This is a genomic window from Variovorax sp. J31P207 (assembly GCF_030316965.1).
In the GTDB taxonomy this organism is placed as follows: Bacteria; Pseudomonadota; Gammaproteobacteria; order Burkholderiales; family Burkholderiaceae_C; genus Variovorax; species Variovorax ginsengisoli_B.
In genome coordinates this window covers 1-53,602 of sequence record NZ_JASZYN010000019.1, presented here as the reverse complement: position 1 = coordinate 53,602, position 53,602 = coordinate 1, and the positions used below count along the sequence as shown (strand labels likewise).

The window sequence follows — 53,602 nt, the reverse complement described above, 5'->3', positions numbered from 1 at the left end:
GGGCGTACCACGTCCAGACCGCACGCGGCATGGTGTCCTTCCTGGACACCCCGGGCCACGAGGCGTTCACCGCCATGCGTGCCCGCGGTGCGCAGGCGACCGACATCGTGATCCTGGTGGTGGCGGCCGACGACGGCGTCATGCCGCAGACCAAGGAAGCCATCAAGCACGCGAAGGCGGCGGGTGTGCCGATCGTGGTCGCGATCAACAAGATCGACAAGCCCGATGCCAACCTCGACCGCGTCAAGCAGGAACTGGTGGCTGAAGAAGTCGTGCCCGAAGAGTACGGCGGCGACGTGCCGTTCGTGCCGGTCTCGGCCAAGACGGGGCAGGGCGTCGACGACCTGCTCGAGCAGGTGCTGCTGCAGGCCGAAGTGCTGGAACTCAAGGCGCCGGTCGATGCCGCCGCCAAGGGCCTGGTCATCGAAGCCCAGCTCGACAAGGGCCGCGGCCCGGTCGCGACCGTGCTGGTCCAGTCCGGCACGCTCAAGACCGGCGACGTGGTGCTGGCCGGCTCGACCTATGGCCGCGTGCGCGCCATGATCGACGAGGACGGCAAGACCATCAAGTCCGCGGGTCCGTCGATCCCGGTCGAGATCCAGGGCCTGACCGAAGTGCCGCAAGCGGGCGACGAATTCATGGTGATGGCCGACGAGCGCCGGGCGCGCGAGATCGCCACCTACCGTGCCGGCAAGTTCCGCAACACCAAGCTGGCGAAGGCCCAGGCGGCGAACCTGCAGAACATGTTCACCGACCTCTCGGCCGGCGAAGTCCAGACGCTGCGGATCATCATCAAGGCCGACGTCCAGGGCTCGCAGGAAGCACTGGCGCAGTCGCTGCTCAAGCTGGCGACCGAGGAAGTCAAGGTGCAGATGGTGTACGCCGGGGTCGGCGGCATCAGCGAAAGCGACATCAACCTCGCGATCGCCTCGAAGGCCATCGTGATCGGCTTCAATGTGCGCGCCGATGCCGGTGCGCGCAAGCTGGCCGAGAGCAACGGCGTTCAGCTGCACTACTACAGCATCATCTACGACGCTGTGGACGACATCAAGGTCGCCATGTCCGGCATGCTGGCTCCCGAGCGGCGCGAAGAGATCATCGGCTCGGCCGAGATCCGCACCGTGTTCGTGGCCTCCAAGATCGGTACGGTCGCGGGTTGTATGGTCACCGCCGGCTCGGTCAACCGCAGCGCGCATTTCCGCCTGCTGCGCGACAACGTGGTGATCTACACCGGCGAAGTCGACTCGATCAAGCGCCTCAAGGACGACGTCCGCGAAGTCCGCGAAGGCTTCGAGTGCGGTATCAAGCTCAAGAACTACAACGACATCAAAGAAGGTGATCAGCTGGAGTTCTTCGAGATCAAGGAAATCGCCCGGACGCTGTAAGCGACCGAAGCGACCCCCGCCATGCCCAAACGCAAAGCCGCAGCCCCGAACCGCGCCTTCAAGGTCGCCGACCAGATCCAGCGCGATCTGACGGAACTGATCGCGCGCGAACTCAAGGACCCGCGGGTGGGCATGGTCACGATCCAGGCGGTCGAGGTCACGCCCGACTACGCGCATGCGAAGGTCTTCTTCAGCCTGCTCGTGGGCGATCCGGTCGAGACCACCGAAGCCTTGAACCAGGCCGCGGGCTTCCTGCGCAACGGCCTGTTCAAGCGCCTGCACATCCACACCGTGCCGACCTTGCATTTCCAGTTCGACCGCACCACCGAGCGTGCGGCCGACATGAATGCGCTGATCGCGCAGGCCGTCGCTTCTCGCTCGAAAGACGACTGAAGATGAACGCGCCACGCACAAGGGTGCAGCGGCGCCCTGTGCATGGGGTGTTGCTGCTCGACAAACCGCTGGGTCTCTCCAGCAACCAGGCCTTGCAGAAGGCCAAGTGGTTGCTGCGCGCCGAAAAAGCCGGCCACACCGGCACGCTCGATCCGCTCGCGACCGGCGTGCTGCCGTTGTGCTTCGGCTCGGCCACCAAGTTCAGCCAGCTCCACCTCGACGCCGACAAGACCTATGAGGCGTGCGCCCGCCTGGGCGTGAAGACCGCCACCGGCGATGCCGAGGGCGATGTGATCGCCGAACGGCCGGTGGCCGTCGCCGCCGTCGACCTGGCGCGCGTGCAGTCGCAGTTCACCGGGCCGATCCGCCAGGTGCCGCCGATGCACAGCGCGCTCAAGAAGGACGGCAAGGCGCTTTACGAATACGCCCGCGAGGGCATCGAGGTCGAGCGCGCGCCGCGCGACGTCGTGATCTACAAGCTCGCGCTGGCGGCGCTCTCGGACATCGACATCCGCATCGAGGCATCCGTCAGCAAGGGCACCTACATCCGGACACTCGGCGAGGACATCGGCGAAGCGCTCGGCTGCGGCGCCCACCTCACTTCGCTGCGTCGCACCGCCACCGGCGGCTTCGATGTCTCGCAGTGCATCACGCTCGAGGCCCTCGAAGCCATGAATGAGGACGAGCGGCTGGCCTGCCTGCTGCCGACCGAGGCGCTGGTGGCCGATCACACGCGCGTCACGCTCGGCGCCGAAGATGCCGGGCGCTTCCTGTCGGGCCTGCGCCGGCGCGGCAGCTGGGCCGACGCGCCCGCCGTGGCGGTGTTCGGCAACGAGCCCGAGGCCTTCCTGGGCACGGCCCACGTGAAGGCCGGCGAACTGATACCGGGGCGGCTGCTGAGCCCCATCGAAATCCAGCAGACATTACTTTTGACCGAAGCGACACCATGACCCAACAGATTCGCAACATCGCCATCATCGCCCACGTGGACCATGGCAAGACCACCATGGTCGACCAGCTGCTGCGCCAGTCCGGCACCTTCGCCGAGCACGAGAAGGTGGTCGACACCGTGATGGACAACAACGCGATCGAAAAAGAACGCGGCATCACGATCCTGGCCAAGAACTGCGCCGTGACCTGGGAAGGCACGCACATCAACATCGTCGACACCCCCGGCCACGCGGACTTCGGCGGCGAGGTCGAGCGTGCGCTGAGCATGGTGGACGGCGTGGTGCTGCTGATCGACGCCCAGGAAGGTCCGATGCCCCAGACCCGCTTCGTGACCAAGAAGGCGCTGGCCCTGGGCCTGAAGCCGATCCTGGTGGTGAACAAGGTCGACAAGCCGGGCGCGCGTCCCGACTACGTGGTGAACGCGGCCTTCGACCTGTTCGACAAGCTCGGCGCAACCGACGAGCAACTCGACTTCCCCGTGGTGTACGCCTCGGGCATCAACGGCTGGTCGTCGCTCGAAGAAGGCGGCCAGGGCGAGCAGTGGGGCCCCGACATGTCGGCCCTGTTCAACACCATCCTGAAGCATGTGCCGGCCCAGAAGGGCGACCCGAATGCGCCGCTGCAGTTGCAGATCTCGGCGCTCGACTTCTCGACCTTCGTCGGCCGCATCGGCGTCGGCCGCATCAGCCAGGGCACCATCAAGCCCATGATGGACGTGGTCGTCATGGAAGGTCCGGACGGCAAGACCGTCAAGGGCCGCGTCAACCAGGTGCTGACTTTCCAGGGCCTGGAGCGCGTGCAGGCCACCGAGGCCGGCCCGGGCGAGATCGTGCTGATCAACGGCATCTCCGACATCGGCATCGGCGTCACCGTGACCGACCCGACGAACCCAGCGCCGCTGCCGATGCTCAAGGTCGACGAGCCGACCCTGACCATGAACTTCTGCGTCAACACCAGTCCGCTGGCCGGCCGCGAAGGCAAGTACGTCACCAGCCGCCAGATCTGGGACCGCCTGCAAAAGGAACTGCAGCACAACGTGGCGTTGCGCGTGAGCGAGACCGACGAGGAAGGCATCTTCGAAGTGATGGGCCGTGGTGAACTGCACCTGACCATCCTGCTGGAGAACATGCGCCGCGAAGGCTTCGAAATGGCCGTGTCCAAGCCGCGCGTGGTGTTCCGCGAGATCAACGGCGAGAAGCACGAGCCGATCGAGCTCGTCACGGCCGACATCGAGGACCAGCACCAGGGCGGCGTGATGCAGGCGCTGGGCGAGCGCAAGGGCGAACTGGTCAACATGGAACCGGACGGCCGCGGCCGCGTGCGCCTCGAGTACCGCATTCCGGCGCGCGGCCTGATCGGCTTCACCAACGAATTCCTCAACCTGACACGTGGCTCGGGCCTGATCTCGAACATCTTCGACCGGTACGAACCCTTCAAGGGCGAGATCGGCAGCCGCAAGAACGGCGTGCTGATCTCGATGGACGACGGCGAGATCTTCACCTACGCGCTGGGCAAGCTGGACGACCGCGGCCGCATGTTCGTGCGCGCCAACGATCCGGTGTACGAAGGCATGATCGTCGGCATCCACAGCCGCGACAACGACCTGGTGGTGAACGCCACGCGCACCAAGCAGCTGACCAACTTCCGTGTCTCGGGCAAGGAAGACGCGATCAAGATCACGCCCCCGATCGAGCTCACGCTCGAATACGGCGTCGAGTTCATCGAGGACGACGAACTGGTCGAGATCACGCCCAAGAGCGTGCGCCTGCGCAAGCGCTACCTGAAGGAACACGAGCGCAAGCGCGCTTCGCGCGAGTAAGCGCCACAAGGCCATGAGCGGACGTGGTCTGACCCACGGGCGTGCCGTCTGGCTGATGGTCTGCGTCACCTTGATGTGGGCCACGGCCGGTGTCGTCACGCGGCATCTGGAGCACGCGCGCAGCTTCGAGGTCACGTTCTGGCGCAGCTTCTTCACGCTGGTTTCGCTGGTCGTGATCCTGCCGCTCTGGCAGGGCCGCGCGGTGTTCGCGAAGCTTCGCCAGGGCGGGCGCGAACTGTGGATCTCCGGCGTTTGCTGGAGCGTGATGTTCACGGCCTTCATGGTCGCGCTCACCCTCACCAGCGTCGCCAACGTGCTGGTCACGATGGCGCTCGGTCCATTGCTGACGGCGCTCGGCGCCCGGATCTTCATCGGCCACAAGCTGCCGGTGCGCACCTGGGCGGCGATCGTGGTGGCGGGCGTCGGCATCGGCTGGATGTACGGCACCCAGCTCGGCGAAGGTCAACTGCTCGGCACCCTGGTGGCGCTGTGCGTGCCGCTGGCCGGCGCCTGCAACTGGACCGTGGTCCAGCATGCGCATGCCAAGGGGCACGACATCGACCTGGTGCCGGCCGTGCTGATCGGGGCTGCGATCTCCTCGCTGGTCACGCTGCCGCTGGCCTGGCCGTTCCAGGCCAACGCGCACGACCTCGGGCTGCTGGCCTTCCTGGGCCTGTTCCAGCTGGCGATTCCCTGCGTTCTCTCGGTGTTGTGCGCGCGCGTGCTGAAGGCGCCCGAAGTGGCGCTGCTGGCGCTGCTCGAAGTGATCTTCGGCATCGCGCTGGCCTGGATCGGCGCCGGCGAGGAGCCCGAGCCGAGCGTGCTGACGGGCGGCGCGCTGGTCATCGGCGCCCTGGTCTTCAACGAACTGCTGGGCCTGCGGGAGCGGCGGGACGCCTCGCGCCAGGCGCTGACTGCGGCGCGCTGAGGCGGCCCAAAAAAATGCCGGCGTCCAGCGCCGGCATTCTTCATCGACGCGCCCTTCAGGCGCGTCTTCGGCCTCAGGGCCGGGCCACCTTCCAGACGCCGTTGAAGCCGTCGCCGGTCTTGTCGCCGGCCTTGGTGTCCTTCGACCAGTAGTAGAGCGGCGCGCCCTTGTAGGCCCATTGCTTGGTGCCGTCGTCGCGCGTGATGATGGTGTAGGCGCCCATCGGCTGGGCCGTGTCGGCCACCTTGAGTGCCGGCCAGGCGGTGATGCAGGGGCCGTTGCAGGCGGACTTGCCGCTGCCGACGACATCGCGATCGAAGGTGTAGAGCGTCATGCCGGTGGGGCCGATCAGCACGCCGTCGGCGGTGCGGGTCGGAGTGTCCGGCGCCTTGCTGGACATGCTGCCGCAACCGGCGAGCAGGGCAGCGGCAAGAATCGAGGCGCTGAGCAATTTCATGAAGTTTTCTCCTTCGGTTAAAAAAATCGGAATGCAGCCCGGACAGTCTAGCCGCCGGTACTTTCGAGTTGACGGTACACGGCGGTCGCGAGGGCCAGCAAGGCATCGCGCGGAAGCGCGCCCGCCAGAGCGTAGCCGAAGCCGCGATCGACCCAGTAGAAGCTCGGCACCGGGCCCTCGGTGGCGAAGCGGAAGGCGGTTTCGTCCGACCCCGACGCCGCAGCGCCGTCGAGGCTGCCGAGGTACAGCGTCACGCGTTCGCCGCCGGCACCCTCGAACATGAACTGTGCCCTGGGCCCCTGGCTGCCCGGCAGCAGGCGGCCGCCGACGAGCGTGTAGCCCTGGGCCGACAGATCGGGCAGTCTCAAGGGCCGGTCGAGCCGCCTGGAGAGCCACTGGAGCAGGTGCTGCTGCTCGGCCGCGGCGACCTCCACCGGATGCCGCTTCTCGGGCGCGTAGACCGCATGCGCGACCGATGCCGCGTGCACGAACTCCTGCGCGGCCGGCACGGCGCGGGCCAGCCGAGCGCTGCTGCCAGTGGCGCGCAGCCACTGCGAATTGGCGATCCAGCCAGCGCCGAAGGCGATCAGCACGGCAGCCGCCATGCCGCCCCAGCGCAGCCATGGGGCGTCGGCGCGTCGCGGCCCGCGCCCGGCGCCCGCCGCCGCGAGCAGGGTGGCGGGCACGGGCTCGTCGAGCACCTCGCGATGCAGTTGGCGCAGGGCGTCGCGCTGGGCCAGCCAGGCGTTCGGATCGTCGTCGTCGAGGGGCGGAGGCGGGGTGTTCATGGCGGGCAGCCGGTTACCGGTTACTTGAGGCGGCGCAGGGCGGTGCGGCCGGCGACCGGCGGCGCCTCGTCCATCAGGGCCTGCAGGCGGGTGCGCGCCCGCGACAGCCGCGACATCACGGTACCGGCCGGGATGCCGAGCACCTTCGCCACCTGGGCGTAGGACAGGTCCTCGAGCGCGACCAGGAGCAGCACCGCGCGCTGGTCTTCGGGCAGCAGCAGCAGGCAGCGCTGCAGGTCGATCGCCTGGTCGCGCTGCCCGTCTGCCGCGCGCAGTTCATGCGCGGCCTCGTCGATGTCGACCATGGCGCGCGGCGGCGCCCGCCGCATCTGGCTGGCGAACTGGTTGTGCATGATCGTGAACAGCCAGGCCCGCAGGTCGGTCCCCAGGCTCCAGAGCCGCCATTTGCGGCAGGCGCGCTCGAGCGTGTCCTGCACCAGGTCGTCGGCCGCCCAGGCGTCGCCGGTCAGCGCGCGGGCGTAGCGCCGCAGGCTCGGGATGTGGGGGACGAGGGCGCGTGGATCCATGTCGGGTGTACCTGGTGCACGAACGCCGCCGGGCCGCCGTTTATTCCACCGGCCGCGAAAAAAACTTCTTCGTCAACGGCTGCGGCTCTTCATGGCGCGCTCGACCTCGCGCTTGCCTTCGCGGTCCTTGATGGTGTCGCGCTTGTCGTGCTCGGCCTTGCCCTTGGCCAGGGCGATCTCGCACTTGACCTTGCCGGCCTTCCAGTGGAGGTTGAGCGGCACCAGCGTGTAGCCCTTCTGCTCGACCTTGCCGATCAAGCGGCGGATCTGCTCCTTGTGCAGCAGCAGCTTCTTGGTGCGCACCGAGTCGGGGTTGATGTGGGTCGAGGCCGACTTGAGCGGATTGATCTGGCAGCCGATCACGTAGAGCTCGCCTTCGCGGATCACGACGTAGCCGTCGGTCAGCTGCACCTTGCCTTCCCGCAGGGACTTGACCTCCCAGCCTTCGAGCACCATGCCGGCCTCGAAGCGCTCTTCGAAGAAGTAGTTGTACGCGGCCTTCTTGTTGTCGGCGATGCGGGAGGAGGGGTCTTGCTTCTTTTTGGTGGCCATGGTGTTTCAGGTGAGGGCTGCATGGCTTCAATACAATCCGTCGCGCACGCTGTGCCGATTCTATGAAAACAGTCCACAAGTCCGTTCTGATCTGGTACAGCGCCGAAGAGATGTACGCGCTCGTCACCGACGTGGCGAAGTATCCCGAGTTCCTGCCGTGGTGCGACCGCTCCAAGGTCATCGAGCAGGGCGAGCACGGCATGACGGCCCAGGTCGGCCTGGCGTTCAGCGGCTTTCACCACAGCTTCACGACCCGCAACACCCACGTGCCGGGCCGCGAGGTGCACCTGAAGCTGGTCGACGGCCCGTTCTCCAACCTCGATGGCGTCTGGACCTTCACGCCGGTCGGCGAGGAGGGCGAACGCGCCTGCCGGGTCGAGCTCAACCTGAGCTACGGCTTCAGCAATTTCGCGCTGCAGGCGCTGGTCGGCCCGGTGTTCGACAAGGTCGCCTCGAACCTGGTGGAGGCCTTCGTGAAGCGCGCCGAGCAGGTCTACGGGGACGCGTGATGCCGCGGGTCACGGTGGCTTGTTCGCCGGCAGCGCGCGAGGTTTTCGAGCTGGTCCTCGATGTCGCGCCGGGCGCGACCGTGCGCGATGCCGTCATGGCCAGCGGCCTGGCGCAGGCGCTGCCCGGTCTCGACTGGGCCGCGCTGTCGCCAGGCATCTGGGGCCGCGCGGTGGCATGGGATCAGGCCGTGCGCGACCTCGACCGGGTCGAGCTGTGCCGCCCGCTCACGGTCGACCCGAAGGTGGCGCGCCGCGAGCGCTTTCGCCAGCAGGGCGCGCGCGGCACGGGGCTGTTCGCGAACCGCCGCAAGGGCGGCAAGGCAGGGTACTGAAGTGGCCGCCATGGGCGGCACTCGCTACTTGCAGTCGGCGGCGATGACGGAATCGAGGCGCTTCTGCTCGCTGGCGCGCGCCTCGTCGTCCATGATGATGCGTTCGCCCTGGGCGTTCACGCGGGCGACGCGGATGCCGCTGTCCATGGTCGCCTTGCCCTGGCGCGCCCGGCTGCAGTTCTCGGCCCTGGCCTGGGCGATCTTCTGCGCCTCGGCGGCCTGCTTGGCTTTCTCGGCTTCCTCGGCCTTGCGGGCCTTCTCTTCCAGTTCCTTGTCGACACCGGCGCCCTTGGCCGGGCCAGCCGGAACGGGTGCAGGGGCGGCCGGCGGCGTGGCCGCCGCAGTGTCGGTCGCGTCGCCCGCTGCCGACGGCGCACTGAAGTTCAGCCGCTTGGGCGGCGGGCTGGGCCGGCGCAGGATGTTCTTTTCGGGGATGTCCGGCGGCGGCGCCTGGTCACTGAAGACCTTCTTGTTGTCCTTGTCGAGCCATTGCCACTGGGCGTGCGCACCCAGGGGCAACAGGAAAACCGACCCGATGACGAGCAACTGCGCGAGCTTCATGCGTCAAGTTTAGCGCCGCCTTACGTTTTGCAACGTGCTTGCGGGCGTATTTGCAACGCTCGTGCGGCATTTGGTCGCACCCGGAGCGCCGGGGGAGCCGGAAACGGCATGTCCCTTCGCCTGCCCGGACGCCGAGCCATCGTTACAATCCGTAAGGGTGTCTCCATTGGAGAACATGGCGGTTTCCCAGAATGGCTAGGGGGTGGTTAGGCTGGGGCATACCCCTACGGTGAGCCGGGTCAAATCGTAACAGCGAAGGTCCATTGTGGCCCCCTAACCGTGCCAGCGGCGGACCCGCTCAGTTGCCAAACGCAACAGATGTCATGCGGTCTGTATCACGCCCGTAACACCCGCCAGCAGGTCGGCCCATCGGCCCACGATACGGGCCATGAACTACGAGCTACCGCCCCCGCCCCCTGAGTACTGGGACCGGAAGTACACCGCCTTGTTCCTCAACACCACTGAGGGCCGTCTGCGGTCCGGTGCGTGTAGGGGCGACAAGGCACTCCCGCCTGTCTACAAGTTCGGTCGGCGCGTCCTCTACAAGCGCGTTGAGGTCGAGGCCTGCGTCAAGCCCGCCGTGAGTTAACCATTACGTTTCGTTACTGTCCAAGCCTTGACTTTTCTGGTCAAGATCGGCTAGGGAAACGCCCCCGAGGCGATACGCTTAGGGGGCGGACCCCGCGCCGGGGCCGTCACATAACAGGAGCGAAGATGGAATTCCAGACCCCTTACCCCGAGCTTGTAGGCGGAGGCTACGCAACTATCAAGCACTTTGCTTGGACCCAAAGCATGACCTCCAAGGGCCTCCATTCGCGAGTGAGCGATGGTGCTCTACCGCCGTTGCCCAGGCCCCTCGATATCAACATGGGCGGCTCAAAGGTATGGGCCGACTACGAAGTCCACAAGTGGGCTCTCGCCGCAGAAGAGTGGAAAGCATCCTTGCCGGAACGGCCCGGAGATTGGCCCGGCGACATGCTGACGCGGCCATCAATAAGTTGGTGTCGCTCTTAGAACACGCCGATCCAAATATCGCTATCAAGGCGGCTCTCGCCCTACTTGACCGGGGGTTCGGCAAGTCCGAGACGACCCAAGTCAACTACAGCGACACCCATACGGACCAGCCGTGGCCCGAATGGTTGACCGCCCGCAGGCTCGCTTATCAAGAAACAGCCCAGGTTGCGCCCGACATTGGATCGTTCCCTGGAATAGCTCAGCAGCCAGTCTCAGAGACGCCTGAACCTGTCGAGTTGGTGCGCAATCCGCCACTCCCAGCTAGCCCCCCACCGGCACCTCCTGAGCCTGTCGTAGACGTTGAATCTAGGCCAGTGTTCTGGGACAGCCCGTTCAGGATGGCCGATGGCGATACCCGCGACCCGAGGAAGCATTGAACTAGCCATTCCCCTAGCCAACCTCTGCTAACCCCCTGTCGTTACAGGCGACCCAGGATTACGTTACCTAACGGCGGAATCAGGTGGGTGGGGTGGACGACTGGTTGAACGAGTAGACATCGAGTGGATTTGATCGATGGGTCTATCTCGGGTGAATAGGAGGATGGTCTGATCTCTTGAGCCTTATACAGGGGTGGGTTCAGCGGCGGGTGGGGGGTCACTTTTGCGGGGCTGAACGCCTTTCTCGAACGTGACAAGAAATCTCACAGACAGAATTACAGTGACAAGGAAATTGGGTTCAGAAAAATCGCACCCTATTCCAAAGTACCAAGAGTTACCCAGGTGTCATTGGAAAACCCCTTACGGATTCCCCTCTGACCGCGTACTCGCGAGAGAATCGAATATCGACCCCTCCAATCTAATTCTCATTCTATTCCGATGCTCCGTATATCCGCCCACCGTAGCACGGGAGTGATTATTCTCCGCCCATCAGGTAAATATGAGGCCCGGGCACGTCTGGGCCCCACTCTCTATCGACTCGGTCAATTTGACGACCCCCGAGCCGCCGCCAGGGCCTACGATAGGTTTATGTCTCTGTTCTCCGTCCCCCTCCTGGGCCGGCCGCCCTGCCTCATATATGACCCCCGTTGATCTCTCAGATGCCCAATTCATTCGGGCTCTATTGTGGTTCATTGCCTATAAGCCTCAATTCCTCAGCAATATGAACGACCTATCTATCCGCACCCAGCTAATCAACCTGGGCTATATCCGGCCTCAAGAGCCCTTGACGCCCCCGGCGTACCAGCGGTCACCGTTGGCCCGTTCCCGCCCCGTTGGCTTGCTCTCCCCACCGCCCCAGCCCACGCCCATCGGTGGCCTTCTGGGTGGCGTACCCAAGGACTTCCCCAAATGACCGCCCCCACGTCAACCCCCACGTCATCCCGCCCTCTGAAGGAGCTCAACTACCTTGAGCCCCAAACGCTCCGGTTCCTGACAGCACCGCAACTCGTCGCAAGAATGAATCAGGCCATCCGCCAAGGCCAGATCACCCCCGCCGCAGCAGATATCCTGTACCGCGATCTGACGCAACACATGCGGGCCCAAAACGGTGACCGCACCCGGCCAGGGCTGTACGACCCCACGCTCCACGACGACCCCGGGCACCCCCGGCCGTTCGCCCCCAAGGAGCAATACCGCCCCGACCGCGCGCCTGGGACCGCCATGGCCCCCATCTTTGATCAGGCCGCAGACAACCTCCGCAATGAGGCGTTGCTGGACGGGCTTCAAAAGCAGATCGGCACCGACGCCTCCCTGTCTGTAGTTGAGCCGATCAGCCTCCGGGATCAAGTTGAAGCCGCCTAGCCATCTCGCCGCCCAGCAGGGAGCGCCGCAATGAGCCACTACCAACGAGACAGCGCCCGGGTCGAATGGATGCTGCAAGAGGCGGCACGTTTGATCGAGGCGCGGGCCAAGATCGAACGCCCATCGAGCCCGATCACCTTTGCCGATGAAGACGAGGGCAACAAGCCCCTGTCCGAGACGGATCAGTTTGTCCGCGAGTTGAGCCGACGACTGAAGAGGCGCGATGAAACCGGGGCGGGCTCAGGAGACGGGGTTGACTAACCAAAGTTACGAACGGAACGGTTCCGACCGTAACCAATCGTTACGATACTCCCCGGGAGTATCGTAACTTCAGAGTTACGACGGTACCCGGGACCGCCGTAACCGAACGTAACCAGAGGACAACTATGCCATGGGACGAACCGCTATCAGACGGCCCTGACTTGCCACCGCTTCGGCCCGGTCTACCGTACACGCCCGTCAACAATCTCCGTGAGTTCCTGCTTGCCGGGGTCGCCCAAGGGCTGGCCGAAGATGACCACCGATTCGTCTGCTCACGTTGGTTCATCCACCTCTGCTGCTACATCGGCCTGGACCCTGACACCGCCCTCCGGATCAAAATCGCCTACCTGCGCGGCGAGATTGATCCGAAGCGGCTCAACATGACGAACCTCCACGCGGTTCGGTTCAGGTACGGCGACCCACGGGCAGGCTCCGAAGCTCATTGGGACACGTGGAGTGGTTCGGTTTCGAGGTAGCAAGGTCGTCCGCTAGGAGACGCGAACGGCCTCGGGACTATCTACCCCCCAAAGTTTCGATTTCGACCGCGCCTACGAGCCGGGAGACTCTACGGAATCGATCCTACGGCCCGACCGCCGCCCGGGTTTTCGACGGTCGGGCGACTTCTACGCTGCTACCCCCATCAGAGCAGCCCTGACCGCATCCGTCTTGATGTGGGCGTAGTGTTTCGCCGTGGTAGCGACGTTCCGGTGACCCATCGCCTCCGCCACGATCTTGAGCGAGACGTTGTTGCTGGCGAGGTCTGATCCAAACGTGCGCCGCAGGTCGTGGATCGTGATCGAGGTATCGACTTCCGCCCGAGCCAAGACCATCTTCCACGTGTACCAAATATCCTTCACCGGCTGATCCTGAAGGTACTCGCTTGGGAAGAGCCACGGACTCTTGGGGTTCCGCTTGCGCTGGGCCTTCACGATCTCAACCGCCTCAGGCCGCAGGACGATGTACATCGCCTCCTTGTTCTTTGACTTCTCAGCCGGGATTGTCCAGACGCCATCCTCCAGGTCGAACTCATCGAATCGGGCCGTCATGCCGTTGGTCTTGCGGACCCCCGTAACCATCAGCAATCGGAACAGCGGCTTGACGTAGGCGGGCCAGATGGGGGCGTCCAGGGCCTCGATGATCGCTGCCTTCTCAGCCGACGACAGCGACCGCCGCCGCACCGATTCTTTCGGCAGGTCGATCTTCTTGGCGATGTTCTCCCCCTGGTACAACTCGGCTTTGCTGGCGAAGGCGTACAGAGCCCGCATGGCTTTGAACAGGATTCCTGCTGCGTAGGGGCCGCGTGGGGCCAGCCCTTTGACCTTGTCCCCTAGGACAATCTCCTGATTCCGCTTGGCCATCATCGGCTTCGTGAGGGCCGTCAGGGGGAGCGGGAGCCATTCGGGCGCCGAGTAGGAGATTGCGTTGTAGGCCCACTCAGCGTTCCGCACCCCCTTCATGCGCCGGTCCACCTCAAACTCCCTGAGAACTTGCTCCACGGTGATGTCCTGGGCGGCTTTGATAACCTTGGCCGCTTCCTCGATCACCTTAGCCTTGTTGGAAATCGCCCCGGTACGGACGCCTTCGGCCCATGCCCTGGCTTCGCTGCGGGCCGTCTTGACACGTTCCGCGTTGGGGTACCACCGTTTGAACGATATCCGCAAGGCTTTCCCGTCAACCGAGGACCACTTGTAGCCCCCGAACGTCTTGATGCCGGTGGGGCCGACATAGAAGTGGAGGGCGGGGCACTCGTCGTCCTGATAGTCGCCCGGTCCTGCGTCGCGACAGAACACTTCTGTCAGGTGGACGGGTTCACCCTTCCGGGTACGGGCGTGGGAGGGTTGCGTGGCTAGGGAGTCGGTCGTCATGGCTAGGTGAACGTTAGGAACTGTGGGTAACGTCCGTCAACGTTCAGGAACGTCGCGGTCCCCGAACCATAGGTGTTCCCCAATGAGAACGCTACGGGGCGCACGCGGGAGCAATAACCGTTGACCTCAGCTAACGTTACCGGCTAGGTACAATCCGTCTTTTGGAGCTTCACCCATGCGCCTTCTCGGCAAAGCGCTCACCTTCGACGACGTGTTGCTGGTGCCAGCGTTCTCCCAGGTCCTTCCCAAGGACACCTCTCTCGCCACCCGGCTCTCCCGCAACATCACGCTCAACCTGCCGCTTGTGTCGGCAGCGATGGACACCGTGACCGAGGCACGCCTCGCGATCGCCATCGCACAGGAAGGCGGCATCGGCATCGTCCACAAGAACCTCACGCCGACCGAGCAGGCGGCGCAGGTGGCCAAGGTGAAGCGCTACGAATCGGGCGTGCTGCGCGACCCGGTCGTGATCACCCCCACCCACACCGTGCGGCAGGTGATGGCGCTGTCCGACCAGTTGGGCATCTCGGGCTTCCCGGTCTGCGACGCCGGCAAGGTGGTCGGCATCGTCACCGGGCGCGACCTGCGGTTCGAGAGCCGCTACGACGTTCCGGTCAGTGAGATCATGACCCGGCGCGACCGGCTCATCACGGTGCCCGACGGCACCACGCTGGCCGATGCCAAGGCGCTCCTCAACAAGCACAAGCTCGAGCGGCTGCTGGTCATCAACGAGGCCTGGGAGCTCAAGGGCCTGATCACCGTCAAGGACATCACCAAGCAGACCAGCTTCCCGAACGCGGCGCGCGACGGCAGCGGCCGGCTGCGCGTGGGCGCGGCGGTGGGCGTGGGCGAGGGCACCGAGGAGCGCGTCGAGGCGCTGGTCAGGGCCGGCGTCGATGCCATCGTGGTCGACACCGCGCACGGCCACAGCGCCGGCGTGATCGAGCGCGTGCGCTGGGTCAAGCAGAACTATCCGCAGGTCGACGTGATCGGCGGCAACATCGCCACCGGCGATGCCGCCCGCGCGCTGGCCGACGCCGGCGCCGACGCGGTCAAGGTCGGCATCGGCCCCGGCTCGATCTGCACCACCCGCATCGTGGCCGGCGTGGGCGTGCCGCAGATCATGGCGATCGACAACGTCGCCACCGCACTGCAGGGCACGGGCGTGCCGCTGATCGCCGACGGCGGCGTTCGCTACTCGGGCGACATCGCCAAGGCGATCGCGGCCGGCGCCAGCACCGTGATGATGGGCGGCATGTTCGCCGGCACCGAAGAGGCGCCGGGCGAGATCGTGCTGTTCCAGGGCCGCAGCTACAAGAGCTACCGCGGCATGGGCTCGATCGGCGCCATGCAGCAGGGCAGCGCCGACCGCTACTTCCAGGAATCGAGCACCGGCAATCCGAATGCCGACAAGCTGGTGCCCGAAGGCATCGAGGGACGCGTGCCGTACAAGGGCTCGATGGTCTCGATCGTCTACCAGATGTCCGGCGGCCTGCGCGCCAGCATGGGCTACTGCGGCTGCGCGACGATCGACGACATGAAGAACAAGGCCGAATTCGTCGAGATCACCACGGCGGGCATTCGCGAGAGCCATGTGCACGACGTGCAGATCACCAAGGAAGCCCCGAACTATCGGGCCGAATGAGGCCAATCTGGCCCGATACTGAAAATCGGGCCAGATCGCGCTAGAATTCGGGCCAGATTATTGTCTTCTGGCCCAAATGCAATCTCTCGGTATCTCCGAAGCCAAGAACAACTTCTCGGCCCTGATCGATCTGGTCGAGAAGGGCGAGGAAGTGCGCATCACGCGCCACGGCAAGGAAGTCGTGCGCATGTTGCCGGTGCGGCGCAAGCCGGTCATCACCGACGAGCAGATCGCCCGCGAACTGGGGCAGATCGATGCGCTGCACGCCACCATCAAGCCCGGCACCGCGGTCCAGGTCCTGCGCGATGAAGGGCGACAGTCATGACGGCCTTCGTCATGGACGCATCGGTCACCGCGGCCTGGCTGCTGCCCGACCTTGCCAGCGAACACACCCGCAAGCTCTACGCCGCGATCCGCCGCGACGAGGTCGAGCCGCAGGCGCCCAATGCCTGGCAGTGGGAGTGCGCCAACATCCTCGCCAACGGGGTGCGCAGCGGGCGCATTCCGTCGTCGGCGGTCGAAGGGCTGTGGAGCGTGCTCGACGCCATCCGGCACCGCGTCGAACTCCATGACCTGGCGCCGGCCCAGCACAAGGCGGTGCTCGCCGTGGCCATCGACGTCGGTGTCTCGCAATACGACGCGGGCTATCTCTGGCTGGCCCGATCGCTCGACCTTCCGCTCGCCACCTTCGACCCGCAACTCATCCAGGCGGCGCCGCAAGCGGGTGTCCGCCTCTTCGACATTTCAATGCTCTGAGTCATCGCCATGCAACACGACAAGATCCTCATCCTCGATTTCGGCTCGCAAGTCACCCAGCTGATCGCGCGCCGCGTGCGCGAGGCGCATGTGTTCTCTGAGGTCCATCCCTGCGACGTGACCGACGAATGGGTGCGCGAGTTCGCCAAGGACGGCACGCTGAAGGGCGTGATCCTCTCGGGCAGCCATGCGAGTGTGTACGAGGAGACCACCGACAAGGCGCCGCAGGCGGTGTTCGAGCTCGGCGTGCCGGTGCTCGGCATCTGCTACGGCATGCAGACCATGGCGCACCAGCTGGGCGGCAAGGTCGAGGGCGGCCACAAGCGCGAGTTCGGTTTCGCGGCGGTGCGCGCGCGCGGCCACACCGAGCTGCTGCGCGACATTGCCGACTTCACGACCGACGACGGGCACGGCATGCTCAACGTCTGGATGAGCCACGGCGACAAGGTCACCGAACTGCCGCCGGGCTTCAAGCTGATGGCGTCGACCGAAAGCTGCCCGATCGCCGGCATGGCCGACGAGGCGCGGCACTTCTATGCGGTGCAGTTCCACCCCGAAGTCACGCACACGCAGCAGGGCAAGGCGATCCTCGACCGCTTCGTGGTCGACATCTGCGCGGCGCGGCGCGACTGGGTGATGCGCGACCACATCGCCGAGGCGGTGGAGTCGATCCGCCAGCAGGTGGGCGACGAGGAGGTGATCCTCGGCCTCTCGGGCGGGGTCGACTCGTCGGTGGCCGCGGCGCTGATCCATCGCGCCATCGGCGACCAGCTGACCTGCGTCTTCGTCGACCACGGCCTGCTGCGGCTGAACGAGGGCGACATGGTGATGGACATGTTCGTCGGCCAGCTGCATGCCAAGGTGATCCGCGTCGATGCCAGCGAGCTGTTCCTCGGCAAGCTGGCCGGCGTGAGCGACCCCGAAGCCAAGCGCAAGATCATCGGCGGCGAATTCGTCACGGTGTTCAAGCAGGAGGCGGCCAAGCTCACGAGCGCTGGCGCCAAGGGCGCGAAATGGCTGGCGCAGGGCACCATCTATCCGGACGTGATCGAGTCGGGCGGCGCCAAGAGCAAGAAGGCGGTGACGATCAAGAGCCACCACAACGTCGGCGGCTTGCCCGAGCAATTGGGCCTGAAGCTGCTGGAGCCGCTGCGCGACCTGTTCAAGGACGAGGTCCGCGAGCTCGGCGTGGCGCTGGGCCTGCCGCCCGGCATGGTGTATCGCCATCCGTTCCCGGGCCCGGGCCTGGGCGTGCGCATCCTCGGCGAGGTCAAGAAGGAATACGCCGACCTGCTGCGCCGCGCTGACGCGATCTTCATCGAGGAACTGCACAACTTCATCGACCCGGCGAGCGGCAAGAGCTGGTACGACCTCACGAGCCAGGCCTTCACGGTGTTCCTGCCGGTGAAGAGCGTCGGCGTGATGGGCGACGGCCGCACCTACGACTACGTGGTGGCGCTGCGCGCGGTGCAGACCAGCGACTTCATGACCGCCGACTGGGCCGAGCTGCCCTATGCGCTGCTGAAGAAGGTGTCGGGGCGGATCATCAACGAGGTGCGCGGGATCAACCGCGTGACCTACGACGTGAGCAGCAAGCCGCCGGCGACGATCGAGTGGGAGTGAGTTTCGACGCTGAGCGGGCCGATGGACAGCCTGTTCTTCGCCCTTCAGCCGGAGCCCGCAGCCGCTGGCCGGGCCGTCGAATTGGCCGAGAGCCTGCGTGCCGCCCATGACCTGAAGGCGCAGGCGACCGCCGTGGAGCGACTGCACGTCACGCTTCATCACTTGGGCGCGCTGCGGGAAGAAACCGTGACACGCGCGCTACGTGCCGCCGCGACCCTGGACTGCCCGGCAGTCGAAGTGCGATTCGACAAGGCCACAAGCTTCAAGTCCGGCGGGAAGAAGCGCCCGCTCGTCCTGCTCAGCCGGCAAGCACTGCAGCCGCTGCAGGATTTCCGGTCCACCCTGGGCGTTGCGCTTTCCCTGCATGGGGTGGATGTCGACGATGGAAGCTTCAGGCCGCACCTCACGCTGCTTCGCGACGCGCGTGCCGTGCCTGAGCAGTCGGTGGGGCCCGTCGCGTGGAAGGCCCGCGAATTCGTCCTGCTCCAGAGCCTCGTCGGCCAGGGGCGGTATGTGGTGCTCGGGCGTTGGCCCTTGAACGGTTGAAGATCGCGGCCGCTCAGCACTCCACCACATTCACCGCCAGCCCCCCCAGCGACGTCTCCTTGTACTTCGACTTCATGTCCTCGCCGGTCTGCATCATGGTCTTGATGACGGCGTCGAGCGACACGTAGTGGCTGCCGTCGCCGCGCAGCGCCAGCCGGGCGGCATTGATGGCCTTGACCGCGCCCATGGCGTTGCGTTCGATGCACGGGATCTGCACCAGCCCGCCGACCGGGTCGCAGGTCAGGCCCAGGTTGTGCTCCATGCCGATCTCGGCCGCATTCTCGACCTGCGCCGGCGTGCCGCCGAGCACGGCCGCCAGCGCCCCGGCGGCCATCGAACAGGCGACACCGACCTCGCCCTGGCAGCCGACTTCGGCGCCCGAGATCGACGCGTTGGCCTTGTAGAGCATGCCGATCGCGGCCGCGGTGAGCAGGAAGTCGACCACGCCATCGTCCGAGGCGGCAGGGCAGAACTTCTGGTAGTAGTGCAGCACCGCGGGAATCACGCCCGCCGCACCGTTGGTCGGCGCCGTGACCACGCGGCCACCGGCTGCGTTTTCCTCGTTGACCGCCATCGCGAAGGCGTTGACCCAGTCCATCGCGGCCAGCGGGTCGGCGCCAGCGGCACCCGCATCGCGCGCCAGCAGCTCCCGGTACAGCTGCGGGGCACGGCGGCGGATGTTGAGATTGCCGGGCAGGCGCTCGGAAGCGCTGGCGTTGTCGATGCCGAGGCCGCGCCGCACGCACTGCTGCATGACCTCCCAGATGCGCAGGACACCGGTGCGGACCTCGCCCGGTGCGCGCCAGGCGCCTTCGTTGTCCAGCATGAGCCGCGCCACGCTCAGGCGCTGCTCGCTGGCGCGCGAGATGAGCTCGTCGCCGGTGCGGAATGGGTGGGGCCATGCGAGGCCGGCCGAGGCATCGGCCGGCGCCGCGGCAACCCCGCCTTCGACCACGAAGCCGCCGCCGACCGAGAAATAGCAGCGGTCGGCCAGCACCGAACCCGCGGCATCGAGCGCCACCATCCGCATGCCGTTGGGATGCTCGGCCAGCGATTCGTGGCCGACGAACGCGATGTCGCGGCCCGCTTCGAAGTCGATCGGATGGCGGCCCAGCAGGGCCAGCTGGCCGCTGCGTCGCATGGCATCGAGCCGCGGCCGGACGGTGGCCGGATCGACGGTGTCGGGCGCCTCGCCCATCAGGCCGAGCATCGCGCCCACGTCCGTCGCATGGCCGTGCCCGGTCGCACCGAGCGAGCCGTAGAGCCGGACCCGCACGCCCGCCGTCGCCGCCAGCAGTCCTTCGGCATCGAGCGCGCGGGCGAACATCAGCGCCGCCCGCATCGGTCCGACGGTGTGCGAACTCGACGGACCGATGCCGACCTTGAAGATGTCGAAGACAGACAGCATCAGCGCACTATGCGGCCGAAAGCTGCTGCTTGACCAGTGCCACCCAGTAGGCGGCGCCGAGCGGCAGGATCCGGTCGTTGAAGTCGTAGTAGGGGTTGTGGATCGGCGGATCGTCCGGCCCCTCGCCGGCGCCGATGCCGATGTAGGCGCCGGGCCGCTTCTGCAGCATGAAGGCGAAGTCTTCCGAACCCATCGCCGGCTTGATGTCGGTGTGGACCTGCGCCTCGCCGACCAGGCTGGCGGCGGCGGCCGCGGCGGCCGCGGTCTCGGCGGCCGTGTTGACCACGCCGGGGTAGCCGCGCATGTACCTGAGCGCCACCTCGGCGCCGTGGGTCTGGGCCATGCCGGCGCAGATCTGTCCCATGGCGGCCTCGAGCTTGTCCTGGATCGCGGCGTCGAGCGTGCGCGCCGTGCCGCGCAGCACCACGCTCTCGGGCACCACGTTCCAGGTGTCGCCGCCGTGGATCTGGGTCACGCTGACCACCGCCGAATCGGTGGCGGCGACGCGCCGGCTCACGATGGTCTGCAGGGCGTTGACCAGCTGCGCCGAGATCATCACCGGGTCGATCCCGGTCTCGGGCATCGCGCCGTGGCACCCCTTGCCGGTGATCACGATCTCGAAGGTGTCGAGGAAGGCGGTCATGGTGCCGGTGCGAATGCCGAACTGGCCGCGCGGCATGCCGGGAAAGTTGTGCATGCCGTAGACCGCGTCGGCCGGGAACTGCTCGAACAGGCCTTCGTCGACCATGCGGCGGCCGCCGCCTTCGTTCTCCTCGGCCGGCTGGAAGACGAAGTGCACCGTGCCCTTGAAGGGCTTGTGCCGCGCCAGGTGGTCGGCCGCGCCGAGCAGCATCGCGGTGTGGCCGTCGTGGCCGCAGCCGTGCATCTTGCCCACGCAGATGGACTTGTGGGCGCGCTCGCCGAGCTCGGTCATGTTGAGCGCGTCGAGGTCCGCGCGCAGCGCGATGCTGGGGCCATCGCCGTTCGTCAGCGTGCCGACCACGCCGGTCCCGGCCAGCCCGCGGTGCACCGGGATGCCCATGAGCATCAGGGCATTGGCGACCACGTTCGCGGTGCGGTGCTCCTCGAAGGCGGTCTCGGGGTTGGCGTGGATGTCGTGGCGCCAGGCCAGCATGCGCTGGCAGGTTTCTTCGGCGATCTCGGTTTCGCGGTACATGGGCGTGTCGTCTGGATGGGGTCAGTGGAAGAATTCGGCGATCAGGGTCGCGCCGAGGAAGGTGCCGGCGGTGGCGGTCAGCGAGACCACCACGATGCGCCAGCCGAGCTGGCGGAACATCGGCAGGTCCTTGGCGACCGAGAAGCCGGCGAGTGCCAGCACCGGCGTGGTGAAGGCCAGGAAGTTGAGCTTGGCCGTGACCGCGATCAGCGCATCCGAAAACGGCAGCAGCCCCGGAATGCCGGCCACGGTGGCGACCAGCGAGAGCACCAGCACCATCGGCATCTTCGGCAGCAGGCGCTTGACCAGCCCGACCACCGCCACCACGGCGATGACGGCGAGCATGCCGGCCAGCGACTGCAGCACCGGCACCTTGAACGACAGCAGGTTGCCGATCATCACGCCGCCGGTCATCACGGCCCAGGCGACCACGGTGTCGGCGAAGCGCATGTCGGGGGCGGCGACGCCGGCCATGCCGGAGAGCGCCGCGGTGTCGGCCTGCGGCCGCTTCGAGAAGCGGCCCAGCACCGGCTCCAGCTTGCCGTAGAGCCAGACGCACACCGGCAGCGAGAGGAACAGCGTGAAATAGAAGCCGACCACCGTGGTCAGCAGGTTGGAGGCGGCAGCGATGGCGGTGAGCTGCTTGACCATCTCGGGCGGCTGCTGGGCGCTGATGGCGCCGATCGCCGCCGCCATCAGGCTGCCCGAGCCGACGCCCGCGCCCATGGCGAGCGAGCGCGGATCGAAGATGTGCAGGCTGGTGACGAAGCCGGCCAGCACCGCGATGAAGAGGGCGCCGAGCACGGTCCCGGTGATGTATTCGGCCAGCACGCCGCGGCCTTCGGCCGAGGCCATGCCGTACTTTTCTCCGATGATGGCCAGGTTGCCCTCGCGGCCGACCGAGAAGGTCGCGCCCACCGCCTCGCGCTTGATGCCCAGCAGCAGGGCCAGCGGCAGGCCCAGCGCCAGGGTGCCGAAGGCATGGCCGAATTCCTGGAACACCAGGGCCCAGCCGGCTTCGCGCACATAGGGCAGGGCGGCGCCGACCGTCAGGCCGAGCTTGACGATGAACAGCAGCAGGCCGGCGTTGAGCAGGCCGCCGGCGTAGGCCTGGAGGCCGGTGTCGATGCGCGCCATCGACGGCGTGCGGCGCGCGGCGATGCCCCAGGCCGCCGCCAGCAGCAGGGCCCACAGCATCGGCAGCAGCACCACCTTGCCCGGGCCGAGCTTGAACTGCGCGGAGCCGATGAGCTCGGCGACCGCGACCACGATCAGGGCCACGGCAACGAGCTTGAGTTTGCCCGGGACGGAAGTGCTCGACGGTTCGGACGCGAGCGCGGCAGTGGCGGAGGTCATGGAATTCGAGTGGCTGGAGTGGATGCCCGGCAAGTCTCAGAGAAAGAAGCCATTGCATCAATGACTAAAATCCAGGATCTTTGTTGCATTGAATGCAACACTCACCGGATCCGACCATGGACGACAAGCTGGACACGCGGCGTTTGCGCTACTTCATGCAGGTGCTGGAAAGCGGCTCGGTGCGCGGCGCGGCCGAGGTGCTCGACATGGACCCTTCGGCCGTCAGCCGGGCCGTGAGCCTGCTCGAGAAGGAATGCGGCACGGTGCTGCTCGAGCGCCGCGGGCGCGGCGTGGCGCCGACCGATGCCGGCGAGCTGCTTTCCGTCTACCTGCGCCGCCAGGAGAGCCAGAAGCAGCACCTGCTGGCCCAGATGGACGCCATCCGAAAGGTCGAGCGCGGCCACATCGACATCGTCGCCGGGGAGGGCTACATCGACTGGCTGATGCGCAACAGCCTGCAGGCCTTCATGCGCTCGCATCCGGCGATCACGGTCTCGCTCGAAGTCGGCAGCAGCGACGAGATCGTGCGCCGGGTGATCGACGAGCGGGCCCACATCGGCCTCTTGTTCCAGCCGCCCAGGGACGAGCGGCTGCGCTCGCACCATTCGCACCCGCAACCGATCCAGGCGCTGGTGCTCGAGACTCATCCGCTGGCGCGCCTGGGCCGGCCGCTCCGGCTGGCCGACCTGCTGCCGTACCCGGGGGCCACGCTGCAGCGCAGCTTCGGGGTGCGGCAGCACATCGAGGCGGCCGAGATCGGCGAAGGCGTGCGGCTGCCGACCCTGCTGACGACCACTTCGTTCAGCGCGCTGGGCTATTTCGTCGTCGCCGGCCTGGGCTATGCGCTGAGCACCCGCATGTCGCTGCCGCCGCACCTCGACACGGCCGCGGTGGTCGAACTGCCGATGCGCAATCCGCTGCTGCACCAGGGCCGCTCGCACGTGATCTCGCGCCACGGCCGGATGCTGGCGCCGGCCGCGACCGAACTGCTGCGGCTGATCGTGGACGACATGGTCCGCACGATGGGCGCGGCCACCCGCGAAACGCCGCCCGGTCAGGGCTGAGGCACGTACTTGTTGCCGGCCGCCTTGTAGCGGGCGATCGCCGCCTGCAGGTCGTCGAGTTCCTCGCAGGGCACGGTGCAGATCTTGGTCAGCCTGGCCTGCCGCTCCTCGGCCCGCGGCAGGTCGCCCAGGATCAGGAACAGCTCACCCGAGTATTCGAGCGCGCCCCGGTGCATCGGGTCGATGCGCAGAGCGGCGTCGTAGTAGCGTCCGGCGGCCGCATAGTCGGGGTTGGGGCCCTTGCGCACGCTGTAGCCCATCAGGTTGTTCCAGTCGGCACTGCGGGTGTCCTTGACGCGCTCGAGTTCGGCGATCGCCGCCGGCCAGTTCTTGGCGGCGATCTGCGAGCGGGCGGCGGCCAGCTGCAAGGTCGGTGGCGCCGAGAAGGTGTCGGCCGCCTGCGCGGCCTGCATGGCCATCGCGGCCAGCACCGCTCCGCAGGCGGAAGCAAGTGTCTTGTTCATGGTGCGCTCACTCCTTCGACTTGTGCTTTTTCGGCTTGTCCGGCGCCGGCTCGTCGACGCCGTCGAGCACCAGCTTGCTCGGATCCAGCTGGCGCTTCTGCAGGTCGTGCAGCAGGCCCGCATCGCTGAGGTCGATCTTGTGCGAGGCGGCCCAGTCGCGCTGGGCGGTCTCCGCCAGCCGCTGCACGGTGCCTTCGTGGTCGGTCTCGATCGCCAGTTCGCGCCGGCCGTCGAAGCTGCCCGGCGCCAGGTTGATCGAGCCCACGATGGCGCGCTGGCCGTCGGCCAGCATCATTTTCGCGTGGAGCTTGAGGTGCTTCATCGTGTGCACCTTGGCACCGACGTCCTGCAGTATGCGCAGGCCGCCGACGCCCTCGATCAGCTTCTCGGCCTTGAGCGAATGCGGCGGCTTGGTCAGGATGTGGACCTTCACGCCCCGGGTCGCCGCACGCACCAGCCGCTCGATGATGACCATGTCCTGGTAGCGCTCGTTCTGCACCCAGAGCGAGTCCTGGGCGCCATCGATGAACGCGGCGACGCGCTGGCGGCCGTTGTCAGGGCACCAGATCAGGCGCGAGTCGGGATGCGGCGTGAAGTCCTCGTGCGCCCAGTCGGCGTCGAAGCAGTCGACCATCTGGCGGGTCTCGAGGTCGTGGGTCGTGACGACCGCGTAGTCGCGCGTCTCGGTCAGGTCCTTGGGCTCCCAGTTCAGCGATTCGACGAAGCCCACCTGGTCGTCGACCACCATCGACTTCTGGTGCGTGAGGTCGAACTTCGGATTGCTGTCGCGGACCTCGATGCCCGCATCCACGAGCGCCTTGCGCGCGGCCTCGTTCTCGATCTCGCCGGTTCGCCGTGCCGGGTTCAGCATCACGCGCACCTTGACGCCGCGCTGCTTGGCGGCGATGACCGCGCCGATCAGCGTGTCGTCGGTGAACAGGAACATCCGGATGTTCAACGCCGACTTGGCCGCGTTGATCGCGTCCAGGATCGGCTTGGCGGTGTCGTCGGGCAGAACGATCAGTCGGTGGGACATGGCGGCCTCAGGCGGTGGCGGCCGGGTGGGCCGCCGGGTCTTCGTACTGGATGCGATGCAGCTCGGCATAGACGCCGCCGAGGGCCACCAACTCGTCGTTGGTGCCTTCCTCGACCACCACGCCGTCCTTCAGCACGATGATCTTGTCGGCGTTGCGCAGGGTGCTCAGGCGGTGGGCGATCATGATCACGGTGCGGCCCTGCATCAGCCGCTCCAGGCCCTCGATCACCAGGCGCTCGGACTCGGTGTCGAGGGCGGCCGTGGGTTCGTCCAGGATCATGATCGGGCTGTTGCGGATCACCGCCCGCGCGATGCCGATGCGCTGGCGCTGGCCGCCCGACAGCGTGTCGCCGCGCTCGCCGACCAGCGAGTCGTAGCCGTGCGGCATGCGGGCGATGAACTCGTCGGCGTTGGCGAGCTTGGCGGCGGCGACGATCTCCTCGCGGGTCGCGCCGGGCTTGCCGTAGGCGATGTTCTCGCCGATGGTGCCGCGGAACAGCACCGTCTCCTGCAGCACGAAACCGATCTGCGAGCGCAGCGCTGCGAGCTTGTGCGTCGCGATGTCGACGCCGTCGATCAGCACGCGGCCGCCGCTCGGATCGTAGAAGCGCGGCATCAGGCTGACCACGGTCGATTTGCCGCTGCCCGTGGGCCCGACGATGCCGACCACCTGCCCGGGCTGAATCGTGAACGAGACGTCGCGCAGCACCGGCGGCTCGCTGCCGTAGGCGAAGGCCACGTGCTCGAAACTGATCTCGCCCCGCGTGCGGCCGGGATCGGTGGCGCCGGGATGCTCGCGGATGATGTCGTCGGCGCCGAGGATCTTCTGGATCCGCTCCAGTGCCACCGTGGTCTGCGCGATGGTGCTGGCCATGCCGGCCAGGTCCTTCACCGGCTTGAAGAACTTGCTCAGGTAGGCGAGGTAGACGGTCAGCGCGCCGGCCGTCATGGTGCCGGCGATGATCAGCGAGGTGCCCTTCCAGAGCACGATGCCGGTGCACAGCGCCACCACCACCGCCACCACCGGCGACAGCAGCGACTTGATGCGCCGGGCCTTCAGCGCGGCCTCGGTGCTGGCGTGGCTGGCCGCCGTCATGTGCGTCAGCTCGAGATCCTGGCGGCCGAAGGCCTTGATCGCGCGCACCGAGCCCAGGCCCTCCTGCACCACGGCGACGATCTCGCTCTGCTTGACGCGCACCTCGCGCGTCACGTCCTTCACGGCCTTCTTGAAGCGGAACACGAACAGCAGCAGGAAGGGCATCACCGCGATCGCGATCAGCGTGAAGTCCCAGTCGAGCCAGAACATCAGGCCGAGCATGAAGACGATGGTGACGATGTCGACGACGATCGACAGCGTCGAGGACGAGGCAAAGCTCTGCACCGTCGCCACGTCGCTGGTGATGGTCGACATCAGGGTGCCGGTCTTGGCGGTGTCGTAGAAAGCCAGCGAGAGCCGGTGCAGGTGCTCGTAGATGCGCAGCCGGAGGTCGTTGGCGACCCACTGCCCGATGCTGGTGGTGTAGTAGTTGTCGATGTAGCTCGCGATGCCGCCGATGACCGCGATCGCCAGTGTCGCGAGGCCGGCGAACAGCGCGACGCCGAGCGTATGGCGGCCGATACCCAGGTCGTGCGCCCATTCGAGCCAGCGAGGCAGGTGGTGGGTTCCGAGCGCGTCGTCGAGCACCAGCTTCAGCGGCCAGGGTGCGGCCAGGCTCATGACGATCTCGACCAGCATCGCCGCCAGCACGATCGCCAGCCAGCCGCGGTAGGGCTTGAGCAGCCCCCGCACCAGGCGCGTGGTGTCCTGGCCCTGCGACAGGGCGGCATGCCGGGCCACCCGGGTGGCGGAATGCTGCGGCGTCTCCGGGGCCGCCGGCAGTTCTGCGGGTAGAGGTGTGGACATGCGGAGCCTGGAGGGTGGACGGCGCCTGGGATTGTGGACTCAGGTCCGCAGCCGACGCAAGCACCGGACCCGGCCCCGCGGGCCCGGGCACAATCCCCCGCCATGAGGCAATGGTTGCGTACGCAAGGGGGCTGGTGGCTCGCATGGCTGCTGGTCTCCGGCGCCGGTGCGGTCTGGCTGGCGCGCGGCGAGCTCCGGCAGCTGCGCGAGGATTTCGAGGTCAATGGCCGCATCGCCCACCGGCTCATGAGCCAGCAGGTGGTGCAGTACGACGCCGTGCTGGCCACGCTGGCACTGCTGGAGCCGGTGCCGGGCGCAGCCCGCTCCGAGCGTCGCCTGCCATCGGTCTACCCGTCGATCCTCGATGTCGAGCGGCGCGAGGCCGGCGGGGCGTGGCCGGACCCGTCGCTGGCCCCCGCCGAGGCCCGCTCGCGCCAGTTGCAGCGCCCCGAATTCATCGCCGACGACTTCGCGAGCGGCCGCTACCGGCTCGTGATCGGCGCCCTGCCGATCAGTTATGCGCTGGCCATCGACCTCGCCACGGCCGTGCCCTGGCGCGACTGGCCGATGGACCCGAAGACCAGCCCGGTGCGGGTGACGCTCGAGTACGCGGGGCAGCGCTTCGTGGTCCAGCCGGGCGCCGCGGCCGCCGAGGGCGGCTGGCATTTCGACTTCCGCAAGGTGCTGGCCTCGGACAGCCAGGCCTTCGAGCTGGTGGCCGAACAGCGGGTGCCCTGGACCGGACTGCCCTGGACCTCGATGGCCGCATGGTCGCTCGCCATGGCCGCCGCGCTGGGCGGCGCCTATGCGCTGCGGCGCCAGCGCATCGCGCGGCGCCGCGCCGAGGAACTGCTTCGGCTGGGGCAGGTCGCGCGGCTCAATGCGCTCGGCGAGCTGGCGGCCGGGATGGCCCACGAGCTGAACCAGCCGCTGACCGCGGTGCTGGCCAACACCCAGGCCGCCCAGCGGCTGCTGGCCGAGGAGCCGCCCGAACTGGCGACCGCACGCTCGGCGATGAAGCAGGCCGTCGAACAGGCACGCCGGGCCGCGGACGTGGTGGGCCGGCTGCGGCGGGTGATCGAGCGCCCCGACCGGCAGGCCGAGCTGCGGCCCGTGGCATTGCAGGAGGCGCTGCGAAGCGCCCTGCACCTGCTGGCGCCCGAGATGGCCAGGCGCGCCGTGACGCCGTCCATCGACGACGCGACGGCGGCGCCGGTCTGGGTGCTGGCCGAGCCGGTCGCGCTCGAGCAGATCGTCCACAACCTGCTGATGAACGCCCTGCAGGCGCTCGAGGAGGTGCCCGCCGCCGAGCGCCGCCTGCAGCTGTCCATCGGTATCGAGGCCGGTCGCGGCCTGCTCGCCGTCAGCGACAACGGCGCCGGGCTGTCGCCGGAAGCCCTGCCGCGCGTCTTCGAGCCTTTCTTCAGCACGCGCGAGGGCGGGCTCGGGCTCGGCCTGAGCCTGTCCGAGACGCTGGCGAGCGGGATGGGTGGCGCGCTCGAAGCGGCACATGCCGAGCCGTGCGGCGCCCGTTTCACGCTGCGGCTGCCGCTCGCCGGCGGCAGTGCCCAGGAGATGCATCGATGAGCGGACCCTTGTCCCCGCTGATCCACCTGATCGACGACGACCTCGCGGTGCGCGAGAGCCTGGCGCTGCTGATCGGCACGGTCGGCCTGCGCACCCAGACCTGGGGCGATCCGCAAGCCTTCCTCGACCAGTTCGACCGTGCGAGCATCGGCGCCATCGTGCTCGACGTCCGCATGCCCGGCATCGGCGGGCTCGCCCTGCTCGATGCGCTGGTCGGGCAGGGCGTCGACCAGCCGGTGATCATGCTCACCGGCCATGGCACGGTGGAGATGTGCCGCCGCGCCTTCAAGGCCGGGGCGGCGGAGTTCCTCGAGAAGCCGGTCGACGACGAACAACTGCTCGAGGCGCTGCAGCAGGCGGTGCGCCGGCACGTCGATTCACGCGAACGCACGCAGGCCGACCAGGCCGCCCGCGAGCGCTACCAGCAACTGTCCGAGCGCGAGCGCGAGGTGCTGGGCTTCATCGTCGCCGGGCTCACCAACAAGGAGATCGCTCGCGCGCTGGCGCTTTCGCCGCGCACCGTCGAGACCCACCGGGCCAATCTCTTCGCCAAGCTCGAATGCGATTCGCTGGCGCAGCTGATCCGGCGCTATGCCGGCTTGGTCGAGGCGGCGGGCTGAGCGGTCGCGCGCCGCTCCGTATTTCTACGGAGCGGCGAGGGTAGCCGTACGAATGGGCGGCGGGGGCTGCAGTTCCTAAAGTTGCGCCACCGTCGGCGATGTGCCGGCGCGATTCGATCCCAACCTTTCGGAGAACCCCATGAACCCGTCCCTTCGCCTCGGCAGCCTCGCCGTCCTGCTCGCCGCTTCCGCCTTGGGCGTCCAGGCCCAGACCGCGACGCCGGCACCGGCGCCGAGCCCGGCCGTGCGCGCCGAGAAGAACATGTCGCTCGAACTGGCGAACGAGATCGCCGGTGCGGCGGTGGCCGCCTGCGCCGCCAACGGCTACGCGGTCGCCGCCACCGTGGTCGATCGCGCCGGCACCGTGCGTGCCGTCCAGCGCGCCAACAACGCCGGCTCGCACACGCTGGGCGCCAGCGAGCGCAAGGCCTGGACCTCGGCCTCGGCCAAGACGCCGACCCTGGCGATGATGGAAAACGCCCAGAAGAACCCCGCCGCCGCCAACCTCGTGAACATCCCGGGCTTCCTGTTGCTGGGCGGCGGCGTGCCGGTCAAGTCGGGCAACGAGGTCATCGGCGCCGTCGGCGTCGGCGGCGCGCCGGGTGGCCACCTCGACGAGCAATGCGCCAACGCGGCGCTCGACAAGGTCAAGGGCCAGCTGGGTTGATTCCGATGAAGGCCGTGGCTGTCGCCCTGGCACTGCTGGCCGCCGGGCTGGCCGCTCCGGCGGCGGCCCAGGTGGCGCCGGCCGCCGCCGAGGCGCAGGCCTACCAGGGCCTGCACCGCGCGGCCTGGCGCGGCGACCTGCCGCAGCTGAAGGTGCTGATCGCCGGCGGCGCCGACCTCGAGGCGCGCGACGCCATGGGCCGCACGCCGCTCCACGTGGCCACCTACGCGCGTCAGCGCGAGGCCATCGGCGCGCTGGCCCGGGCCGGGGCCAAGCTCGACGCGTTCGAGAACGACCGCTACGACGCCGTCACCATCGCCGCGGTCGCCGACGACGTGCCCACGTTGGCGCTGCTGCTGTCGCTCGGCGCCAACCCCGGCCAGACCACCAGCCGCTACGACGGCACGGCGCTGATCGCCGCGGCCCACCTCGGGCACGACGAGGGGGTGCGCCGGCTGATCGCGGCCGGCGCACCGCTCGACCATGTCAACAACCTGCACTGGACCGCGCTGATCGAGGCCATCGTGCTCGGCGACGGTGGACCGCGCCACCAGCGCACCCTGGTCGCGCTGGTCGACGCCGGCGCCAACCTGCAGCTGGCCGATCGCCAGGGCCATACGCCGCTGCAGCTCGCGACCGCGCGCGGTTATGCCGCGATGGTCGAAAAGCTGCGGGCCGCAGGCGCCAGATAGGGGCGGCTCGGGGACAATCGGGCGGTCCTTTTGAGGGATCGCAGGATCAAGCCCCATGTACATGCCTCCGCAGTTCAACGTCACCGACCGCGCCATCGCCGCGCGGCTCATGCGCGACCATCCGTTCGCCAGCCTGATCTCGAACGACGACCAGGGCCTGCCCTACATCACGCACCTGCCGCTGGTGCTGGAGGAACGGGGCCCGGACGACTTCGTGCTCTGGGGCCACTGCGCCAAGCCCAATGCGCAGTGGCGCTACCTGCAGGCACGGCCACGGGCGGTGGTGAGCTTTCTCGGCCCGCATGCCTACCTGTCGCCTTCGGTCTATCCCGACCTGGCGCGGGTGCCGACCTGGAACTACCTGGCCGTGCACTGCACGGTCGAAGCGCGCCTGGTCGAGGGCGCAGACGAGAAAGACGCGCTGCTCAAGCGCCTGATCGGCCAGCACGAGCCCGCGTACGCGCAGCAATGGCGCGACCTCGGGCAGGACTTCCAGCACAAGATGCTCAACGGCATCGTCGGCTTCGAGCTGACGGTGACCGCGCTGCAATGCAAGGTCAAGCTCAACCAGCATCGCAAGGAATCGCATGCCGCGACCTACGAGGTCTACCGCAACGGCACGCCCGACGAGCGCGCGCTGGCGGACTGGATGAAGACGCTCGGCATCACCGGGGAGGCCTGAGATGCGCATGTTGGGGTTGGTCGGATTGCTGGTCGCGCTGGTCGTCGTCGGGCTGCTGGCCAGGAAGCAACTGGGCGGCGTCGCCGCGCCGGTGCTGCCGGCCGGCGGCGCTGCGGCGGGTGAGGGACGGGCGCCGAACCCGCAGCAGATCCAGCAGCAGTTCAAGCAGTCGCTCGATGCCGCGATGCAGGCGCGGCCGGTCCCCGATGACAACTGACGCCGACTGGATGGCGCTCGCGCTGGCCGAGGCGCGCCAGGCGGCGGAGGCCGGCGAAGTGCCGATCGGCGCCGTGCTGGTCAAGGACGGCCGGGTCGTCGCCAGCGGACGCAACGCGCCGATCGCGCTGCACGACCCGAGCGCGCATGCCGAGGTCAATGCGCTGCGCGCCGGCGGGGCCGCGCTCGGCAACTACCGGCTCGACGGCTGCGAACTGTTCGTGACGCTGGAGCCCTGCGCGATGTGCGCCGGCGCCATGCTGCATGCACGGCTGGCGCGGGTCGTGTTCGGCGCCGCCGACCCCAAGACCGGCGCCGCCGGCTCCGTGATCGACCTGTTCCGCGAAAGCCGGCTCAACCACCGCACGGCCGTGCAGGGCGGATTGCTCGCCGCCGAATCGCAGGCGCTCCTGCAAGACTTCTTCCAGGCCCGTCGCTGCGCCGCGCGCGAGGCGGCCGAGCCCTTGCGCGACGACGCCTTGCGCACGCCCGACGAGCGCTTCGCCGGCCTGGCCGACCTGGGCCCCGCGCCGCGCCAGGTGAGCGAGCTGCCGAGCCAGCGCGGCTGGCGGATGCGCTACCTCGACGAGGGCCCACGGGATGCGCCCTGCACCTGCCTCTGCCTGCACGGGCCGGGCGAGTGGCGCTACTTCTTCCGCCACTTGGCAGGCGCCGCGGGCTTGCGGCTGCTGGCGCCCGACCTGATCGGCTTCGGGCAGAGCGACAAGCCCAAGCGCGAAGCGGTGCACCAACTCGAATGGCACTGGCGTCTGCTGGCCGAATGGCTGGCGTGGCTCGAACGAACGCAACAGCTCGCGCCCGGTCCGCTGGCGCTGCTGCACAGCCCCGGCGCCGCCGCCTGGGCCGCATCGCTGGCCGAAACCCTGCCAGCCCGCTTTGCGCCCGTGATGGCCGTGCCGGACGGCGCCGCCCCGGTGCCGGACGCCTGGCACGCACCATTCCCCGACCGCGGCTACGAGGCCGCGCTGCGGGCCCTGGGCCCGATCCCGAAGCGCGCCTCCGGCCCGACGCCGGCGCAGGCGAGCGCCCTGGCCCAGCGGGTGCGCGAGGCAATGGGATACTTCGGCCCGTGAAAAAACACATCTACATCTATTCGCCCTCCAGCGCCGTGCGCGACAAGGCCGCCTTCAAGCGCGGCGTCAAGCGGCTCCAGGCCCTGGGCCACGAGGTCGAACTCGACGAGGCCGCTCTCGCCACCCACCAGCGCTTCGCGGGCGACGATGCCACGCGGCTGGCGGCGATCGCGCGCGCCACGGCCAGTGGCGCCGACGTGGCGCTGATCTCGCGCGGCGGCTACGGACTCACGCGCATCCTCGACCAGATTCCCTACAAGGCCGTGGCCAAGGCGATCGATCGCGGCACCGAGTTCGTCGGGCTCAGCGACTTCACCGCCTTCCAGAGCGCGCTGCTGGCCAAGACCGGCGCCGTCACCTGGGCCGGGCCCGCGGTCGGCGAGGACTTCGGCGCCGAAGCCGGTGCCGACGACATCATGGAAGCCTGCTTCGACGACCTGCTGGGCGGGCAAGGCGAGGGCACCGGATGGCGCATGCCGGCGCGCGACAGCGCCGACCTGCCGGCGTTCCGGTCCATCCACGACGCGGTGCTGTGGGGCGGCAACCTGTGCGTGCTGACCAGCCTGCTTGGTACGCCGTGGTTTCCCGCCATCGACAAGGGCGTGCTGTTCCTGGAGGACGTCAACGAACACCCCTACCGGGTCGAGCGCATGCTCGACCAATTGCGTCACGCGGGGGTGCTGGGGCGCCAGAAGGCGATCGTGTTGGGGCAGTTCACGGGCATCCGCAAGGTTCCGCACGATCGAGGCTTCAGCATGCAGGCGGTCGTCGCCCGCCTGCGCGGCCTGGTCAAACCGCCGGTGCTGACCGGACTGCCGTTCGGCCACGTGCCGACCAAGGTGCTGCTGCCCGTGGGCGCGAAGGTGGAAGTGGCCGCCGACGGCCGGGACGTGTTCATGGTCTGGGGCCACCGGCACCCTCACCATCACTGAAAACAGGGCTGGCCCGCTTGCGCGGGCCGCTCAATGCCGGGTCAGCCGTGAACCTTGTGGTGGGTCCGGGGCTCCATGCTGCCGGGAAGCCCGCCCTTGAACAGGCGGTTGATCTGGCGCATCTGGCGCCGGGCGGCGACTTCGCCGTCGACCGCACTGAGGGCGGTCAGCACGTCCTGGCGCAGGTACCAGAGCGCTTCGAGGTCGCCTGCGAAACGCACGCGCTGCGCCACGCGCTGCATCGTGTGGCCGCCGTGGACCTGGAGCAGTGACAGCATCGCCGTGCGGATCTGCCCCATCTGACGATCCGCGGAACGGCGAAAGCCGAAACCTGGGAAGCTCAGAAAGCGAAGGAGACTGCTGGGTGACACCATGGACGGAAGGCGTATTGCCAAAACCTGGACAGGTGCTACGTTAAGGCTGGCCTCGGAGCCGCACAAGCATCGGCACGACATTTCATGTTCAAAAACAACATACTTCACGAAACTGCTCAAGAAGCGCTTGAACAACTAATGCCTAAGTTCTACTTTTGTAGAGAAAACTAAACTTACACGATGTGTCGAAATGAAAAAGCAACAGCTTGGGCCGCCAGTGGCCCGATTTGAGCTTCCGGGACCGTGTTTCGGCGCCGCTTTGCCATAATCGAGCGGCGAGAGCTACCAAAAACTGCACAACATGGGCGCCAATTCCACTGTCGTATTTGCCGATCTGACGGGAAGTACCAGAGTCTTCGAGGCTATGGGGAACGCGCGCGCCACCGAAACCGTGACGCGGCTGACGCAGTGGATCGGCGGCGTATGCGAAGCGCATGGGGGCCGTGTCGTCAAATCGCTGGGCGATGGCGTCTTTGCGATATTCGCCGACGGCATCAGCGCCACCCGGGCCGTGCTCGAAATGCAGCGCAACCACCAGAAGCGCCTGCAAACCTGGCCCGCGCCTCTGCGCATGGAACTGCAGATCGGCGTTGCCAGCGGCGAGGTGGTGGAGGTCGATGGCGACTGCTACGGCGACGCAGTCAACCTGGCCTCGCGCCTGAGCGACCTGGCCGGGCCGGGACAGATCTGGGCGACCGAGTCGGTGATCGAGCAGTTGCATGGCGGCGAGGTCCGCCACCGCAGCCTGGGGCCGATCAATATCCGCGGCAAGAACGAGATGCCGGTGGTGCACCGGGTCGACTGGCAGGACGAGGTGTCCGAGTTCCTGACGATGCCGGCGTCGCTGGTGCATCAGCCGCGCGGACCCGATTCGTCCTTCGGACAGATCGAGCTGGCCTGGCTCGACGTCCGCTCGATGTTCCGCGCCGCCGAACTTCCGATCCACCTGGGCCGGGTCGACGAGGCGCAGTTCGTGGTCAACGACCCGCGGGTGTCGCGGCTGCATGCGCGCATCGAAGCCCGCCAGGGCAGTTGCGTGCTGGTCGACGTCAGCACCTACGGCACCTGGGTGCGCTTTCATGGCACTGCCGGCGCCAGCGGCGAGATCGCGCTGCGGCGCGACGAGTGCGTGCTGCACGGCAGCGGCGAGATCGGCCTGGGTGCGCCGCTCAGCGATTTCAGCGCACCGACCATTTCGTTCAACACCACCGGCGGCAACGTGCTGCTGGCGCGCCGCGACCTGCGCTAGGGGCGGGCCGGCTCGACCGGCCGCAGCACGCGGCCATCGCCGATGAACGACTCGCCCACCAGCATCCTGAAGCCGGCTTCGGCCTGAAACTTGGGCAGCGCCAGCTGGGGCGCCAGAAACTCCACTTCGAGCGCCTGCGGGCTGCCACGCCGGAACGACCGGTCCGCCGGAACCCACCAGCGGGCCGAGAACGCCTCGTTGCCGACCACCAGCGCGCAGCGATGCTCGCCGGCAGGCACCGGGATGTCATCGGCCGGCAGCTTCGGCGGACGCAGCGTGAGTTCGACCAGCAGCTGGGGCTCGAAGGTGGGCCGTTCGTCGAAGGGGGAGGGCGTCATCGGTGCCGGCCGGCGCAGGCGCGAGATCAGCCACGAGATCACGTTGCCGATGATCGGCACCCACAACAGCATCAGCAGGGTGCCGATGTCCCGCAGCGTCGAGCCGGGCGCGGCGAGCTGCCGCATCGCCGCGCCTCCGAGGGCGACGCACAGCAGGATGATCACGATGAGCTTGCGCCGGGACTGGATGGTCGTCATGGCCCCGAGCTTAACAATCCGGCCCGACGCCGGGCGCCGCAGCGGGCTGCCTGTTTTGCAGGCAACGGGACGGGACCCCGCGTGGGGCCACGCTTCGCGCCTGGCCGTCCCGGCGCTTCACACAGTGTTATCCACAGAAAGCCGGAACAAGTCATCGACTGGGGCATGACGCCCTCGCGATGGGCGAGCTCGGCCGCCGATGCCTCAACTGATCAGCTGGTTCTTGAGCGCGTAGTAGGTGAGGTCGCTGTTGGAGGCCAGGTTCATCTTCTCCATCAGCCGGCTGCGGTAGGTGCTCACGGTCTTGACCGACAGCGACAGGTGCTCGGCGATGCTGCCCGCGGTCTCGCCGGTGGCGAGCTTCAGGAAGACCTGGAACTCGCGCTCCGAGAGTTGCTCGTGCGGCGCGGTGTCGGTGTTGCGGTCGAGCTGGCGGGCCAGCAGTTCGGCCACGCCGGGCGTGATGTAGCGGCGACCGAGCGAAATCGTGCGGATCGCTTCGACGATTTCCTTGGGGTCGCATTCCTTGTTGAGGTAGCCGCTCGCGCCCTGGCGGATCAGGCTCATGGCGTAGTGTTCCTCCGGATAGCCGCTCAGGATCAGGATGCCGGTGTCGGGCGCCTTCGCCCGCACCATCGCGATGGCATCGATGCCGCTCTGGCCCGGCATCGAGAGATCCATCACCAGGACATCGATCTCGTGGTTGCGCACCAGGTCGATGGCTTCGCGCCCGCTGGCGGCTTCGCCGACCACGCGCAGGTCCACGTGCTGCGAAAAGAAGTCGCGCAGGCCCGAACGAACGATGGCATGGTCGTCCACGATTCCGATCTTGATCATTTATTGCTCCTCGAATGATGGTGTGGCGGGAGCATGCGGGCCGATGCGGCCGGCTCGCGTCTGCCGACAGGCCGACTCCGCGTAGGAAAGACGCGAATGCATCTCGGGCAATTGGATGACACGCGGCGGGGGGCAAGGCCCCGGTGCGACAGCCAGGCGTCAGCGCAACAGCCTGAAGGCAGCCACCGCGGCCGCCAAGCCACCGAGCACCAGCAGGCCCTTGGCCTTGGAGAAGCGAGACGCACGTTCGGAGCGATAGCCTTCGAGCCGGGCGGGGAGGGTGCGCAGGTCTTCGATCGGCCCCTGCGGGCCCAGGCGTTCCTCGGCATTGATCGCTTGGAGGGTCGCCGCCAGCAAGGCGGGGCTCTTGTCGTCGTGCTCGTAGGCGGTCGGGGTCTCGCCGCGCGCCCGCTGCACGTGGGCCAGGAAGAGCTTGCCCCTGGCGGTCAGGCCGATGTCTTCGCCGCTCATCGCGAGCAGTCCGTGCTCGAGCAGGGCGTCGAGGCCGCGTCGCACGCCGGGCCGCTCGTTGACAGGCACGCTGGCCTGCAGGCCGGTGCGCGAGGTCTTGCCACCCCCTGACGCGGCCGCCCGTTGGCGAACCAGCATCATCAACACGCCGGCAACGGTCTCGTGGTCTGAAAGCGCTTGTCCCATGGCGATCAAATTATTCCCGCGAACAGGCGCCAGCGCGAGAGGAACAAGCCCTGATGTGCGGCGGATTTGTCGTCGATGGCGATTCGACGGCGCAGGCGGCCATCGAATCGCCTTCGCTCGGCCCGCGATTGCGGTAATAACGCACACAACCCGGGGTGATCCCGAGTTGCGATGTCGTTGACAAACAGGGAGTCTCCAAGACTCTGAAACTCTGGACTCCGGGATGGCCTCCGAGGCGTCGCTCCACCCAAGCCCGGCATTCGCACGCGCCCAGGTCTCCGCGCACGCCCGATCCGGTCACGACCCGGCCCCCGGTGACATCGAGGACGATGCGCCCGGCCTGCGCGCCCGCTGGATCCAGGGTCAGCTGACGCGCAGCTTCATGCGCCAATCGCGCGCGCGGCAGCCGCTGGGGCTGCTGCTGATCCTGACCATGGCCGCACTGTGCTGGGGCAGCGGCAGCCATCTGGCCGTGTCGGCCTGGCTGGCGGTCGGCTTGCTGATCGGCGCGATGCGCCGTCGCGTGGTGAGCCTCCATGCCCGCAACCACCAGGGCGCCAGTTCCGAATCGCTCAATCTCTTCCTCGCCCGGGCGGCGCCGGTCTTCATCCTCGAGGCCCCGTTCTGGGGCGTCTCGGTGCTGCTGTTCTTCGCTCGCATTCCGGAGGCGAACCAGTTCGGATGCTGGCTGGTCCTGACGCTGGTGGTCTACGGGCCGATCACCCGCCTGGCGCTGGTGCCCTTCCTGCTCTACTGGTCGATGAACGGCTTCTTCGTCGTGATGCTGGCCTGCGTGCTGTATGGCGTGTTCCTTGGGCCGATGCAGGGATCGCTCAACTACTGGTTCGTAGGGCTCACCTTGTTGCACTGGGTCGTGATCCTCGGCCTTGGCAGGGCGATCCACGCCAATCAGGAAGAGCACTTCGGTCTTCAATACGACCTCGCCCTCAGGGAGCGCCAGGCGACCGAGGCGGTCAGCACCAAGAACCGTTTTCTTGCCGCCGCGACCCACGACCTGCGCCAGCCGGTGTCGGCCCTGGCGCTCTATGCCGACTTCCTGAAGGAGAACCCGGAGACGCATGCCGAACTGGCGCCCAAGATCGCCAAGGCCACGGCCGCTGTGAGCCACCTGTTCGATTCGCTGTTCGACCTGTCGGTGCTCGACAGCGGCAAGGTCCAGCTGTCGGTCGAGCCGGTGCAGATCGCCGATGTGGTGCGCGACCTGCAGCTGCAGTACGAGCCGCTGGCGGAGGCGAAGAACATCCGGCTGCGCGTGCGCACCGGGCAGGCGACGATCCAGTCGGACCCGCTGCGACTGCGGCGGATGGTCGGCAACGTGCTGTCGAACGCGATCAAGTACAGCCCGCCCGGCAAGAAGATCCTGCTGGCCGCGCGGCTGCAGCAGGGCGATGTCGTGGTCGAGGTCTTCGACCAGGGCATCGGCATCCCGGCCGACCAGATCGAGAAGGTGTTCGAGGAGTTCTATCGCGTCAATGACGCGGCCACGCCGGCAGCCGACGGGGTCGGGCTCGGCTTGTCGCTGGTCGCGCGGCTGGCGAAGGCGCTCAAGTCGGAGGTCCGGCTCGACTCGGTGGCGGGACGCGGCACCCGCTGCTCGATCCGCCTGGGCGACCTGCGCGGCGGCGGCACTGCGAACCCGCCGGGTGGGTGACGACCTACGCCGCCTGGACAACGGTGCCGACATGCCTGGGCCGAGCAGGAACCTTCAATGAATGCAGTGCGACGTGGTCGCATTGCACTTCTCGAAAGGACTTCCATGCAGAGCACGAATTTCACCGACTACAAGAGCCCTGAACAGATCGCCGAGGCGACGCGCCAGGCCGTGCGCGACACCGCCGACGGGGCAGACGCCTACACCGCGGGCAGCGCGCATGCGGCCGGGCCTTCCAGGCGCCGGGCCCGGCAGGTGATGGACGACCTCAGGGCCCGGGGCCGCCAGTGGCAAGAGCAGGGCGGCCACTATGTCTCGGATCGGCCGGTCCGATCGATGGTGATGGCAGCGGCGGGCGGCGCCGCCGTGACCACCTTGATGCTCGCCGCGCTGCGCGGCAGCCGGCGCTGAAACCTCCGCCGCGCGCGGCCTATGGACTGGCCGCCGCGCGCACCGACAGGGCCACGGCCACCACGTTGTCGACCGTGAAGCCGAACTCCCGCTGCAACGCCGCCAGCGGTGCCGAGGCGCCGAAGGTCTGCATGCCCACGACCTTGCCGATCGTGCCGACGTAGCGCTCCCAGCCGAAGGCCGAGGCCTGTTCGACGGCCACCCGCGCCCTCGCGCCCGGCGGCAGAACGCTGTTCCGATAGTCGGGCGTCTGCTGCTCGAACAGGTCCCATGAAGGCATCGACACCAGCCGCGCCAGCACGCCCTGGGCCACGAGCTGATCGTGCGCCTGCAGCGCCAGCGAGACTTCGCTGCCGCTCGCGATGAGGATCAGCTCGGGCTCGGCTTCACCGGCGGCGTCGGCCAGCACATAGGCGCCCCGGGCGACGCCGGCGGCGGGCGCGAGCCGGCTGCGGTCGAGGGTCGGCAGGGCCTGGCGCGACAGCACCAGCACGGTCGGGCGGTGCGGCGACTGGAGCGCCACGCGGTAGGCTTCCACCACCTCGTTGGCATCGCCCGGGCGCAGCACCGTGAGGCCGGGCATCGCCCGCAGCGAGGCCAGCTGCTCGATCGGCTGGTGGGTCGGTCCATCCTCGCCGTCGCCCATCGCATCGTGGGTGAAGACGAACAGCGACGGCAGCTCCATCAGCGCCGCCAGCCGGATCGCCGGCCGGGCGTAGTCGCTGAAGATGAAGAAGGTGGCGCCGAAAGGACGCAGCTTGGACAGCGCCATGCCGTTGACGGCCGCCGCCATCGCATGCTCGCGAATGCCGAAGTGGAGGTTCTTGCCGCCCGGGCTGCCGGGCTGGAAATCGCCGGCGCCCGGGTACTTGAGCGTGGTCTTGTTCGACGAGCCGAGGTCGGCCGAGCCACCGATCAGCCAGGGCACGCTCTGTGCAAGAAGGTTGAGCACCTGGCCCGAGGCGTCGCGCCCTGCCAGGCCCTTCGGGTCGGCCGGAAAGACCGGCAGCTGGCTGTCCCAGCCGGCTGGCAGTTCGCGGCGCTGCATCTGATCGATCTCGAGCGCCAGGGCAGGGGAGCGCGCGCGCAAGGCGGCATCGGCCGCGTTCCAGGCCGCGCGCGCTGCGGCGCCGCGGGCGCCGATGCCGGCATCGAAATGCGCACGCACGCCGTCCGGCACCAGGAACTTCGCGTCCTCCGGCCAACCGTAGGCGCGCTTGACCAGCCGGACCTCGTCGTCGCCGAGCGGCTCGCCGTGCGCAGCGGCCGTGTCCTGGCGGTGCGGAGAGCCCCAGCCGATATGGCTGTCGAGGATGATCAGCGTCGGCTGGCCGCGTGTCTGCCTGAAGGTGGCCAGCGCCGCCTCGATCAGCGCGATGTCGTTGGCGTCGCCGACCCGCAGCACTTTCCAGCCATAGGCGGCGAAGCGCATCGCCACGTCCTCGGTGAAGGTGATCTCGGTGCGCCCTTCGATCGTGATGTGGTTGTTGTCGTAGATCCAGCACAGCCGGTCGAGCCCGAGGTGGCCGGCCATCGACGCGGCTTCGGAGCCGACGCCTTCCATCAGACACCCGTCGCCGCAGACCGCATAGACGTCGTAGTCGAACAGGGCAGGGCCGTCCTGGTCGTAGCGGTTGGCCAGCCAGCGCTGCGCCATCGCCATGCCGACACTGGTGGCGATCCCCTGGCCGAGCGGGCCGGTGGTGGTCTCGACGCCCGACACCCAGTGGTATTCAGGGTGGCCGGGTGCCTTGCTGCCGAACTGGCGAAAACGCCGGATGTCGTCCAGCGTCACGGCGGGCGCGCCGAGCAGTTCGTACTCGGCGTTGACGGCCACCGTGCCGCTGAGGTGCAGCGCCGACCAGAGCAGCATCGAGGCATGTCCGTTCGACAGCACGAAGCGGTCGCGGCCGGGCCAGATCGGGTCCTTCGGGTCGAAGCGCATCACCCGGTTCCACAGGGTGTAGACCAGCGGCGCCAGGGCCATCGGTGTGCCCGGATGGCCGGAGTTGGCGGCCTGCACGGCGTCGATCGACAGCGTGCGGATGGTGTTGATGCACAGGGTGTCGAGCTCGGCGTCGGTCATCGGGGGCTCCGTGGGGTGTGCCTTTCGAGGGCGCGGACGAACGAGAAGCAAGGCATGGGACGAGGGGAGTCATCATGCACCGAACCGGGATGGCCTGCCGCCGCCGGGCGCCCATAATCGTCCGGTCCTAGGCCCTCACTCACTTTTCACTTTTCGGGATCCACGCGAATGTCCACTCCCATCCCTGCCACCCTGATCCCCGGCGACGGCATCGGCCCCGAGATCGTGGATGCCACGCTCGCCGTCCTCGACGCCCTGGGCGCGCCTTTCGAATGGGATCGCCAGCTCGGCGGCCTGGCCGGCGTGCAAGCCGCCGGCGACCCATTGCCCGCCGCCACGCTGGCCAGCATCCGTCGAACGCGCCTGGCGCTCAAGGGGCCGCTGGAGACGCCATCCGGCGGCGGCTATCGGTCCTCGAACGTGCGCCTGCGCGAAGAGTTCGGGCTCTATGCCAACCTGCGGCCGGCGCGCACCCTGATTCCCGGCGGCCGCTTCGACGACATCGATCTCGTGGTGGTGCGCGAGAACCTGGAGGGCCTCTACATCGGGCACGAGCACTACGTGCCGATCGACGATGACCCGCATGCGGTCGCGATGGCCACCGGCATCAACACGCGCCAGGGCAGCCGGCGGCTGCTCGAGTTCGCCTTCGAGACCGCGATCGCGACCGGCCGCAAGAAGGTCACGATCGTGCACAAGGCCAACATCATGAAGGCCCTGACCGGCATCTTCCTGGAGACCGGACTCGAGCTCTACGAACGCAAGTACAAGGGCAAGTTCGAACTCGACACGGTCATCATCGACGCCTGTGCCATGAAGCTGGTGCTGAACCCGTGGCAGTTCGACGTGCTGGTGACGACCAATCTGTTCGGCGACATCCTGTCGGACCTGGTGGCCGGGCTGGTCGGCGGCCTGGGGATGGCGCCGGGCGCCAACATCGGCGCCGACGCGGCGATCTTCGAGGCGGTCCACGGGTCGGCGCCCGATATCGCGGGCAAGGGCATCGCCAATCCGACCGCGCTGATGCTTGCGGCCGCACTGATGCTCGACCACTGCAAGCTGCCGGAGCTGGCGGCCCGGCTGCGGCGCGCGATCGACGAGACGCTCAACATCGACAAGGTGCGCACCGGGGACCTCGGCGGCAGCGCGGGGACGGCGGCCTACGCCAAGGCGCTGGTCAGCCGGATTTCTGGCGGGTGAGCGCAAGGGGCCTTGGGCTCCTTGCTGTTGTTCGTTGATTTAACATAATCAACATTGTGTTATTTTTCGATGTATCCCTCGACGACCTTCACCACTTGCCGTCAGCCGGCCGCTTCGGCGCGGCGGCCGCGCCGAGCAGCCGGATGGCGTCCGGCCGCTTGCCGCGCTCGGCGAAGTCGGCGGCGGTCATGCCCTGTTCGTTCTTCATCGCGACATCGGCGCCTTCGTCGAGCAGCAACTGCACCGCGGCCGCCGAACCGTACATCGCGGCCATCATCAGCGGCGTGGTGCCGTTCGGCGACTGGGCATTGATGAAGGCATCCTTGTCGAGCAGCTGCTTCATGATCGCGACCTGGCCGCTGGTCGCCGCGTAGTGCAGCGGCGTCCAGCCCGGCTTGTTGATGTCGGCATCGCGGGCGATCAGCTTGGTCACCAGGTCCTGTTGGCCCTTGATGGCAGCCAGCATCAGCGGGCTCTCGTCCTTCGCGTTGCGGGCCTCGACATTGGTCTTCGGGAAGGCGATCAGCACGTCGATCACCTCCGGCGAGGGCTCGCGCATCGCGATCAGCAAGGCGGTCTGGCCCTTGTCGTCGCGCGTGTTGGGGTCGAAGCCCTTGGCCAGCAGGCGCTTCATGCCGCTGGCGTTGTCGGCCCGGGCGGCCCGGAAGAAATCATCGTAGTCGCTCGCGTGTGCGGCAAAAGATGCAGCAATTACAACGAGATAAATGAACTTTTTAAAGTAATTTGTCATGTCTTGGCCCCGCTGAACAGGGTCTCGAAATTGTCGCTGGTGGCCTTCGCGATCGCCTCGAGCGGCAATTGGCGCAACTGGGCGATCTGCTGCGCGACGAAGGGCACGTAGGACGGGTTGTTGGTCTTGCCGCGGTACGGGACCGGCGCCAGGTAGGGGCTGTCGGTCTCGATCAGCATCCGGTCGAGCGGCACGAAGGCCGCCACGTCGCGCAGGTCCTGCGCCTTCTTGAAGGTCAGGATGCCCGAGAACGAAATATAGAAGCCGAGGTCGAGCGCCGCGCGCGCCACCTCGGCGGTCTCGGTGAAGCAATGGAAGACGCCGCCAGCGGCCTGGCCGCCGCCGGTCTCGCCCTCCTCCCTCAGGATGGCCAGCGTGTCGGCCGAGGCCTCGCGGGTGTGGATGACCAGCGGTTTGCGGGTCTGCTGGGCGGCCCGGATATGGACCCGGAAGCGGTCGCGCTGCCATTCCATGTCGGCGATGCTGCGGCCGCCCTTGCGCTCTTCCATTTGGTAGTAGTCGAGTCCGGTCTCGCCGATGGCGATCACCTTGGGCAGCGCGGCACGCTGCACCAGGCCCTCGACCGTCGGCTCGAGGATGTCTTCGTTGTCGGGGTGGACGCCGACGCTGGCCCAGAAGTTGTCGTGCCGCTGGGCCAGCGCCTGGACCTCGGGGAATTCCTCCAGCGTGGTGCAGATGCAGAGCGCCCGGTCGACCTGGGCCGCCGCCATCGCGGCGCGGATCTGCGGCATCTGGTCCGCGAACTCGGGAAAGGTCAGGTGGCAGTGGGAGTCGGTGAACATCGCGGCAAACGTCGTCGGAACGGCGCGGCCGCCGCGGCAAGCGGCTGCGCGCCCTGGGAGCGGAATTCAGATGGTTTGGGTCGGGCGGTCGGAGGCCAGAGTGGCGCCCAAAGCCTCTTCGATGCGCGCCTTGAGCTGGCGCGACTTGTCGTCGGAAGGAAAACGGATGCCGACCCCGGGCGCCCGGTTGCCGGCGGCGCGGGCCGGCGTGATCCAGGCGACCTTGCCGGCGACCGGATAGCGCTGGGGGTCGTCGGGCAGGGTCAGCAGCACGTAGACGTCGTCGCCCAGCCGGTACTCGCGCGCGGTCGGGATGAAGATCCCGCCTTCGGCGAACAGCGGGATGTACGCCGCGTAGAGCGCGCCCTTTTCCTTGATCGCCAACTGGATGACGCTGGGCCGGACGGGCGCGGAGGGAGTGGGTGCGACAGGTGTGTTCATGGGCGGCGGCGTGCCGAGTTTAGGGTGGTTCGCGCCTCGCTCACAAGCGCTTCGAGCATCAGGCCCGCATTGAACGGGTGTTCTGCGGTTTTTGCCGCACTGGCGAGCGACCGCGACCAGCGCGCCAATGCAGCCCGCGGCGGCGCAGGCGGCAGGTCGGCGGGTTCGAAAAAGCGTGGCAGCGCGCCGCAATCGACCGCCATCAGGTCGTGGCAGAGCTTCTGCAGCGCACCGATGGCCTGGGCCGGCGCATGGTCGGACAGTGCGCCGACCTCGCCGCGCGACATCGCCTTGGGCAGCAGCGACCAGGCCTTGGGCGATTGGCCCTGGCTGGCCAGGCGCAGGGCGTCGCTGGGCCGGCCGCCGGCCGCGCGCAGCAGGCCGGACGCGTCGGCCGCGGGCACGCCCTGCCCGACCAGCCAGTCCTGCGCCTGGCCACTGTCGGGCCAAGGCAGCGTGAAGCCCAGGCAACGGCTGCGGATGGTGGGCAGCAGCTGCCAGGCGGCTTCGCTGGCGAGCACGAAGCGGACCTCGCCCACCGGCTCCTCGAGCGTCTTGAGCAAGGCGTTGGCCGTGATGTTGTTCATGCGCTCGGCCGGATAGACCAGCACCGCCTTGCCGCGGCCGCGGGCGCTGGTGCGCTGGGCGAAGCCGATGGCGTCGCGCATCGCCTCGACCCGGATCTCGCGGCTGGGCTTGCGCTTCTTGTCGTCGATGTCGGCCTGCGATTTTTCATCCAGCGGCCAGCCCAGCGCCTGCATCGCGACCTCGGGCATCAGCACGCAGAGGTCGGCGTGGGTGCGCACCTGGATCGCGTGGCAGCTCGGGCAATGGCCGCAGGCGCCTTGCGCCTTGGCCTCCTCGGGCTGCTCGCAGAGCCAGGCGGCCGCCAGCGCCAGCCCGAGCTCGTACTGGCCCAGGCCCGAGGGGCCCTGCAGCAGCCAGGCATGGCCGCGCTGGCGCAGCAGTTCGAACAGCGGCTGGCGCAGCCAGGGCGGCAGCGAATCGGCGGTCATGCGCTGGCTCCCGAATCGGCGGGAACCAGCCCGCGCTCGGCCAGCACGGCCTCGACCTGCTGCCAGACCTGCTCGCGCGAGCGGCTGGCGTCGATGCGGGCGAAGCGCGGGGCCGCCGCGGCGCGCGCGGCATAGCCGGCCGCCACCCGGCGAAAGAACTCGACCGGCTGCGATTCGAACTTGTCCGGCAGCCGGGCCCCGGCCAGGCGCTCGGCCGCGGTCTCGGGCGGCAGGTCGAACCACAGGGTGATGTCGGGCTGCAGCAAGGCCTGCGGCGCCGCCTGCACCCAGGCTTCGAGCGTCGACAGCACGGCCGGATCGAAACCGCGGCCGGCGCCCTGGTAGGCGAAGGTGGCGTCGGTGAAGCGGTCGCAGAGCACCACGTCGCCGCGCGCCAGCGCCGGATCGATCACCCGCACCACGTGATCGCGGCGGGCGGCGAAGACCAGCAGCGACTCGGTCAGCGGGTCCATCGGCTGTGCGAGGATCATCGTGCGCAGGCTCTCGGCCAGCGGCGTGCCGCCGGGCTCGCGGGTGCGCGTGACCGCGCGGCCCTGGGCCTTGAACAACGCCTCGAGCGCATCGATGTGGCTCGACTTGCCGGCGCCGTCGATGCCCTCGAGGGTCAGGAAAAGCCCTTTCATTGCCCGCTCCGCTGGTTGGGGTCGGTGTTGCCGCCGCGCTGGTAGCGGTTCACTGCCCGGTTGTGGTCGTCCAGCGAACTGCTGAACTGGCTGGTCCCGTCGCCTCGGGAAACGAAATAGAGCGATTTGCTTTGTGCCGGCTGCACCGCCGCCAGCAAAGCCGCCTTGCCGGGCATCGCAATCGGCGTCGGCGGCAGGCCGTTGCGGGTGTAGGTGTTCCACGGCGTGTCGGCCTGCAGATCGCGCTTGCGCAGGTTGCCGTCGAAACGCGTGCCGAGTCCGTAGATCACGGTCGGGTCGGTCTGCAAGGGCATGCCCAGGCGCAGGCGGTTGGTGAAGACGGCGGCGATCTCGGCCCGGTCCTGCGCCTTGCCTGTCTCCTTTTCGACAATGCTGGCCAGAATCAGCGCTTCATCGGGCGTTTTCAGGGGCAGGTCGGAGGCTCGGGCGGCCCAGGCGGCGTCCAGCTTCTTGTCCATGGCGCGCATCGCGCGCTGCAGCAGGGCGATATCGGTCGAGCCCTTGGAGTAGGTGTAGGTGTCGGGAAAGAAGCGCCCTTCGGGATGCACGCCAGGCCGTCCGACCAGCGCCATGATTTCCTCGTCGCTGCGCCCGGCGGTCTCGGGCTTGAGTTGCTCGGCCTTGGCCAGCGCCGCGCGCACCTGGCGGAAGTTCCAGCCTTCGACCAGCACCAGGCTGCGGGTGGCTTCCTCGCCGCGGACCAGGATGTTGAGCAGCAGGCGCGGCGTCACGCCGCGGTCGAGCTCGTAGCTGCCGGCGCGCATCTGGCGGTCCTGGCCGGAGAAGCGAAACCACAGGTAGAGCAATTGCGGCGGCACGTCGACGCCGGCATCGGCCACCGCCTGCGCGATGCCGCGCGGCGTGGTGCCGGGCTCGACCGACAGGTCGACGTTGGGGGCCGGCAGCTTGAGGGGCTGGTTGACCCACCAGAGCCCGGCGGCCCCGGCGCCGAGCACGATCAGGGCAGCCAGCAGGAAAAGTGTGAGGAAGAAGCGGCGCACGGGTTCCGGGAAGGGAGGCGGACGGATGACGGTAGCAAGAACGGCTAAGCCCTGCGGGCCGAACGGATGCGAGCCGGCCATGATAATTCAGCGATGACCTCTGTCGTTCCGAATGGCGTCACCGCCCTCTCCCACCTCGGCGTGATCCGTGCCGAGGGGCCCGATGCAGCGAGCTTCCTGCATGGCCAGTTGACCCAGGATTTCGTCTTGCTCGATGCTTCCGAGGCGCGGCTGGCGGCGCTGTGCACGGCCAAGGGCCGCGCGATCGCGAGCTTCGTCGGCATCCGGCCCGAACCCGATCGCATCCTGCTGGTCTGCAGCCGCGACATCCTGGCCGCGACGCTCAAGCGCCTGTCGATGTACGTGCTGCGGGCCAAGGCCAAGCTCAGCGACGCCAGCGCGGATTTCTCGCTTTACGGGTTGACCGGCACCGCGCTGGTAGCCAATGGGGTCGATGCCGGGGCGCTCCCGGGGCGAGCGAGCGTGGTCGGCGACGCGCACGTGGTGTCGCTCTACCCGTCCGACGGCGTGCCTCGCGCCCTGTGGATCGCACCGGCCGCCAGCCCCGCGCCCCAGGGTGCCGAACTCGATCCGGCGATCTGGGAATGGAGCGAGGTGCGCAGCGGCATCGTGACCCTGACCAGCCCCGTGGTCGAGGCCTTCGTGCCGCAGATGATCAACTACGAGTCGGTCGGCGGCGTGAACTTCAAGAAGGGCTGCTACCCGGGCCAGGAGATCGTGGCCCGGAGCCAGTTCCGCGGCACCCTGAAGCGCCGGACCTACCTGGTGCAGGCCGACGGCGAGGTCGCGGCCGGCCAGGAAGTCTTCGCCGTCAACGATCCGGCGCAGCCGGTCGGCACCGTGGCGCAGGCCGCGCCGGCGCCGGGTGGCGGCTGGGCGGCCTTGATCTCGATCCAGATCGCGGCGATCGATGCCGGCGGGCTGCATGCGCGGGCTGTCGACGGGCCGGCGCTGACGGTGGAGCCATTGCCCTACCCGCTGCTCGAAGACATCTGAAGTGCCGCGCTACGTCGCCTTTCTTCGTGGCGTCAGCCCGATGAACGCCAAGATGCCCGAACTCAAGCGTTGCTTCGAAAGCGGGGGCTTCACGGAGGTGAAGACGCTGCTGTCGAGCGGCAACGTGGCGTTCAATGCGCGTGCCGCGGCGCGGGCGACGCTCGAACGCAAGGCCGAGGCGGCCATGGAAGCGGCGCTCGGACGGCGCTTTCTCACCATCGTGCGTTCGTCCGACGCCCTGCGCGAGCTGCTGGCTGCCGACCCCTTTTCGGCGCACGAACTGCCGGCCGGCGCGAAGCGGGTCGTGACCTTCCTGCGTGAACCTCGAGAAACCCGGCTGGCGCTGCCGATCGAGTTCGAAGAAGCGCGGATCCTGGCGATGGACGAGATGCAGGTTTTCTCGGCCTATGTACCGGGGCCGCGCGGTCCGGTGTTCATGACGCTGATCGAGAAGACTTTCGGGACGGAATTGACGACTCGGACTTGGGAGACGGTGAGGAAGTGCGCGGTGGCTTGAGCCGGGCCGATGCAGGCGTCCGAGAGGACCCGCTCAGCAGCACCGCCCCTTCCCTCCCCCATACCGCGCCTCCAGCCGCTCCCTGAAAAACGCCTCGTAGCTCATCGCCTCCTGCCCCGGGTGCGTGCGCGCCATGTGGCTCAGGTAGGTGTCGTAGTCCGGCATGCCCACCATCAGCCGCAACGACTGCGCCAGCGAGCGGGTCAGGTAGCGCCCGGTCTCGGCCAGGCTGGCGCCGGAATTCCTCATGCCGCGGCCATCGGTTCGAACGGCGTCTCGCGCGCGGTCGGATGGTTGGCCCGGCGCGCGGCCAGGCAGGTGCGCACGCTGTAGACCAGCACGCTCAGCACCACGAAGATGAACAGCGCGCACAGGCCGGCATCCAGGCGGTCGTTGAAGACGATCCGCGCCATCGCCTCGGGCGTCTTCGCCGGGGCGATCAGCACGCCCTGCGCCAGGCCGTCGGCGTATTTCGCGGCGTGCGACAGGAAACCCACCTTCGGGTCGGCCGAGAAGATCTTCTGCCAGCCCGCGGTCAGCGTGCAGATCAGCAGCCAGGCCGCCGGCGCCGCCGCCACCCAGGCGTAGCGCTCGCGCTTCATGCGGAACAGCACGACCACGCCGAGCATCAGCGCCACCGCGGCCAGCATCTGGTTGGAGATGCCGAACAGCGGCCACAGCGTGTTGATGCCGCCCAGCGGATCGACCACGCCCTGGTACAGGAAATAGCCCCAGGCCGCGACGCAGAGGAAGGTCGCGATCAGGTTGGCCGGCAGCGAGTCGGTGCGCTTGAGGGCCGGCACGAAGCTGCCCAGCAAGTCTTGCAGCATGAAGCGCCCGGCCCGCGTGCCGGCGTCGACCGCGGTCAGGATGAACAGGGCCTCGAACAGGATCGCGAAGTGGTACCAGAAGGCCATCATGGCCTGGCCGCCGATCACCTGGTGCAGGATGTGCGCCATGCCGACGGCCAGGGTCGGGGCGCCGCCGGCGCGCCCGAGGATGGTGGTCTCGCCGACGTCCCTGGCGGTCTGCAGCAGCATCTCGGGGGTGACTGCGAAGCCCCAGCCCGAGATCGTCTGCGCCACCGCTTCGGGGGTGCTGCCGACCAGCGCGGCCGGGCTGTTCATCGCGAAGTACACGCCCGGGTCGATGCAGGCCGCGGCCACCAGCGCCATCACGGCGACGAAGGACTCGGCCAGCATGCCGCCGTAGCCGATGAAGCGCGCGTTCAGCTCGTTGTCGAGCATCTTCGGCGTCGTGCCCGAGGAGATCAGCGCATGGAAGCCCGACACCGCGCCGCAGGCGATGGTGATGAACAGGAACGGGAACAGGTTGCCCGACCAGACCGGGCCATTGCCTTGGGCGAACTGGGTCACGGCCGGCATCTGCAGGGTCGGCGCGACGAACACGATGCCGATCGCCAGCGCGATGATGGTGCCGATCTTCAGGAAGGTCGACAGGTAATCGCGCGGTGCCAGCAGCAGCCACACCGGCAGGCTGGCGGCGATGAAGCCGTAGCCGATCAGCATCCAGGTCAGGGCCTTGCCGTCGAAGGTGAACATCGGGCCCCAGACCGGACTCTGGCTCACGGCCTGGCCGCCGAAGATCGCCGCCATCAGCAGCACGAAGCCGATCACCGAGATCTCGCCGATGCGGCCCGGGCGGATGTAGCGCAAGTAGACGCCCATGAACAACGCCACCGGGATGGTCGCCGCCACCGTGAAGGTGCCCCAGGGCGATTCGGCCAGCGCCTTGACCACGATCAGCGCCAGCACCGCGAGGATGATGATCATGATCATGAAGGTGCCGAACAGCGCGATCATGCCGGGCACGGTGCCCATCTCTTGCTTGATCAGGTCGCCCAGCGAGCGGCCGTCGCGGCGGGTCGAGATGAACAGCACGATGAAGTCCTGCACTGCGCCTGCGAACACCACGCCGGCCAGGATCCACAGCAGGCCGGGCAGGTAGCCCATCTGCGCCGCGAGCACCGGGCCGACCAGCGGGCCGGCACCGGCGATGGCCGCGAAATGGTGGCCGAACAGCACGTTCTTGTCGGTCGGCACATAGTCCAGGCCGTCGTTGTGGCGGTGCGCCGGCGTCTTGCGGTTGCCGTCGAGCCCGAGCACGCGGGTGGCGATGAACAGGCTGTAGTAGCGGTAGGCGATCAGGTAGGTGCAGATCGCGGCGACCACGATCCAGAGCGCGTTGATGGCCTCCCCGCGCGAAAGGGCCACAGTGCCGAGCGCGAAGGCGCCGACCACGGCCACGACGAGCCACACCAGGTGGCGGCGGATGCTGTGCATTGGAATGTCTCCGGAAGATGAACCCCGGAAGTGTGGCTAGCCTGGCCCGCGGCGGCATCGGTTGCACTGCGCGAATCGGTCGCGTGGCATCACCTAAGGGATAACCCTGAATCAGCTGTTCTTGAATTCGCGCGCGTGCTCGACCGCGTACTTGATCAGCGCCGACTGGCCCTCGAGTCCGAGCCGCCGCTTGATGCTCTGGCGGTGGGCCTCGACCGTGCGCACGCTCAAACCCAGGTCGCGCGCGATCTGCTTGCTCGAGTCGCCACGGCCCAGCGCCGTCAGGATCTCGCTCTCGCGCGGCGTCAGCAGCGGCCGCGGCTGCTGGGTCGCGAACAGCCGGTGCGACACGGCCGAACTCAGGAAGGTTCCGCCGGCCGCCACCGCCTCGATCGCGGCGACGATCTCCGCCGCCGGCGCATCCTTGAGCACATAGCCGCGGGCGCCTGCCTGCAGCGCCTGCTGCACGTACTCCGGGTTGTCGTACATGCTGAGCATCAGCACCCGCACTTCAGGCTGACGATCTTGCAGGAGCGATGCCAGCTCGATGCCGCTCATCCCCTTCATGCCGACGTCGGCCAGCACCAGGTCCGGCCGCGCCTGGGCGATGCCTTCGAGCGCCTCGGCGGCGCTGCCGGCCTCGCCGACGATCTCGAGGGTCGGCAAGGGCCCGAGGCGCGCTCGCAGCCCGTCGCGCACCAGCGGATGGTCGTCGACCAGGAACAGCCGGATCACAGCGGGCGTCATGCGGTGTCTTCCCCGTCGACCGGCACCTCGGCCAGGATCGATGTGCCGTCCGCATCGGAGCGCACGCCGAGCGAGCCGCCGATGGCCGCCACCCGTTCGCGCATGTTGCGCAGGCCGATGCCGCGCTTCGGATCGAGTTCGAGCGCGGCGGGGTCGAAGCCGGTGCCGTCGTCGCCGATTTCCAGCTGAACCGCCCTGCCCTCGAAGGCCAGCACGATGCGCACCTGCCGCGCCCGCGCATGCTTGCGCACGTTGGTCAGCGCCTCCTGCGCGACGCGGAACAGCGCGGTCTTCACTTCCTGCGGCAGCTCGCGCGGGCGGCCCTGCACGGTGACCGACGCGGCGACGCCGCCCTCCTCGCCGAACTCCGCGCCCAGCCGCTCAAGTGCCGCGGGCAGCCCCAGCGTATCGAGCAGGGCCGGACGCAGCCGGTGCGAGATGCGGCGCACCTCCACCAGCGATTCATTGAGCCGCTGCAGCGCCTTGCCGAGCGCCGGAGGCACCTGCTCGCGCGCCCGTTCGAGCGCGTCGACCGCCGACTCGATCATCAGCTTGGCCGACACCAGCGTCTGGCTGGTGCCGTCGTGCAGCTCGCGCGCCAGGTGCGCCCGCTCGTCTTCCTGCGACTGCACGACCTGGCGCGCCAGCAGCCGCAGCCGGGCCTCGGCGATGCGGTGCTCGCTCAGGTTCAGCAGCAGCCCGGTGGCGCTGACCACGGCCAGGCAGAGCGCGGCGATGCCGGCGATCCAGAGCATGGTGGTCGTGACGTTGGTGTTCATCTGGCGGTCGAGCGTCTGCATCGCGGCCTCGATGTCGTCGAGGTAGAGCCCGGTGCCGACCATCCAGTTCCAGCGCGGCAGGGCCGTGACATAGCCGAGCTTGGGCGCCAGCTGCGCGCTCGAGGGCTTGCGCCACTGGTACTCGACATAGCCGCCGCCCTCGCGGGCGCGCGCGATCAGGTCCTGGATCGTGAGGCGGCCCTGCGAATCGCGCAGGTCCCACAGCGTCTGGCCGACCAGTTCGGGCTGGCGCGAATGCATCAGCGAACGGCCCTGCAGGTCGTAGACGAAGAAATAGCCGTCGCTGCCGTAGTCGAGCGCGGCCAGCCGGCGCAGCGCCTCGGCACGCGTCACCTCGTCGTCGAGGCCGGCGTCGTAGAGCGGCTTCACCGTGCTCACCGCGAGGTCGACGTAGCTGCGCAGTTCGTTGCGCCGCTGCGTCATATACGTCTGCTCGATCAGCGCCCGTTCACGCTGCGCCAGGTCGCGCTCCTGGTGACGCACCGCAAAGGCCACCAGCATCAGCGCGACCAGCAGCGGTGCGACGGCGAGCGCGACGATCTTGGTCCTCAGGTTCATGGGGCGGCAAGACTAACATTTGGCGGCATGGGCTCTGTTGAGGAGCCCGGCAAGCGGTGCGGGCCAGTCGACCCCACTGCGCCGGCCCTTCGGGCTTCCTTGCGGTGCTCGCTTCAGGCGGGGTCCACGCGAAACTCGCTTCGCTCAAACACGCGCGGCCCTGATCCGGCTGAAGCTGCGCTCCTCAGCGGCGCAGAGGGGATCGCCCGTCCCGCACCGCTTGCCGGGCTTGGGGGTGTGCAAGCAGTCCCGACGTCTCCAACGCCGATGCAACCCCGACGTGTCAACGGTGGCGGGCGGCATGCCCCGGGCCGGCCGTTGAGGCACCGCCGAGCAGCGCAGCGGTGCGCGGAAAAAGGGCCGCGCGTGTTTGAGCGAAGCGAGTTTGCGCGGACCCCGCGTACCGCGAGCA

The 53,602-nt window shown here is 68.1% G+C and carries 57 protein-coding genes (1 of these 57 cut by a window edge); 30 read left to right on the top strand and 27 right to left on the bottom strand.

What is annotated here, in order from left to right; genetic code table 11:
- The 5 genes in view from infB to QTI68_RS36305 are tightly spaced (at most 21 nt apart) and all read left to right on the top strand, a layout consistent with a single transcriptional unit that may run on beyond the window.
- Positions 1 to 1,385 carry the 3' portion of a translation initiation factor IF-2 gene (gene infB / locus QTI68_RS36325; RefSeq protein WP_286529046.1) on the top strand. Its footprint begins 1,531 nt before the window's first position, so only the last 1,385 of its 2,916 coding nucleotides appear in the window; its start codon lies off the left edge, out of view; the stop codon is at positions 1,383 to 1,385.
- A gap of 21 nt (positions 1,386 to 1,406) precedes the next feature.
- On the top strand, positions 1,407 to 1,778 hold the full coding sequence (gene rbfA / locus QTI68_RS36320; RefSeq protein ID WP_093107543.1) for a 30S ribosome-binding factor RbfA: 372 nt from the start codon (positions 1,407 to 1,409) through the stop codon (positions 1,776 to 1,778).
- A 2-nt stretch (positions 1,779 to 1,780) separates the two neighbouring features.
- Positions 1,781 to 2,728: a tRNA pseudouridine(55) synthase TruB gene (gene truB / locus QTI68_RS36315; protein ID WP_286529042.1), complete on the top strand. Its 948-nt coding sequence runs from the start codon at positions 1,781 to 1,783 to the stop codon at positions 2,726 to 2,728.
- The gene (typA, locus tag QTI68_RS36310) at positions 2,725 to 4,548 is read left to right on the top strand and encodes a translational GTPase TypA (protein WP_286529040.1); all 1,824 of its coding nucleotides are present in this window, start codon (positions 2,725 to 2,727) and stop codon (positions 4,546 to 4,548) included. The genes truB and typA overlap by 4 nt, the downstream gene beginning before the upstream one ends.
- Positions 4,549 to 4,561: 13 nt before the next feature.
- Complete coding sequence (locus tag QTI68_RS36305) at positions 4,562 to 5,476, top strand: DMT family transporter (protein ID WP_286529039.1); 915 nt, start codon at positions 4,562 to 4,564, stop codon at positions 5,474 to 5,476.
- A gap of 73 nt (positions 5,477 to 5,549) precedes the next feature.
- Here QTI68_RS36305 and QTI68_RS36300 read toward each other — a convergent pair whose 3' ends face one another.
- The 4 genes from QTI68_RS36300 to smpB all read right to left on the bottom strand — a co-directional run bounded on the left by QTI68_RS36300 (position 5,550) and on the right by smpB (position 7,800).
- Positions 5,550 to 5,933, bottom strand: a complete 384-nt coding sequence (locus QTI68_RS36300) for a COG4315 family predicted lipoprotein (protein WP_286529038.1) — start codon at positions 5,931 to 5,933, stop codon at positions 5,550 to 5,552.
- A 47-nt stretch (positions 5,934 to 5,980) separates the two neighbouring features.
- Complete coding sequence (locus QTI68_RS36295; RefSeq protein WP_286529035.1) at positions 5,981 to 6,721, bottom strand: anti-sigma factor family protein; 741 nt, start codon at positions 6,719 to 6,721, stop codon at positions 5,981 to 5,983.
- A gap of 20 nt (positions 6,722 to 6,741) precedes the next feature.
- Entirely contained in the window at positions 6,742 to 7,248 is a 507-nt protein-coding gene (locus tag QTI68_RS36290; RefSeq protein ID WP_286529033.1) for an RNA polymerase sigma factor, read from the bottom strand.
- A gap of 72 nt (positions 7,249 to 7,320) precedes the next feature.
- A complete protein-coding gene (gene smpB / locus QTI68_RS36285) occupies positions 7,321 to 7,800 on the bottom strand; it encodes an SsrA-binding protein SmpB (protein ID WP_286504454.1) in 480 nt (159 codons plus the stop codon).
- A 62-nt stretch (positions 7,801 to 7,862) separates the two neighbouring features.
- Between smpB and QTI68_RS36280 the strand changes: the two genes are divergently transcribed.
- Together QTI68_RS36280 and QTI68_RS36275 are read left to right on the top strand one after the other, a co-directional pair.
- On the top strand, positions 7,863 to 8,309 hold the full coding sequence (locus tag QTI68_RS36280; RefSeq protein WP_286529031.1) for a type II toxin-antitoxin system RatA family toxin: 447 nt from the start codon (positions 7,863 to 7,865) through the stop codon (positions 8,307 to 8,309).
- The gene (locus QTI68_RS36275) at positions 8,309 to 8,641 is read left to right on the top strand and encodes an RnfH family protein (RefSeq protein WP_286529030.1); all 333 of its coding nucleotides are present in this window, start codon (positions 8,309 to 8,311) and stop codon (positions 8,639 to 8,641) included. The genes QTI68_RS36280 and QTI68_RS36275 overlap by 1 nt, the downstream gene beginning before the upstream one ends.
- Positions 8,642 to 8,665: 24 nt before the next feature.
- On the opposite strand, the gene QTI68_RS36270 is transcribed toward QTI68_RS36275, so the two are convergent.
- Positions 8,666 to 9,202, bottom strand: a complete 537-nt coding sequence (locus QTI68_RS36270) for a DUF4124 domain-containing protein (protein WP_286529028.1) — start codon at positions 9,200 to 9,202, stop codon at positions 8,666 to 8,668.
- Between the two features lie 388 nt (positions 9,203 to 9,590).
- On the opposite strand from QTI68_RS36270, the gene QTI68_RS36265 reads away from it, so the two are divergent.
- The 3 genes from QTI68_RS36265 to QTI68_RS36255 all read left to right on the top strand — a co-directional run bounded on the left by QTI68_RS36265 (position 9,591) and on the right by QTI68_RS36255 (position 12,216).
- Positions 9,591 to 9,791 carry a hypothetical protein gene (locus tag QTI68_RS36265; RefSeq protein WP_286529026.1) on the top strand — a complete coding sequence of 67 codons (201 nt, stop codon included), beginning with the start codon at positions 9,591 to 9,593 and terminating at the stop codon, positions 9,789 to 9,791.
- Between the two features lie 1,711 nt (positions 9,792 to 11,502).
- Positions 11,503 to 11,955, top strand: a complete 453-nt coding sequence (locus QTI68_RS36260; protein WP_286529024.1) for a hypothetical protein — start codon at positions 11,503 to 11,505, stop codon at positions 11,953 to 11,955.
- A 30-nt stretch (positions 11,956 to 11,985) separates the two neighbouring features.
- Positions 11,986 to 12,216: a hypothetical protein gene (locus tag QTI68_RS36255; RefSeq protein WP_286529023.1), complete on the top strand. Its 231-nt coding sequence runs from the start codon at positions 11,986 to 11,988 to the stop codon at positions 12,214 to 12,216.
- 623 nt (positions 12,217 to 12,839) lie between these two features.
- Here QTI68_RS36255 and QTI68_RS36250 read toward each other — a convergent pair.
- A complete protein-coding gene (locus tag QTI68_RS36250; RefSeq protein WP_286529021.1) occupies positions 12,840 to 14,081 on the bottom strand; it encodes a tyrosine-type recombinase/integrase in 1,242 nt (413 codons plus the stop codon).
- A 175-nt stretch (positions 14,082 to 14,256) separates the two neighbouring features.
- Between QTI68_RS36250 and guaB the strand changes: the two genes are divergently transcribed.
- The 5 genes from guaB to thpR all read left to right on the top strand — a co-directional run bounded on the left by guaB (position 14,257) and on the right by thpR (position 18,651).
- Positions 14,257 to 15,726, top strand: coding sequence for an IMP dehydrogenase (gene guaB / locus QTI68_RS36245; protein ID WP_286529019.1), 1,470 nt, complete (start codon positions 14,257 to 14,259; stop codon positions 15,724 to 15,726).
- 76 nt (positions 15,727 to 15,802) lie between these two features.
- Positions 15,803 to 16,051, top strand: coding sequence for a type II toxin-antitoxin system Phd/YefM family antitoxin (locus tag QTI68_RS36240; RefSeq protein ID WP_286529017.1), 249 nt, complete (start codon positions 15,803 to 15,805; stop codon positions 16,049 to 16,051).
- Positions 16,048 to 16,482: a type II toxin-antitoxin system VapC family toxin gene (locus QTI68_RS36235; protein WP_286529015.1), complete on the top strand. Its 435-nt coding sequence runs from the start codon at positions 16,048 to 16,050 to the stop codon at positions 16,480 to 16,482. The genes QTI68_RS36240 and QTI68_RS36235 overlap by 4 nt, the downstream gene beginning before the upstream one ends.
- A gap of 9 nt (positions 16,483 to 16,491) precedes the next feature.
- Complete coding sequence (gene guaA / locus QTI68_RS36230) at positions 16,492 to 18,105, top strand: glutamine-hydrolyzing GMP synthase (protein ID WP_286529013.1); 1,614 nt, start codon at positions 16,492 to 16,494, stop codon at positions 18,103 to 18,105.
- A gap of 21 nt (positions 18,106 to 18,126) precedes the next feature.
- Positions 18,127 to 18,651 carry an RNA 2',3'-cyclic phosphodiesterase gene (gene thpR / locus QTI68_RS36225; RefSeq protein ID WP_286529012.1) on the top strand — a complete coding sequence of 175 codons (525 nt, stop codon included), beginning with the start codon at positions 18,127 to 18,129 and terminating at the stop codon, positions 18,649 to 18,651.
- Positions 18,652 to 18,664: 13 nt separating this feature from the next.
- Here thpR and QTI68_RS36220 read toward each other — a convergent pair whose 3' ends face one another.
- Genes QTI68_RS36220 through QTI68_RS36210 form a run of 3 tightly spaced genes read right to left on the bottom strand, consistent with a single transcriptional unit; the run spans position 18,665 to position 22,592 of the window.
- Entirely contained in the window at positions 18,665 to 20,062 is a 1,398-nt protein-coding gene (locus QTI68_RS36220; protein ID WP_286529156.1) for an L-serine ammonia-lyase, read from the bottom strand.
- A 4-nt stretch (positions 20,063 to 20,066) separates the two neighbouring features.
- Positions 20,067 to 21,236: a M20 aminoacylase family protein gene (locus tag QTI68_RS36215; protein ID WP_286529010.1), complete on the bottom strand. Its 1,170-nt coding sequence runs from the start codon at positions 21,234 to 21,236 to the stop codon at positions 20,067 to 20,069.
- 21 nt (positions 21,237 to 21,257) lie between these two features.
- A complete protein-coding gene (locus QTI68_RS36210) occupies positions 21,258 to 22,592 on the bottom strand; it encodes a DUF3100 domain-containing protein (protein ID WP_286529008.1) in 1,335 nt (444 codons plus the stop codon).
- A 116-nt stretch (positions 22,593 to 22,708) separates the two neighbouring features.
- Here QTI68_RS36210 and QTI68_RS36205 point away from each other — a divergent pair, with 116 nt between their 5' ends.
- Positions 22,709 to 23,656 (top strand): LysR family transcriptional regulator, encoded by a 948-nt coding sequence (locus QTI68_RS36205; RefSeq protein ID WP_286529006.1) that lies wholly within the window; start codon positions 22,709 to 22,711, stop codon positions 23,654 to 23,656.
- Here the strand turns inward: QTI68_RS36205 and QTI68_RS36200 are convergent.
- From QTI68_RS36200 to QTI68_RS36190, 3 genes are read right to left on the bottom strand one after another with little or no spacing between them, the layout of a single operon-like run.
- Positions 23,647 to 24,120, bottom strand: coding sequence for a tetratricopeptide repeat protein (locus QTI68_RS36200; RefSeq protein WP_286529005.1), 474 nt, complete (start codon positions 24,118 to 24,120; stop codon positions 23,647 to 23,649). The genes QTI68_RS36205 and QTI68_RS36200 overlap by 10 nt on opposite strands.
- Positions 24,121 to 24,127: 7 nt before the next feature.
- The gene (locus QTI68_RS36195) at positions 24,128 to 25,156 is read right to left on the bottom strand and encodes a phospholipase D-like domain-containing protein (protein ID WP_286529004.1); all 1,029 of its coding nucleotides are present in this window, start codon (positions 25,154 to 25,156) and stop codon (positions 24,128 to 24,130) included.
- Positions 25,157 to 25,163: 7 nt separating this feature from the next.
- Positions 25,164 to 27,059, bottom strand: a complete 1,896-nt coding sequence (locus tag QTI68_RS36190; protein WP_286529002.1) for an ABC transporter ATP-binding protein — start codon at positions 27,057 to 27,059, stop codon at positions 25,164 to 25,166.
- A gap of 102 nt (positions 27,060 to 27,161) precedes the next feature.
- On the opposite strand from QTI68_RS36190, the gene QTI68_RS36185 reads away from it, so the two are divergent.
- The 8 genes from QTI68_RS36185 to QTI68_RS36150 all read left to right on the top strand — a co-directional run bounded on the left by QTI68_RS36185 (position 27,162) and on the right by QTI68_RS36150 (position 33,549).
- Complete coding sequence (locus tag QTI68_RS36185; RefSeq protein ID WP_286529000.1) at positions 27,162 to 28,646, top strand: sensor histidine kinase; 1,485 nt, start codon at positions 27,162 to 27,164, stop codon at positions 28,644 to 28,646.
- Complete coding sequence (locus QTI68_RS36180) at positions 28,643 to 29,266, top strand: response regulator transcription factor (protein ID WP_286528998.1); 624 nt, start codon at positions 28,643 to 28,645, stop codon at positions 29,264 to 29,266. The genes QTI68_RS36185 and QTI68_RS36180 overlap by 4 nt, the downstream gene beginning before the upstream one ends.
- A gap of 139 nt (positions 29,267 to 29,405) precedes the next feature.
- On the top strand, positions 29,406 to 29,933 hold the full coding sequence (locus tag QTI68_RS36175) for a GlcG/HbpS family heme-binding protein (RefSeq protein WP_286528996.1): 528 nt from the start codon (positions 29,406 to 29,408) through the stop codon (positions 29,931 to 29,933).
- Between the two features lie 5 nt (positions 29,934 to 29,938).
- Positions 29,939 to 30,625: an ankyrin repeat domain-containing protein gene (locus QTI68_RS36170; protein WP_286528993.1), complete on the top strand. Its 687-nt coding sequence runs from the start codon at positions 29,939 to 29,941 to the stop codon at positions 30,623 to 30,625.
- Positions 30,626 to 30,680: 55 nt separating this feature from the next.
- Positions 30,681 to 31,307, top strand: a complete 627-nt coding sequence (locus tag QTI68_RS36165) for an FMN-binding negative transcriptional regulator (RefSeq protein WP_286528991.1) — start codon at positions 30,681 to 30,683, stop codon at positions 31,305 to 31,307.
- Positions 31,308 to 31,314: 7 nt separating this feature from the next.
- Positions 31,315 to 31,524 (top strand): hypothetical protein, encoded by a 210-nt coding sequence (locus QTI68_RS36160; protein ID WP_503011799.1) that lies wholly within the window; start codon positions 31,315 to 31,317, stop codon positions 31,522 to 31,524.
- Positions 31,514 to 32,617, top strand: a complete 1,104-nt coding sequence (tadA, locus tag QTI68_RS36155; RefSeq protein WP_286528985.1) for a tRNA adenosine(34) deaminase TadA — start codon at positions 31,514 to 31,516, stop codon at positions 32,615 to 32,617. The genes QTI68_RS36160 and tadA overlap by 11 nt, the downstream gene beginning before the upstream one ends.
- A complete protein-coding gene (locus QTI68_RS36150; protein WP_286528983.1) occupies positions 32,614 to 33,549 on the top strand; it encodes an LD-carboxypeptidase in 936 nt (311 codons plus the stop codon). The genes tadA and QTI68_RS36150 overlap by 4 nt, the downstream gene beginning before the upstream one ends.
- A gap of 41 nt (positions 33,550 to 33,590) precedes the next feature.
- On the opposite strand, the gene QTI68_RS36145 is transcribed toward QTI68_RS36150, so the two are convergent.
- The gene (locus QTI68_RS36145; protein WP_286528982.1) at positions 33,591 to 33,848 is read right to left on the bottom strand and encodes a hypothetical protein; all 258 of its coding nucleotides are present in this window, start codon (positions 33,846 to 33,848) and stop codon (positions 33,591 to 33,593) included.
- A gap of 376 nt (positions 33,849 to 34,224) precedes the next feature.
- On the opposite strand from QTI68_RS36145, the gene QTI68_RS36140 reads away from it, so the two are divergent.
- The gene (locus QTI68_RS36140) at positions 34,225 to 35,172 is read left to right on the top strand and encodes an adenylate/guanylate cyclase domain-containing protein (protein WP_286528980.1); all 948 of its coding nucleotides are present in this window, start codon (positions 34,225 to 34,227) and stop codon (positions 35,170 to 35,172) included.
- Here QTI68_RS36140 and QTI68_RS36135 read toward each other — a convergent pair.
- From QTI68_RS36135 to QTI68_RS36125, 3 genes are all read right to left on the bottom strand, one after another.
- Positions 35,169 to 35,708: a hypothetical protein gene (locus QTI68_RS36135; protein WP_286528978.1), complete on the bottom strand. Its 540-nt coding sequence runs from the start codon at positions 35,706 to 35,708 to the stop codon at positions 35,169 to 35,171. The genes QTI68_RS36140 and QTI68_RS36135 overlap by 4 nt on opposite strands.
- 204 nt (positions 35,709 to 35,912) lie before the next feature.
- A complete protein-coding gene (locus QTI68_RS36130) occupies positions 35,913 to 36,545 on the bottom strand; it encodes a response regulator (RefSeq protein ID WP_286504479.1) in 633 nt (210 codons plus the stop codon).
- A 159-nt stretch (positions 36,546 to 36,704) separates the two neighbouring features.
- The gene (locus QTI68_RS36125) at positions 36,705 to 37,202 is read right to left on the bottom strand and encodes a hypothetical protein (RefSeq protein WP_286528976.1); all 498 of its coding nucleotides are present in this window, start codon (positions 37,200 to 37,202) and stop codon (positions 36,705 to 36,707) included.
- Between the two features lie 223 nt (positions 37,203 to 37,425).
- Between QTI68_RS36125 and QTI68_RS36120 the strand changes: the two genes are divergently transcribed.
- Positions 37,426 to 38,874, top strand: a complete 1,449-nt coding sequence (locus QTI68_RS36120; RefSeq protein ID WP_286528974.1) for a sensor histidine kinase — start codon at positions 37,426 to 37,428, stop codon at positions 38,872 to 38,874.
- Between the two features lie 105 nt (positions 38,875 to 38,979).
- Entirely contained in the window at positions 38,980 to 39,285 is a 306-nt protein-coding gene (locus QTI68_RS36115) for a hypothetical protein (RefSeq protein ID WP_286528973.1), read from the top strand.
- A gap of 19 nt (positions 39,286 to 39,304) precedes the next feature.
- On the opposite strand, the gene tkt is transcribed toward QTI68_RS36115, so the two are convergent.
- The gene (gene tkt, locus QTI68_RS36110) at positions 39,305 to 41,371 is read right to left on the bottom strand and encodes a transketolase (RefSeq protein WP_286528971.1); all 2,067 of its coding nucleotides are present in this window, start codon (positions 41,369 to 41,371) and stop codon (positions 39,305 to 39,307) included.
- A gap of 168 nt (positions 41,372 to 41,539) precedes the next feature.
- Between tkt and QTI68_RS36105 the strand changes: the two genes are divergently transcribed.
- On the top strand, positions 41,540 to 42,571 hold the full coding sequence (locus QTI68_RS36105) for an isocitrate/isopropylmalate dehydrogenase family protein (protein WP_286528969.1): 1,032 nt from the start codon (positions 41,540 to 41,542) through the stop codon (positions 42,569 to 42,571).
- 88 nt (positions 42,572 to 42,659) lie between these two features.
- Here the strand turns inward: QTI68_RS36105 and QTI68_RS36100 are convergent, their stop codons facing one another.
- The 6 genes from QTI68_RS36100 to mltG all read right to left on the bottom strand — a co-directional run bounded on the left by QTI68_RS36100 (position 42,660) and on the right by mltG (position 47,248).
- Positions 42,660 to 43,322, bottom strand: a complete 663-nt coding sequence (locus tag QTI68_RS36100) for an ankyrin repeat domain-containing protein (protein WP_286528967.1) — start codon at positions 43,320 to 43,322, stop codon at positions 42,660 to 42,662.
- Positions 43,319 to 44,125 carry a TatD family hydrolase gene (locus QTI68_RS36095; protein WP_286528965.1) on the bottom strand — a complete coding sequence of 269 codons (807 nt, stop codon included), beginning with the start codon at positions 44,123 to 44,125 and terminating at the stop codon, positions 43,319 to 43,321. The genes QTI68_RS36100 and QTI68_RS36095 overlap by 4 nt, the downstream gene beginning before the upstream one ends.
- 66 nt (positions 44,126 to 44,191) lie before the next feature.
- The gene (locus QTI68_RS36090; protein WP_286528963.1) at positions 44,192 to 44,566 is read right to left on the bottom strand and encodes a PilZ domain-containing protein; all 375 of its coding nucleotides are present in this window, start codon (positions 44,564 to 44,566) and stop codon (positions 44,192 to 44,194) included.
- Positions 44,563 to 45,582 (bottom strand): DNA polymerase III delta subunit-related protein, encoded by a 1,020-nt coding sequence (locus QTI68_RS36085; protein ID WP_286528961.1) that lies wholly within the window; start codon positions 45,580 to 45,582, stop codon positions 44,563 to 44,565. The genes QTI68_RS36090 and QTI68_RS36085 overlap by 4 nt, the downstream gene beginning before the upstream one ends.
- Positions 45,579 to 46,226: a dTMP kinase gene (gene tmk, locus QTI68_RS36080; RefSeq protein WP_286528959.1), complete on the bottom strand. Its 648-nt coding sequence runs from the start codon at positions 46,224 to 46,226 to the stop codon at positions 45,579 to 45,581. Before tmk ends, QTI68_RS36085 begins: the two co-directional genes overlap by 4 nt.
- Positions 46,223 to 47,248 (bottom strand): endolytic transglycosylase MltG, encoded by a 1,026-nt coding sequence (gene mltG, locus QTI68_RS36075; RefSeq protein ID WP_286528958.1) that lies wholly within the window; start codon positions 47,246 to 47,248, stop codon positions 46,223 to 46,225. The genes tmk and mltG overlap by 4 nt, the downstream gene beginning before the upstream one ends.
- A 93-nt stretch (positions 47,249 to 47,341) precedes the next feature.
- On the opposite strand from mltG, the gene ygfZ reads away from it, so the two are divergent.
- Together ygfZ and QTI68_RS36065 are read left to right on the top strand one after the other, a co-directional pair.
- Positions 47,342 to 48,265 (top strand): CAF17-like 4Fe-4S cluster assembly/insertion protein YgfZ, encoded by a 924-nt coding sequence (gene ygfZ, locus QTI68_RS36070; protein ID WP_286528956.1) that lies wholly within the window; start codon positions 47,342 to 47,344, stop codon positions 48,263 to 48,265.
- 1 nt (position 48,266) lies between these two features.
- Entirely contained in the window at positions 48,267 to 48,782 is a 516-nt protein-coding gene (locus tag QTI68_RS36065) for a DUF1697 domain-containing protein (RefSeq protein WP_286528954.1), read from the top strand.
- Positions 48,783 to 48,815: 33 nt separating this feature from the next.
- Here the strand turns inward: QTI68_RS36065 and QTI68_RS36060 are convergent, their stop codons facing one another.
- The 4 genes from QTI68_RS36060 to QTI68_RS36045 form a co-directional block, all read right to left on the bottom strand.
- Positions 48,816 to 49,031: a YbdD/YjiX family protein gene (locus tag QTI68_RS36060; RefSeq protein ID WP_286528952.1), complete on the bottom strand. Its 216-nt coding sequence runs from the start codon at positions 49,029 to 49,031 to the stop codon at positions 48,816 to 48,818.
- On the bottom strand, positions 49,028 to 51,085 hold the full coding sequence (locus QTI68_RS36055; protein ID WP_286528950.1) for a carbon starvation CstA family protein: 2,058 nt from the start codon (positions 51,083 to 51,085) through the stop codon (positions 49,028 to 49,030). The genes QTI68_RS36060 and QTI68_RS36055 overlap by 4 nt, the downstream gene beginning before the upstream one ends.
- Before the next feature lie 111 nt (positions 51,086 to 51,196).
- Positions 51,197 to 51,832, bottom strand: a complete 636-nt coding sequence (locus QTI68_RS36050) for a response regulator transcription factor (RefSeq protein WP_286528948.1) — start codon at positions 51,830 to 51,832, stop codon at positions 51,197 to 51,199.
- Complete coding sequence (locus QTI68_RS36045; RefSeq protein WP_286528946.1) at positions 51,829 to 53,190, bottom strand: cache domain-containing protein; 1,362 nt, start codon at positions 53,188 to 53,190, stop codon at positions 51,829 to 51,831. The genes QTI68_RS36050 and QTI68_RS36045 overlap by 4 nt, the downstream gene beginning before the upstream one ends.
- Between the last annotated feature and the right edge of the window lie 412 nt (positions 53,191 to 53,602).

What these genes read in the sequence shown, in the direction of transcription:
- rbfA (WP_093107543.1), top strand. Translation starts at nt 1,407, where the DNA reads ATGCCCAAACGCAAAGCCGCAGCCCCGAACCGCGCCTTCAAGGTCGCC.
- truB (WP_286529042.1), top strand. Translation starts at nt 1,781, where the DNA reads ATGAACGCGCCACGCACAAGGGTGCAGCGGCGCCCTGTGCATGGGGTG.
- typA (WP_286529040.1), top strand. Translation starts at nt 2,725, where the DNA reads ATGACCCAACAGATTCGCAACATCGCCATCATCGCCCACGTGGACCAT.
- QTI68_RS36305 (WP_286529039.1), top strand. Translation starts at nt 4,562, where the DNA reads ATGAGCGGACGTGGTCTGACCCACGGGCGTGCCGTCTGGCTGATGGTC.
- QTI68_RS36300 (WP_286529038.1), bottom strand. Translation starts at nt 5,933, where the DNA reads ATGAAATTGCTCAGCGCCTCGATTCTTGCCGCTGCCCTGCTCGCCGGT.
- QTI68_RS36295 (WP_286529035.1), bottom strand. Translation starts at nt 6,721, where the DNA reads ATGAACACCCCGCCTCCGCCCCTCGACGACGACGATCCGAACGCCTGG.
- QTI68_RS36290 (WP_286529033.1), bottom strand. Translation starts at nt 7,248, where the DNA reads ATGGATCCACGCGCCCTCGTCCCCCACATCCCGAGCCTGCGGCGCTAC.
- smpB (WP_286504454.1), bottom strand. Translation starts at nt 7,800, where the DNA reads ATGGCCACCAAAAAGAAGCAAGACCCCTCCTCCCGCATCGCCGACAAC.
- QTI68_RS36280 (WP_286529031.1), top strand. Translation starts at nt 7,863, where the DNA reads ATGAAAACAGTCCACAAGTCCGTTCTGATCTGGTACAGCGCCGAAGAG.
- QTI68_RS36275 (WP_286529030.1), top strand. Translation starts at nt 8,309, where the DNA reads ATGCCGCGGGTCACGGTGGCTTGTTCGCCGGCAGCGCGCGAGGTTTTC.
- QTI68_RS36270 (WP_286529028.1), bottom strand. Translation starts at nt 9,202, where the DNA reads ATGAAGCTCGCGCAGTTGCTCGTCATCGGGTCGGTTTTCCTGTTGCCC.
- QTI68_RS36265 (WP_286529026.1), top strand. Translation starts at nt 9,591, where the DNA reads ATGAACTACGAGCTACCGCCCCCGCCCCCTGAGTACTGGGACCGGAAG.
- QTI68_RS36260 (WP_286529024.1), top strand. Translation starts at nt 11,503, where the DNA reads ATGACCGCCCCCACGTCAACCCCCACGTCATCCCGCCCTCTGAAGGAG.
- QTI68_RS36255 (WP_286529023.1), top strand. Translation starts at nt 11,986, where the DNA reads ATGAGCCACTACCAACGAGACAGCGCCCGGGTCGAATGGATGCTGCAA.
- QTI68_RS36250 (WP_286529021.1), bottom strand. Translation starts at nt 14,081, where the DNA reads ATGACGACCGACTCCCTAGCCACGCAACCCTCCCACGCCCGTACCCGG.
- guaB (WP_286529019.1), top strand. Translation starts at nt 14,257, where the DNA reads ATGCGCCTTCTCGGCAAAGCGCTCACCTTCGACGACGTGTTGCTGGTG.
- QTI68_RS36240 (WP_286529017.1), top strand. Translation starts at nt 15,803, where the DNA reads ATGCAATCTCTCGGTATCTCCGAAGCCAAGAACAACTTCTCGGCCCTG.
- QTI68_RS36235 (WP_286529015.1), top strand. Translation starts at nt 16,048, where the DNA reads ATGACGGCCTTCGTCATGGACGCATCGGTCACCGCGGCCTGGCTGCTG.
- guaA (WP_286529013.1), top strand. Translation starts at nt 16,492, where the DNA reads ATGCAACACGACAAGATCCTCATCCTCGATTTCGGCTCGCAAGTCACC.
- thpR (WP_286529012.1), top strand. Translation starts at nt 18,127, where the DNA reads ATGGACAGCCTGTTCTTCGCCCTTCAGCCGGAGCCCGCAGCCGCTGGC.
- QTI68_RS36215 (WP_286529010.1), bottom strand. Translation starts at nt 21,236, where the DNA reads ATGTACCGCGAAACCGAGATCGCCGAAGAAACCTGCCAGCGCATGCTG.
- QTI68_RS36210 (WP_286529008.1), bottom strand. Translation starts at nt 22,592, where the DNA reads ATGACCTCCGCCACTGCCGCGCTCGCGTCCGAACCGTCGAGCACTTCC.
- QTI68_RS36205 (WP_286529006.1), top strand. Translation starts at nt 22,709, where the DNA reads ATGGACGACAAGCTGGACACGCGGCGTTTGCGCTACTTCATGCAGGTG.
- QTI68_RS36200 (WP_286529005.1), bottom strand. Translation starts at nt 24,120, where the DNA reads ATGAACAAGACACTTGCTTCCGCCTGCGGAGCGGTGCTGGCCGCGATG.
- QTI68_RS36195 (WP_286529004.1), bottom strand. Translation starts at nt 25,156, where the DNA reads ATGTCCCACCGACTGATCGTTCTGCCCGACGACACCGCCAAGCCGATC.
- QTI68_RS36190 (WP_286529002.1), bottom strand. Translation starts at nt 27,059, where the DNA reads ATGTCCACACCTCTACCCGCAGAACTGCCGGCGGCCCCGGAGACGCCG.
- QTI68_RS36185 (WP_286529000.1), top strand. Translation starts at nt 27,162, where the DNA reads ATGAGGCAATGGTTGCGTACGCAAGGGGGCTGGTGGCTCGCATGGCTG.
- QTI68_RS36180 (WP_286528998.1), top strand. Translation starts at nt 28,643, where the DNA reads ATGAGCGGACCCTTGTCCCCGCTGATCCACCTGATCGACGACGACCTC.
- QTI68_RS36175 (WP_286528996.1), top strand. Translation starts at nt 29,406, where the DNA reads ATGAACCCGTCCCTTCGCCTCGGCAGCCTCGCCGTCCTGCTCGCCGCT.
- QTI68_RS36170 (WP_286528993.1), top strand. Translation starts at nt 29,939, where the DNA reads ATGAAGGCCGTGGCTGTCGCCCTGGCACTGCTGGCCGCCGGGCTGGCC.
- QTI68_RS36165 (WP_286528991.1), top strand. Translation starts at nt 30,681, where the DNA reads ATGTACATGCCTCCGCAGTTCAACGTCACCGACCGCGCCATCGCCGCG.
- QTI68_RS36160 (WP_503011799.1), top strand. Translation starts at nt 31,315, where the DNA reads ATGTTGGGGTTGGTCGGATTGCTGGTCGCGCTGGTCGTCGTCGGGCTG.
- tadA (WP_286528985.1), top strand. Translation starts at nt 31,514, where the DNA reads ATGACAACTGACGCCGACTGGATGGCGCTCGCGCTGGCCGAGGCGCGC.
- QTI68_RS36145 (WP_286528982.1), bottom strand. Translation starts at nt 33,848, where the DNA reads ATGGGGCAGATCCGCACGGCGATGCTGTCACTGCTCCAGGTCCACGGC.
- QTI68_RS36140 (WP_286528980.1), top strand. Translation starts at nt 34,225, where the DNA reads ATGGGCGCCAATTCCACTGTCGTATTTGCCGATCTGACGGGAAGTACC.
- QTI68_RS36135 (WP_286528978.1), bottom strand. Translation starts at nt 35,708, where the DNA reads ATGACGACCATCCAGTCCCGGCGCAAGCTCATCGTGATCATCCTGCTG.
- QTI68_RS36130 (WP_286504479.1), bottom strand. Translation starts at nt 36,545, where the DNA reads ATGATCAAGATCGGAATCGTGGACGACCATGCCATCGTTCGTTCGGGC.
- QTI68_RS36125 (WP_286528976.1), bottom strand. Translation starts at nt 37,202, where the DNA reads ATGGGACAAGCGCTTTCAGACCACGAGACCGTTGCCGGCGTGTTGATG.
- QTI68_RS36120 (WP_286528974.1), top strand. Translation starts at nt 37,426, where the DNA reads ATGGCCTCCGAGGCGTCGCTCCACCCAAGCCCGGCATTCGCACGCGCC.
- QTI68_RS36115 (WP_286528973.1), top strand. Translation starts at nt 38,980, where the DNA reads ATGCAGAGCACGAATTTCACCGACTACAAGAGCCCTGAACAGATCGCC.
- tkt (WP_286528971.1), bottom strand. Translation starts at nt 41,371, where the DNA reads ATGACCGACGCCGAGCTCGACACCCTGTGCATCAACACCATCCGCACG.
- QTI68_RS36105 (WP_286528969.1), top strand. Translation starts at nt 41,540, where the DNA reads ATGTCCACTCCCATCCCTGCCACCCTGATCCCCGGCGACGGCATCGGC.
- QTI68_RS36100 (WP_286528967.1), bottom strand. Translation starts at nt 43,322, where the DNA reads ATGACAAATTACTTTAAAAAGTTCATTTATCTCGTTGTAATTGCTGCA.
- QTI68_RS36095 (WP_286528965.1), bottom strand. Translation starts at nt 44,125, where the DNA reads ATGTTCACCGACTCCCACTGCCACCTGACCTTTCCCGAGTTCGCGGAC.
- QTI68_RS36090 (WP_286528963.1), bottom strand. Translation starts at nt 44,566, where the DNA reads ATGAACACACCTGTCGCACCCACTCCCTCCGCGCCCGTCCGGCCCAGC.
- QTI68_RS36085 (WP_286528961.1), bottom strand. Translation starts at nt 45,582, where the DNA reads ATGACCGCCGATTCGCTGCCGCCCTGGCTGCGCCAGCCGCTGTTCGAA.
- tmk (WP_286528959.1), bottom strand. Translation starts at nt 46,226, where the DNA reads ATGAAAGGGCTTTTCCTGACCCTCGAGGGCATCGACGGCGCCGGCAAG.
- ygfZ (WP_286528956.1), top strand. Translation starts at nt 47,342, where the DNA reads ATGACCTCTGTCGTTCCGAATGGCGTCACCGCCCTCTCCCACCTCGGC.
- QTI68_RS36060 (WP_286528952.1), bottom strand. Translation starts at nt 49,031, where the DNA reads ATGAGGAATTCCGGCGCCAGCCTGGCCGAGACCGGGCGCTACCTGACC.
- QTI68_RS36055 (WP_286528950.1), bottom strand. Translation starts at nt 51,085, where the DNA reads ATGCACAGCATCCGCCGCCACCTGGTGTGGCTCGTCGTGGCCGTGGTC.
- QTI68_RS36050 (WP_286528948.1), bottom strand. Translation starts at nt 51,832, where the DNA reads ATGACGCCCGCTGTGATCCGGCTGTTCCTGGTCGACGACCATCCGCTG.
- QTI68_RS36045 (WP_286528946.1), bottom strand. Translation starts at nt 53,190, where the DNA reads ATGAACCTGAGGACCAAGATCGTCGCGCTCGCCGTCGCACCGCTGCTG.